This is a genomic window from Methanohalophilus profundi (assembly GCF_004137855.1).
GTDB lineage: Archaea > Halobacteriota > Methanosarcinia > Methanosarcinales > Methanosarcinaceae > Methanohalophilus > Methanohalophilus profundi.
Genome location: NZ_QBKB01000002.1, coordinates 336,967 through 394,637, shown reverse-complemented (window position 1 = coordinate 394,637; position 57,671 = coordinate 336,967). Strand labels below are relative to the sequence as shown.

Here is a 57,671-nt window from a genome sequence, read left to right as displayed (position 1 = left end):
CAAAAGTGTTGAAAATTGTATATTGAGCATCGTTTGAAAAAGAGCCGTCTTTGGACAAAGCAAGTTCTATTTTTTTAAATAAATGTCTGTCAGAGTAAGGTTTTGTTAACAAGCCAACAGGTTTTATTTTATGAGCTCGTCTTAAAGTCTCTTTATCTGAAATACCTGTAATGAATATGATAGGAATTGAACTATTTTGCTTTATTTTGCCAGCAACTTCAATACCATCCATATCTCCTTTCAGAATAATATCCATCAAGATTATATCAGGTCCTGTACATGAAGCAGTTTTGATTGCAGTTTGGCCATCTGACACAATTCCACGTACGATGTAACCTTGATTCTCTAATTTCAATTTAAGGCCCATTGCAATTATTATTTCATCTTCAACAATGAGTACACTTTTTGTTTTCATATTCATCCCGCTGTGCTCTAAAAATTGCTTAATAAAATCATTTAGCAAAATTAAATAAAAAAAGTAATTGTTTTTGTTACTTTTTTATAACAATCTCCCTCATTCTGTATTTTTTGATGTGTTGGTGATATGGGAGGTTGTAAGATACCGTAATGAGGGGGATTGTTATTAATGGGAGTGCAAGGAAATGAAAGATACATCCAATAGACGCATCTTCATTCTTCGTTCTTATTCTATTGCTGCCTTGCATTTGACGACTACGTCGGATGCGTTCTCTCCATAGATGTCTGCACCAATTTTGTCAGCCCAGTCCTGGGTAACAGGTGCTCCACCGACCATTGTCTTGACGCTGTCACGTACACCAGCTTCCTTGAGCTGTTCTTCTATCTGGGTCTGAAGGACCATTGTGGTGGTCATCAGGGCAGAGGAACCAACGATAGCTGGTTTCTGTTCTTTTACAGCGGTGACGTAGTCAGCGATTGGTACATCTCTTCCGAGATCGATGACATTGAAGCCAGCGATCTTGAGCATGGTTGCAACGATATCCTTACCGATGGTGTGAATGTCACCTTCAATGGTACCGATTGCGATTGTACCTTTGTCTTCCATTTTTGAGCTGAGTTTCTCAAGTTCGGGAGTGAGAACCTCAACGCCTGCGCTCATCGCTTCGGATGCAGCAATAACGTGTGGAAGGAAAAGTGTTCCCTGCTCGAACTGGTCCCCAATCTCGTTCATTCCGATTGTGAAACCGTCCTGAATGAGTGCAACCGGGTCAAGTCCTTCAGAGATACATTCTTCTGCAACTTCTACAACTGCTTCGTCATCAAAGTCCATGACTGCAGCTTTTCCTTTCTCTTGTAACTCTTCCTGTGTAGCCATTCTTAATCTTCCTCCTAACAATTAATGTCTTATAACCATCCAGTAGCAAAAGCATTAGTAAAGGATGATATATTTCCTATCAAAAATTCATCATTTGACACTTTACATAAATTAAGTTTCATTGATGTTATCCCCTTTGATTTCTCTTCGATCCTGTACTTTCGTCCTGTAGAAATAGAAAGGCAGGCATGTCAATAACAGTGAAGCACCAATCAAAGAACGGAGTAATCCCCACTCCCACGAGCCAACCGTTACAATCACAAGGTTGGTTATCGCAAGCAATGCACATATATACACATAGAAATTAGGTGCACGGAATCCCCTTTCTGCATTCGGCCTGTCGCGTCTTAACATTATGAAGGATATATTAGCAAGGATAATAGTTCCAAAATATCCGATATCTCCGGCACGTAGGATTGCTATTGGTTGGTCGCCAAAAATGGTGATCATAGCTATATTGAGCAATGCTAAACCAAATATTGCACCAGCAGGGGATCCGTACCTATTCAAGTGCCCAAATTGTTTGAGCGTCGTTCCTGATCTTCCCATCTGGAAAAGAACACGAGATGCTGCAATTAAACATGCATTCGTGCTCAGGAAAAGACCAACGACCATTGCAATTGTGACGATTACCTTTCCGGCATAACCTATCAGATGTTCAGCGAGAGGTAAAAGGGGAGTATAAGGATGGTTAAGAATTGTATCAAGAGGTAGTGCTTTCAGATATGTGGCAGCTACGAACGTCGTCCCGAAAAGGAAAAGCAAGATCGTCCAAAATAATGCTTTTTTAGTATCTTCCACCGGATTTTTGTATTCAGCCGTTAAGGTTATTACAACTTCAGATGAATATGCACTCCATGCTAAAATAAAGACTGTAGCTATAAAAGTTGGAACCCCTGGATTCTCGCCCACGTACCCAAACCCAACCGGATTCACGGATTCCGGAATGGGGAATAACCAATTGCCAACGCAAATAGAAAGACAAATCAAAGCAGTAATAACAATGAAAGTGCTTGCGTTACTCCAAACCTTGACTCCAAAGTAATTCAGAAGACAAACAGATAACAGTATAATTACCGCAAAAACCGTTGGGTTCATAGAAGGAAGCAACGTTTCTCTGACAAAAAAACCTGCGAATAAAACAACTGCGATCGGAGCTGCACCCCAACCGACGACATATCCCCATGAAGATATTGTCCCGGGCAGAGGACTATATTTTTTGAATGCTTCATGGACATATGTGGGAAGACCCCCGGATGAATCCCTGAACATGGTCGCCATTTCAAGATAGCCAATACATGCCACTCCTTGAAGAAGTACTGCTGTAGCCCAAGCAGCAATTGCCCATTTACCTGACATATCAATAGCAGTCCCTGTTAGCCAGAACCAATCTAGAACGCAGGTTAAAGCCACGAATACCCCGGTTTTCCATGTGATTGCTCGTTCTAATTTTCTGTATTCAACCATAATTTAACCTCTCAAAAATGATCAATCCTCCGTGTTTCAAACAAAAAAAAAGGAGACTAATCTCCTTAATTTTCATCTCCTTTGATATCTGTCGCACTGGCCTGCATCTTTTTATCTTCCACTTTTGTTCTATAGAAATACAATGGATATACTGTTAATAACAATGCACATCCTACAGCAAGGTTTGTCAATCCATATGACAAAGCACCAACTATCAACAGGATTATGTTAATAATTCCAACACCCACACCAGCATAAATCCAATAGTCAGATACACGATACTCACGTGTAATGTCTGGGAAGTCGTGTCTCATGACATAAGGGGTGAAATTTGAAAGAATTATCACAACAAAGTACCCAATGTTTCCTGCAACCAATAGGAATAAAGGCGCCTCTCCAACAGCTATTACTAGGATAGCATTCACTAAAAACAGGAATACCAGAGCTGCAGCTGGTGCTTTATTCTTATTCAACTTACCAAATATTCTGGGTAGATATCCTGTATTTGCTGCTTCATAAAGCACTCTTGAAGTGGCTACAAAACACAGGTTAGTATTGAGTATTAGGCCTATTATTAGAATAACTCCGAATCCATAAGCAAAAGCAGATCCTAAAGCCATTTCAGCCAGTGGGAGAAGTGGCGTAAAAGGATCATTGAGTGTCACTTCCAATGGCAAGTATAAAATAAGTGCCAAACATATCAAAGTTGTCATCACAGCATATACCATTCCACATGCAATAGTAGCTTTTTTGGTATCACCTATAGGGTCGAGATATTCCGGTACTATGGTCAAAACCGCTTCTATTGCATATCCAGACCAAGCAAGCAGGAAAAGGATACCAGCAATTGCTACAAATGGATTATTTTCTGGTAATAACATATCAGGGACCCCTGAATATGGAATTACAGGTAGTTGCACAACAGAAGCAATTATGGTTATAATAGTTGCTACGAATACCAGTGTTATAAGAGATTGCATACGGCCACTAGCTTCAATCCCACGAAGATTGACCACAAGACAAACAAGCATTGTTAACAATGCACCCACTACAATATTAAAATCAGGGATGAAATATTGTATAAAAAATCCTGCAAAGAGTGCAACTGCGCCAATAGCAAGCCCCCATCCCATGAAATAACCCCACATAGCTAAAGGACCTATTAGGGGACTTCGGTGTTCATAAGCTTTAATTACGTAAGTTGATATACCACCGGCTGAATCTTTATACATCACAGCCACTTCGAGTATTGAAAGAAGAGCTATTATTTGTAATACTACTACAGCCAGCCATGCGAGTGGTGCCCACTTACCAACTGCAGCAATCGCTGGACCACTGAGATATACCCAATCAAGTATACTAGCTATAGCCAGATAAAGGCCAACTTTCCATGTTACTGTTCTTTCTAGATGCGACTTCACATCGCTTACTATCTCATTATCCATATTTTAGACCTCCAAAACATTCATATAGTTTTGGTTTGCAAGATGCATATTATAAAAGTAAATACTTACAAACCAAAACATAATTTAACCTTACATTCCGATCAATTTCCAAGCATGTTTACAGAAGGAATTTCAATTCCCAAAACTTCTGCAATATTAGCTTTTGCTTTGAGGCCCTTGGCATGACCCGGTACTCCGAGTACAGTACCAATATCCAATTCCCCCCTCACTTCTTTCATAAGATACGGATCTGCAAGGTCAGAAACATTGACACCAAGTTTTTTAGCAACATACTCTTTTGCTTCATCCAATCTCATCCCAGTCATTTGCATCCTGAGAACAAGATCTCCAGCAGTACGAATACCATTCATCCCGGAAGCCATGTGATGTCCCAGAGTTACACCTATTCCGTCACCAACTCCCACCTATATGCCATCCACATTAGCAATCTCTACCATAGCCTTTGATGCTTTTGTCACTGCATCGAGAGTCGGATTTTCAACCATCGGGACACCCCCTACACCCATCCCCATGTTAGGGTGTACAGGGATATTTGCGACGTTACTGCATTCTTTTGTGAAGGCAATAGCTCGTGCAACATTCCATGGTGTGGATTTACGAGTGTTTGTATTACACACCGGTCCGTAAATATCCACTCCAGCCTTTTCACATGCTACTACCTGGTCATGAGGATACATACCTGCCAGACGCATACTATCATATTCCATTGTGCCATCAATTCCCAATACAAATTCGTTTGCCATACCTACTTCGACCGAAAAATTAGGAATTGTTTTCTTCAAAATTTCCGTTGCTTTAAGGGCTGCAAGGAAGTCACCATCTCCAGCCGCTCCAGCAGTGTCGATGTTGAGATTGTCCAATCCCATCTTTGCAAGTTTGCCGGTGACCCACACCATATCTTCAGTTGCATCTTCAGCTACTTGTTTATAGACTTCCAAGGCCTCCATAATTTTGCCTTCTGCCATTAGATCACCGACATTGTCAAATGGACCATCCGGTTTGTAATAGGATCCAAGATTTGGCATGGCTCCATAAGAGCAGGGACTGATGGTATTCAGAAGAATGGACTCTATTTCCTGTTGAAGCTGGGTGATCACTGCTTTGGATGGTTTAAAGTTATAATCCACCCATGCATAAGTCACACAATCTGCACCCATGACACGTTCCATAGCAATGTTGGCACTGGTGGCATCCATTGGGATACCTGCACCACCCATTTCACTGTAGTTTCCACTGAAAACTGCATATCCTTCATCGGTACTCATTACTACCTCATCACCCACATCAACTGTGGCCATTCTTGAAGGGTCTAAAAAAATATTCAAAAGATGATCCATGTCGTCATCCGTGAGGGCAGGAATTTTTCCTTTCTCAGCAGCTTCATTTGACCCGTTTTCAATATCCGTAATGATGTCTTCTTTGGCCATCATTATTCTTCGTCCATCGCCCATTCTTTGTTCATATTCCATAATATCGCCCAATATATTTAGTATATTAATAAATTAACTTACTTTTTTAGATGAACATTAATACCTATCATTTCACCATATCACTAACTAACTTTACTGCTTCACCTGCATTTTCTGCATAAGCATCGGCACCAATCTTATCGGCCCAGTACTGAGTAACAGGAGCCCCTCCAACCATGGTTTTAACACGATCGTGGATTCCAGCTGCTTTGATCTCTGATTCCAGATCTCCCATTGCTTCCATGGTTCCGGTCATCAATGCGGAAGAAGCTATGATATCAGCATCCACTTCTTTTGCTTTTTCAATGAACTTGCTGAGAAGAGCATCTCTCCCAACATCATGAACTTCAAATCCATTAACATTAAGAAGTACTTTTACGATATTCTTCCCAATGTCATGCACATCACCTTCGACAGTTCCGATGACAACAATTCCATGTATTTTAGATGCTTCACTTTCAGGCATGTTGTCGTTTAAGAAGGCCACACATTTTTCCATCAATGCTGCAACCATCATTACTTGAGGAAGAAAAACAGCGCCATCTTCAAATTGTTCTCCAACACTCAACATTCCTGGTGACAGGCCTTCTTCAATAATCTCAACAGGTAGAAAACCATCATCAAGAGCATCTTGCATTAAATTCATACACTTTTCCTCTTCAATATTAATCAAGGATTCCTTGATGTTTTGAAGTATCAGTTCATCTTTCATATTTTGTATCTCCTTTTTTTTTATAAGGAAACCGATTATTCAAGTTTTCCTTCAAATAGTAATTTGATTTACTATTATTTAATAATTTTGGTTAAGCAAAATTACTAATATATAAGCATTGCTGTTCAAAAAAGATACATATATAAATATAACTATTACAAAAACAGACTGAGGCAAAAAGAAAACATTCGTGAGACTATTTTGTGTAAACTTTTTGAAAAAAATGATAAAAAGAGAATCAAAAAAAAGGTAAAATCAGCAACAAAAGATATATCTTTTCAGCGGCTTGCTATGAATGCCTTATCGCCCTCTTCCACAATAGCCTTCATGTCTTTCAATATGTCAGCATCAATGGGGAGAACTTCATGGCTCTTCATCACAGACTCGACTTTTTCGTGTGCTCGAGTTAGAGCGTTCTTTTCACCTGCACGTTCCCAATCGCCATACATAGTCCTGTCGAAAAGCATTGGGTGTGAGGGGAGGTCAATGTTATTCAGTGTCGTCTTATGAGATAGGAAATTCTTTCCTGGACCTACTTTTTTGATGGCATCTATAGCAAGAGTTTCTTCTGAAACAGGAATACCCCTCATAGCCATCTTTGTCATATTGATAATCTCACTATCAATCAAAAGTTGTTCCATAGAAAATGTCATCCCAAGCTCAAGCATACCTGCACCATAGATAGAGTTTGCACCAGCAAGAGCAGGCAGAAGGTTTGTGAGGGTCTTTTCATGGCCTGCTTGTGCATCCGCAACCTTTGAGTCAGACTAAGCTCCAGCAACAAATGTAGGAATGTTGTAATACTGACCAAGTTTTGCAACAGCGGCATTGATCTGGCCAAGTTCTGGCGAACCAACAGGAGCAGTTCCGGTTTTAAGGTCAAATGACGTTGTTGAGCAGGCATACCACACAGGAGCACCGGGCTCCGCGAGCTGGGAAAGAACAACAGATGCAAGAACCTCTGCATTATGAGTGACAAGAGTACCTGCAAGATAAACAGGAGAAGATGCTCCCGCCATAGCCATGCTAATTATTGAATTAGGTATCCCCATGCGTGCACTTTTAATTGTCATTTGACATGCATTATTCCCAATTTCAAGAGGACTTGTTGGACACATGGCCATACACCCAATCGGCTTTTTGCGCACTTCTTCCTCATCCCCGCCATAGTATGCTGTCATCATGTCCACATAGCGTTCGAAGTTTTCAGCCACAGGGTCTAACATAACGTGTTTTGAGGTGTTTGTAAAGGCAGCAAATGTTTCATGAAGATCCGTTGCACCTTTACCAGCCCAATCCATTGCTGAAACTGCCATTCCATAATAATCAATGCCGTCTGCCCAATCACAAATTTTTGCAGTATCTGCAACATCTTGTTCAGTACTATCCCGGGGGACATATTTTCCCGTTACTTCATCGTAAACGCTCATCTTGACGCCAGTACTGAAATTTGTCCAGTGAACTTTACCACCCACTTCCTGAATAAGAGTGTTCTTCTTTTCACGACCATAAAGCTTGAATCGAGAAGGCACAGTTCGAAGAGCTTCAGTCACTACAGTTTCGGGTATTTTCACCATTTGTGTATTGTCGTCAACGTCGCAACCACCTTCCTTGAAAATATTTCTCGCTTCCGGATCAGTCACCATAATTCCAACGTCTGCAAACACTTCGAGTGTTGCATAATGGATGTCTTCAATTTCATCAGGAGAAAACATTTCCAATTTTATACCATTCAGTATATTCTTTCCACTCTTATCAAAATTTATCATAACTTATACCTCTATATAAAACATAATATTAATGTTACTTAAAGTTTGCGCAATGCGATTATTTATGTTATATAAAATTTATGCATTCTCCAATTCGTTACCAGAAATCAATATGTGGAAAGTGAAACAAAGTATATACCAAAAGAAAAGAATAATGGAATTGATAAAAATGAACGAAATCGAAATGAATGAAATTGTGAAGCAGATTTTTAATGGGAAAAAAGTATCACAAAAAAATTATGAAGAGCTAGTTCATGAAACAAGTATGATACTAATTAACAAGTATAACATTATTTTTGATAACAATAACTTGTTGCCTTTGGATTTTAATATGGCAGATCGTGTTTACTTAGCTGCTCTTGATCTAGTTGAAACTACAGGTTTTTTTGCAACAGGAACTAAAAGAATATATAAACCAAAAAGAGATGAAATTCTAGATAATATGGAAAATATCGGTCGTTCATTAACTATAGGCAAAGGATTTGACAATATATGTATAAACTTCAGAAAAGTACTAGATGAACGTCTCCCCTCAATATGGGGAGGGCCTTGCGCTGCACCTGCATCAGAAAAATATTTTATACCAATCCATCAATCATATGCAAAAATTAGAGATATAGATAACCTCACACCAGCATCACTGATTACATCTGAAAAAAGTACATTGCACACACCACTTGAGCTTAATACAGCCTATAAATCAATCCATATGCTCAATGAAGCTTTAAAATTAGAAAACAGACCAAACATGTGCTATAATATACCTCCATCAATAGGAGACATAAGAGCATCTCTTTCTATTACTAATTGCAAATTGACTAGTCAAAATACAATTCATGAAATATACAATGCTACGGACATGACCTTTAATATTGATTCTATAACACAAACTATTCATTATGAAAAATTTGGTATCCCCTATGATAGTGATCAATTTGTAATGCTTGGCGGAAACACAATATCGTCTCCCGAACAAATGGCAATTATCATTGTTGCCGAAGCTATAAAAAGTAGAACAATAAATGACACAATGATGTATTTCCATGCTGCACTCGATGGAAAAACAGGCTCATCTTCAACTGCGGAATCCATTTGGGCCTCCTCCATTGCATTCTTAGCACTAACCAGAAATTCCAAATTATTGCATGGAGTGGATGTTACAAATTTTGCGGGACCATGCACTGAAATGATGTTTTATGAAACTGCAGTTCAAACAATTTCATCTACTGTCTGCGGGGCAGATATGCTGGCAGGACCAGTACCAAATTCATTACAAATGATCGATCATGCAGGAGGATTGGATGCATTGTTCATGAGCAAAATGGCTGAGCTCGCAACAACACTCTCTTTTGATGATGCAAACCGTATTTGTAATAATTTATACAAGAAGTATAACAAACATTTTACCAAACAAGTGCTTGGTAAACATTTTAATGAATGTTATGATGTAGAAAAAATTAAGCCGATTCCCGAATACAATGAGATGTACCACAAAATATTAGACAAAGTATACAATTTTGCAGGACAGTAATATTTTTTAATTTTCAATATGATTCCAACAAAAGTTTTTTTTACAAAAGGCACCGGGATAAGTAAAGATAAACTAACCTCTTTTGAACTTGCTTTAAGAGACGCGGGAATTGAAAAATTAAATCTAGTAAAAGTATCGAGTATAATACCTTCAAAATGTAGAACCGTTTCAAAAAACGAAATTTTATTCAATCTAAACCCAGGTGAAATTGTATTTTGTGCTCTCACCAAAAATCAAACAAATGAACCTCACAGATGGATTGCTGCATCTGTAGGTAGCGCTATCTTAGATGATGAAGAAAATTACGGCCGTATTTACAAATACTATTCTTTCGGAGAAGACGAGAACACTGCAGGCATGTATGCAGAATATATGGCTGTTACTATGCTGACAACAACTCTAAATATTGAATTAGATGTAGATTCGACTTGGCTTAAAAGGAAAAATATCTACCAGGCAAAAGGCCATAATATCTATACGGACCATACATGCCAGACTGCAAAAGTGGATAAGCATGGTCTATGGACAACAGTAGTGGCCGCCATGGTATTTATAGAATAAAGATGCTATACGCCTAGACATATAATTTAAATTATATTGTTCTTATTTTAAACAAGTTTAGAATAATACAATTCCTAACATAACCATTATTTATTAACATTACAGTAAATTAGTAAAAAGTTATCATTTTAACCTACTTTATACCTGCAGTCTAATTTAATCAAAACCAAACTTCGATGTTCCAACTGCCAATCCAATGTTAATTATAGGAATGCTGGGTTTTGCGGTTGCGATGTTCTTGAAAAGAGAAGAGAAGTAATTGGAGAAGTAAAATTATTTTTTCTCCCATTTTTCTAAATCAAAAGCAATTATCTTTTAATAAAATTATTTATTTTCTTAAAAACGGAATTACTTCCAGTATTTATCTTAAGGGTTGCATTTTTCTACCCTACCTATAACCCAAAAAAACAAGTGCGAGGGGAGGGATTCGAACCCTCGAATTCCTTCGAAACCGGATCTTAAGTCCGGCGCCTTTGACCGGGCTGGGCAACCCTCGCAGGAAGATGTGTAGAATTAGCCTTTGCCGGTTGGTTGGATGAATGAGCTTTATAAGGCTATTCGGAATCCATAATTAGAGTTAAGTTACTTAAACCTTATTATGGTAAGCATGAAAATACAATTCCTTGGTAGCGGTGTGGCAATCCCCCAGCCCGGCAGGGTGCAGTCCGGGATTGCAGTTGAGACTAAGAACGACCGTTTATTACTTTTTGACTGCGGGGCCGGGGTGCTGCAGCGCCTCTTTGAGAGCGGGCGTGATCCCCGGGATGTTGATGCAATAATCCTGACCCATCTCCACCTGGATCATGTGGCTGATGTCCTGCCCCTGCTCAAGAGCCGCTGGTTGTGCGAGAAAAGCGATTGTTTCATCTACGGGCCACAGGGCACCCGGGACTGGCTGGACGGCCTGTTCGGGCTGTATCCCTATTTACAGGGCAGGTTTGACCTCTCCGTCACCGAACTCGAACCCGGCCGGCAAATCGCACTTGACGGCAGTGACTGCCGGCTCAGCTGTGCCGCAGGCGTGCACAGTGTCCCCTCCCTGGGTTACCGACTCGAGGAGGGAGGGAAAATAATGGTATATGCCGGGGACACCGAACCCTGTGACTCCCTCATGGAACTGGCACAGGGGGCTGATGTTCTCATCCACGAATGTTCGTTTCCCCCGGGCTTTGGCGTTGACTGCCACACAACACCGGATATGCTGGGCCCCTATCTCGAAAAACTTGATGTAGGCAAACTCTACCTGACCCATCTCTACCCGCAAATGCAGGGCCATGAACAGGAATCACTGGAATACCTGCGCAGCCGATTCAAAGGTGAGGTGCACATCGCTTCGGACCTGCTGGAAATCGACCCCTGAGATCAGACCTGCAGCATCTCGATATCCAGTTTGCCAGATTTCTCATCCAGTTCGATAAGGGCAGCCGAGCCTTCCGAAGCCATACCGGTGTTCACGACAGTTGTACCTGCCACTTCCATGACTCCCTTATCCTCATGGATATGGCCACAGACTATCAGGTCCACACCTTGCCCAGCATATCGGCTACAGCCTTACAGCCCACATTGCCGGCTTCGATGCGATCCAGTGTGCAGTAAGGGGGTGAGTGGGACAGCAGCACCAGGTAATCACCCTTCTGTCTTCCTTCAGCAGCCAATTTGTCCAGGGTTGCTGCAATTTCCTCCTCCTCGATTTCGTAGGGAGTTTTGAAGGGTGTGGGGTTGGACCCGCCCATCCCTATGAAAGCCACATTTTCCATGGTCCACAAACGCTCGTGGAGATTTATGGCCTTTGACTCATCCAGAAGATTGCAGATACTTTGCAGGTCACAGTTGCCCGGAACGGCCAGGGTTGGTTTGTCAAACATCCCCATCATCTCCAGGGCCTTCTCATCCGGCCCGAAGTTGGTAATATCTCCTGCAACCATTATCAAATCCACATCCCCTGCCCTCTCAAGTATTGCAGGGATGCGTGTAAAATTTCCGTGTGCATCGGACATTGCAAGTATACGCATCATTTATGCTCCTTAGAAGTTCTTATCGCCGCCGAGGATGCCGCTCAAACCGCCGCCTTCGCCCCTGTTACTCTGGGAACCAAGGCCGGTTGCAGCCGATATCCTGTCAGCCAGTCTGGAGAATGGCAGGCTCTGCAGGTACACCGTACCGGGACCTGATACTGTAGCAAGGACCACTCCCTCTCCGCCAAACAGTGCATTCTTAAATCCGCCTATCAATTTTATGTCATAGTTCACAGATTCAGAAAAAGCCACAAGACAGCCGGTATCCACACGCATGGTCTCTCCTGCATCCAGTTCTTTTTTGATTATCGTTCCACCGGCATGCACAAAAGCCAGACCATCTCCTTCAAGTCTTTGGAGGATGAAACCCTCTCCCCCGAACAGGCCTGCACCTATCCTCTTGGAAAAAGCGATACCCACCTCTATACCTTTGGCAGCACACAGGAAAGCATCTTTCTGGCACAGGAAACTTCCACCTACTTCTGACAGGTCTATAGGAATGATCTTGCCCGGGTATGGTGCACCAAATGCGACCCTTTCCTTACCGTCCCCGTCATTGGTAAAGGAAGTGATGAAAAAACTCTCACCTGTAACCATTCTCTTGAGTCCCTTGAAAAGCCCGCCGCCTGTTGAGGTCTGCATCTTGATGTCCTGACCCATATACATCATGGCACCGGCCTCAGCCCTCACACTTTCGGAAGGGTCAAGTTCGATCTCCACAAGCTGCATGTCATTCCCAATGATATCATAATCGATTTCGTCTGCCATTTGTGCGATTCCTGTTGAATTTACAATAAATTAATAACCTTTTGAATTTATAAACCTGCTGAATTAGCAAAATACATAATCAACTTTAAATAGTACCTTACATTTTATCGGCATCAGAAATTGAAAGGATAACATATCATGAAACATTTTCTCATTATTGCCCATAAGGCGCATACCGCCGATGATTTTTCCCTGAATGACCTGCCTGGTTCTGCTGGCAGGATGGATATACTGTGCAGGTGCGTAAATTCAGCCCTCTTTCTCTCCCATGACCTGCGCCGGGACGTACAGATCCACCTGCTGCTTCTCGGAGAACCCGATCCAGGCAGGGTTGTCAAATTTGACGGCGAGACCGTACGGTATCTGAATCCGGATGAACGAAGCAGTGGCTCCCTTATCAAAAAAGCCCTCGATAAGGATTCCTCTGACTTTGAGATCCGTTCAACTCCCGGGGTGACCGTGCGTGATGCAAACCTGTCCACTCTCCTTTCCGAATTCAAACAGCAGGGTTGTTCCCTGTATTATCTACTTGAAGACGGCAAGGAAATCCGGGAAGAAACTCTTCCCGGGGGGGATATGGTCTTTATTCTGGGTGATCACAACGGTGTTACTGAAGAAGAAGAGGCAGAGATCGAAAAAGCCGGTGCAATAAAACTTAATATAGGCCCGATATCGCTCCATTCGGACCATTGTATTACAATTTTACACAACGAACTTGACCGCAGGGAAAAAGAATATTAACCTTTTTGCTATTGGAAGTGAATACATGACCATAATGCAAACAGCAGCCCGAATCATTGAGGAAGGCCCAATATGCGATAATTGTATGGGCAGGCAATTTGCCCGCTTGCTTACTGGCCTGACAAATGCTGAAAGAGGAGAGGCTATCAAACTCTCCCTCTCTTTAGAAGCTGCACGCCTGATGAAAGAAGAAGGCTATAAGGATTTACTTGAAAAACTCGCCCCTTCCAACTCCTACGCATGTAAGTCACTGAATGCCTCCTGCGAAGAAGAGGAATGCTGGGTATGCATTGGGCTTTTTGATAATCTGGATGAATGGGTGGACAGAGCTATAAAGGCTCTTGAAGGAATCGAGTATTCCACTTTTGTCGTGGGTACAAAAGTTAGTGGACTGCTGGCTGAGAATGAAGAGATCCTCTGGGCCGAATGCGGGGCAGATTATGCCGAGCAGTTAAAAACCGAACTTAACAGGGAGATCGGAAAGCGCCTGGCAGCCCGCAGCGGCAAGGAAGTAAACATCAAAATGCCCGATGTTGTTGTTATGCTTGACATAGCAGAAGAAAATATTATACTGGAAATCCGCTCGGTTTACGTGGAAGGGCGCTATCGCAAACTTGTGCGTGGCATACCCCAGACCCGATGGCCCTGCCGCAAATGCAAAGGCAGGGGTTGTCAGAGCTGTGATGATACAGGAAAACAATATCCTGAATCCGTGGATGAATTGGTTAGTGAACCTGTAATTGAGGCATTTGACAGTGATGATACTAAATTCCACGGTGCAGGAAGGGAAGACATCGACGCCTTAATGCTTGGTGCAGGTCGCCCCTTTGTAATCGAAGCTCTTAATCCTGGCAGGCGTGACTACAATCTTTCTGACCTGGAAGAACAAATAAACAGCAAATCTGACGGGAAAATTGAAGTTGAAGGTCTCAAATTTGCGGACAAGGCCAGAATTCAGACCCTTAAGAACTCTACGGCGGATAAAGTTTATAAGCTTAAAGTTACATTCAGTGCCCCTGTTACGGAAGACGCCATCAGGTCTGCTCTTGAGGACCTTAAGGGTAATCTAATCGAACAGCGCACACCTCAAAGGGTGTCGCATCGACGGGCCGATCTTGTAAGGAAACGTCAGGTGCATTCGATAGAACTCCTCGAATATCATCAGGATCATGCAATAATCAGGGTTGACTGTGAAGGCGGGCTTTATGTGAAAGAGCTTATATCCAGTGACGAGGGACGCACGACCCCGAGCCTCACCGGTCTGCTTGGAATTGATGCAGTGGTTGAAGAACTTGATGTGGTCGATGTGAAGATCTAACTAACCGGATTATAATTTATATATCATCAACGGAGGAACATTATGCCAAAATCAAATGGTGAAAGATGCTGTACAAGATACAAACTTAAAAAGTCAATCAGGGAAAGAGGTCTCTCTCCTGTGAGCAAGGCCATCCAGAGTTTCAGTGAAGGACAGAGAGTTCATATCGATATTGATCCCAGTGTCCAGAAAGGAATGCCAAATCCCAGATATCAGGGTAAAACTGGTAAGGTACTCTCTCAGCGCGGGCGTGCCTACATCCTTGAGGTACGTGAAGGAAATGCAAATAAGCAGGTAATCGTCCTGCCACAGCACCTTAAACCCCAGAAATACTGATTTCCGGTTAGAAATATAAATATCAAAGGCTTGCAGAAATAGCTATATCTGCTTTGCCTCTGATAGTTTAGTCTGTTGCATTATTCCTGCCTTTAAGGCAGGTCAACTTAAGGCAGAATGGATGAGTGCTTTCCAATGATAGTTAAAAAAGTTCTTGATGAAGAATTACTTACGTTACCCGAGGTCAGGGGAATTCTCCACCAGATTCTGGAAGAACGTGTCAATAACGAAGAAGAGCTTGGATATGAGCTGCGTAAAGCCATAAACCATGCAGACATGTTCTCAAGGACAAGTGCTGAAAAGGCACGCGAGTTTGTCAACAAATTGCTTGAAGTGGAGAAAATGAAACCGGAGATTGCAATTCGGATAGTGGACACAATGCCACTTTCCAGGGATGAACTCCGTACACTTTATGCCAAAGAGAGATACACTCTTACAGATGAAGAGCTTGATACCATCCTTGAACTCGTAATGGATTATATGGAATAAATTTATATTCCATATACGACTTTTCTTTTAGATAAGATCAATAGTCTTACTTGCACCGTGGAGGATATAATGAATACAAAGGGGAAAAAAACTGAAAGAGAAGAGTACGCATGGGTTCTGGATTATCTTCCTTATGGAAATCCTAATGATCCACGTCCCACATACCAGAAAATACCCTTAGTCCAGGCAGTGGGTGATTCTAAATTCGTACTCATGGAACTTGTCCCCAAGGAAAAAGTCACTCCTCAGATACAGTCCAGAGTTTATATTGGAGAGGGTGACAGGGAAGAAATTGATCATGTCAAGCATCGGATCCATTACAATGATCTTACAAGTGGTGCACAGCTTGAGCTTCCATATGTACTGGAGCAATCGGTAAAACATCATAAGGAGCGTTTTGTAAAGTTCTTTAATGAAGCTCATCCAATAACTACTCGCCAGCACATGCTAGAGCTTTTACCCGGTATTGGCAAAAAACTCATGTGGGCAATAATCGATGAACGTAAGAAGGGTGAGTTCAAAAGTCTTGAAGAACTGCATGAACGTGTGGGTGGAGTACATACGCCCCAAAAGGCTATTGTCAATCGTATCATGGAAGAACTGAAAGACGATAATATCAAGTACAGACTTTTCACAAGGCCACATCGCCGCCCCCTCAATGAATAAAGGGTGTAGGTGTGGTATACTCGATTCTTAGGAAATATGGGATCAGGGGTGGTTCCCTTGACCAACATTTTTTGGTAAATGAACCAATACTGGACTCAATAGCAGAAGCTGCAGACCTGCAAATTGATGATATTGTTCTTGAGATAGGCGGGGGTATCGGAAATCTGACAGAGCGTCTTGTCTCCAGGGCAGGCAGGGTTATTGTTATAGAACGGGATCCCCGGTTGGTGGCAGTGCTGCAGGACAGGTTCCACGAAGTATCCAATATTGATATAATTGAAGGGGATGCAATGAAAGTTGAACTGCCTGCCTTCAATAAAGTGGTAGCAAATTTACCTTATTCAATCTCCTCTCCCATAACTTTCCGCCTTCTTAACCACGGTTTTGAAAAAGGAATTTTAATGTATCAGTACGAGTTTGCCAGAAGAATGGTAGAAGTGCCTGGCTCTAAGAATTATGGTCGCCTTTCAGTGGACACACAGTATTTTGCTGATGTCAGACTCCTTCGCAAATTTCTCCCTCTGCTTTCACTCCTGCTCCAAAAGTCTGGTCCGCAGTAGTCGAAGTGGTACCCCGGCCACCGCCTTTTGAGGTGAAGAATGAGCAAATCTTTTTCAGGGTTGTTGAGGCTGCCTTTGGCCAGAGGCGCAAGAAAATGAAAAATGCTCTTACGAAATACAATCCACCTCTGGCAAACCAGGAAGACATTCTTCGTTTAATTCCTGAAGATTTCCTGGGAAAACGGGCCGAGCAGCTTTTTCCTGAAGATTTTGCAACAATATCCAATATTATCTATGAAGCAAGGGATAACTAATGGCTCCCATTTCATATCGCAATGCTTATGTTAGCATTGAAAAAGAAGTGTACGAACCTGCGGAAGATTCTTTCCTGCTTGCAGATGTTGCGGTAGATCGTATTAGTGACGGTATGAATGTTCTGGAAATGGGTGTGGGGAATGGCTTTGTTTCTGCAGGGGTTGCCGCTAATAAGAATGTAGAACCCCTGGGTTGTGACATAAATCCTGATGCTCTTGAATGCGCATATAAGAACGGAATTCAGGTTTTTCGCAGTAACCTTTTCGCAGGGCTCAGGAAAAAAGCATATTTTGATGTCATACTGTTCAATCCTCCCTATCTCCCGACCTCCGAAGACGAAAAGTTAGAGGGCTGGCTCAATTATGCTTTTGATGGAGGAGTTGAGGGAAGGGATACTATAGCAACCTTTTTTGCTGAAGTATCTGGCTATCTCAAACCCGGTGGGAGTGTTCTGTTATTTATTTCTTCCCTTACAGGTAAAGGGGAAGTATTTGATCTCATAGAGCGAGAGAATTTCAGTGCTTGTGTGGTAGCTGAGACACGTTCGTTTTTTGAAAAATTGATGGTTATTGAATGTACACACAACCGCTGAAATACAGGTGTATTTTCAGTATTTCATCATGCTTAAAAGGAAAAACCACCTTTTGTTACTTGAAAGCAAAACGAAAGGTTTATCGTTGTGCAGGTTGACGGTATTGTTGCGTAAGAGAAATTAAAAAATTAATTCTAAATTGAATATAATGTTTTTCTAATTAAAAATTGCCAGAGGGTTACAAATGAAATACAGTCTTGGTATAGATGCCGGTGGAACATATACAGATGCCGTAATCCTGCGGGATTCGGATGGGAAGATTATTGATCATGGAAAGGCCCGCACGACCTATCCTGATTTGCTGGATGGAATTCAGGAAGTACTTGACGGCCTGGATCAGTCATTTCTGGAAAAGTATCTCTGGTATCGGTCTCTACCACTCTTGCAACCAACACTATTCTGGAAGGTACAGGTTATCCGGTAGCTCTTATCATGATAGGGGAAGAGGTTCCAAACGATTCATCCATAAAGTATTCAATATCTGTACAGGGCGGCCATTCTTCCGGAGGCAACGAAAAATATTCCCTTGACCTGGATTCTATAAAAGAATTTGTAGAAAAAGTTCAGGATAAGGTCTCGGCATTTGCAGTTTCATCCTATTTTAGTGTAAGAAACCCGGATCATGAATTGAAGGCAAGGGAAGTTATAGATGAAATGACCGGTTTGCCTGTGATCTGTGGCCATGAACTTTCCCAGTCCCTGGGGGCATATGAAAGAGGTGTTACAGCCTATCTAAACGCCCAGCTTTTGCCCATATCGACCCGGTTTATGGAAACAGTTGCATCTGAGATAGATCGAAGAGGAATAGATGCAAAACTTATGATGCTCAAATGTGATGGTTCCATAGTGGGTATGAAAGAAGCTCTCAAACACCCGATCGAATCAATATTTACCGGTCCTGCAGCAAGCCTTGTTGGTGCTTCATATCTTGCCAAAAGCAAAGATTGCCTGGTCATTGATGTCGGTGGTACAAGTACCGATGTAGCGATGGTTATTGATAATCTCCCTGAAATTACAGATGAAGGGGCAACTGTTGGGGGTTGGCCAACCAAGGTGGAAGCCATTAGAATGGAAACCTCTGCAATGGGTGGGGACAGTCATGTGTGGGTTAAGAATCATAATGTTTTCATAGGCCCACGCAGGGTAGTTCCTCTCTGTGTGGCTGCCAGTAAATATCCGGAAATTGTTACGAAACTCAAGAAAGGGCAGAGTATACTGAAAAGCCAGCTAGGGGAAAATATCCAGCCCACAAAATTCTTCATCAGAACCAAACAGGAACCCATTGAACTTACAGAGCGCGAAGAAGATCTTCTTTCCCGCATAAAGGATGAACCCCTGACAGTGAGTGACATCTACTGGGACAGTAAAGCATTGCCATCGCCTATGGTCATGGCAAGCCTGATCCAGAAACGTCTGGTGCAGGCCATAGGTTTTACTTCAACGGACGCCCTTCATGTTCTTGGGGAATATGATGAGTGGGATAGTGAAGCTTCCAGAGTCGGCGCAGAAATACTTGGGTACTTTGCAGATATGGATGCTGATGAAATTGCCGGTAAAGTTAAAGATGAAGTTGCAAAGAATATGGCACAGAACCTTCTTTCCTATGTCTTTAATGACCTCGAGGATTCACAGATCAATAAAGTTGTCCGTGGCAATCATTATGGCGGATTTCATGTAGATGTTCCCGTGGTACTGCTCGGGGGTCCTGTACAGGCCTATGTAAATGATATGCAAAAATTAGTAGATGCGGAAATAATTCTGCCTGAATATGCCGAGGTTGGCAATGCTGTAGGGGCCTTGCAGGCAAGGGAATAAAGCGTATCGAAGTTTGATTCGTCCGAATTTCGGTGAATCAAAATATAACCTGCGTCCGTCTTCAGTATCATTGTTCTATCCCGGCGGGAATGAAACTTTCAAGTCACATGAAGAAGCTGTACAGGCTGCCCGTGAGATTGGTCATAGATTGGTAATGGAATACATGCATGAAGCCGAACTGGACGAAGGTGAAATAACTATAGATGTTAACCGCAAGGATGTTCAGGTGCATGGAGTGGGAATTCCAATGGAAACCAGGTTTACTTTCCTGGGTGTCGGGGACATCAAAATGGGTGAAAAGGATATAAGGAAATAATTTCCTTTTTTCTTTCCTTGATCAATTTTAAATAAAAGGTAGCTTTATTTCCATCTATGCTGGAATTCAGAAAACAAGAGCCTTACAGTCTGCGTACCCGGCCCGATATTGTAGAATCTGAATATGATTTTCGACAAAACCTGGACATTTCGGATATAAATGGTATATTGTTCAATGTTCTGGCTTCCCGCAATTCATCCACTCTTGCAGAATATGATGCAGTCTGGTGGAGGGAAAACAGGGTCTGTTTTCTGGAATATAAAGATTCAACTGCTGCTTATCGGCGTATGAATGCAAAAAGGGCACAACAGGTTCAGGATACATCCAGGAACCTGGCTCGTACATATGGTTTCCTGGAATTCAATTATTCACTTGTAGTTAAAGGACTGGAGGCAAAGACTACAAAGGGAAGTGTTGCAGTAATACCTCTTGGAGATTTGTCTTCATACAGTCCGGAATTTATTTCTGCTCATATTGAACTGGATTTTATTGACAAGTTGACGGATAAATACAGCAGGGAGCAAAATCCCGTCGAATTAGAGCGGGATACAATTATTGCTGATATAAGTAAACTTAAAGAAATGTTTGAACAGCAACTCTGATAGAAGGAGAGATTTTTCATGACTGTAACAGGATATGGGCAAGCGTTGGGTGCAGGCACCATCCTCAATGCAATTTCTACCTGGAAAGGTGCAGCTTTTGGATTGGACCTCAAGACATTTGCTAGGGTTGAATTATCACAGGGTGATGGTCCTATAGAAGGCATCATTGAAGAAAATAGAGATATGGATACCACTCTGATCGAGAATGCAGTTGGTATAACTCTTGACCTGTTTAATTTGAAAATGCAGGGCACGGTGCAAACAAGAAGTGAGATTCCCCATGCTAGCGGACTAAAAAGTAGCAGTGCTGCGGCGAATGCTGTTATTATTGCTACTCTGGATGCCATAAAAGAATCAATGGAACCTCTGGATATGGTAAAATTAGGGGTCCAGGCAGCTAAAAAATCCGGAGTGACAATCACAGGGGCTTTCGATGATGCCTGTGCATCTTTTTTTGGTGGTGTGGTAGTAACTGATAACAGAGAAGATATTCTTTTCAACCGCATCAACAAAAACAGTGAAGTACTTGTTTTTGTTCCTCCCCAAAAGGCATATAGTTCGGAGACCGACGTAACAGGATCAAAATTAATTGGACCCTGGATAGACATGGCTTATGACCTTGTAATCCACCGGGAATTTGAGAAGGCAATGACATTAAATGGTTTTCTTTATTGTGGTGCTTTGGGTTTTGATACCAAACCAATGATGGTAGCCCTTGAAAGTGGTATTGAAGGTGTCACCCTTTCTGGTACCGGACCTGCATATGTAGCAATGGGAGATAGCTCCGATCTGGACAAACTTGCAAAGGCCTGGGAAAAGGGTAGTACGGGCGGAAATGTCATAAGGACGAAGATCAATAATGAAGGGGCAATTAAAACCAGGTAACTGTTGGTTTTTATGACAATCGAAAATGTAAGGCAGGAGATCGAGAATATTGATAGGGAACTGGTGGAACTCATTGCAAAAAGAGTTGAATTTGCAGATGATATCCTAAAATACAAACACCAGGCCAATCTTCCTATCAATGACGACACGCAAAATGATGTGGTAATAGCTAGAGCTGTTTCTAGTGCTACTGAAAAAGGTTTAGACTCCACTGTGGTAAAACAGATTTTCAATCTTCTTATACAGATGAATATAGAAAGGCAACATGAATTAAGCGGTGAAGGTAATCTTCCCTAAAAAGAGGTACAAAAATGGTAGATATTGCAATAGTAATGGGATCTGAATCGGACCGGTCAATTTCGAATCGTGTAACCAATGTATTGGACAACACAGATTACAGTTATGATGTACAGGTAATTTCCGCCCACCGCAATCCCGATGAACTGGATGAATATGTAGGTCAGGACGATGCTCTCGTTTACATTGCGATAGCCGGACTTTCCGCCGCACTTCCCGGCGTGATAGCATCAAAGACTGGCAAGCCTGTTATCGGGGTGCCTGTGGGTGCCAAACTTGGGGGACTGGATGCATTATTGTCCACAGCACAGATGCCACCGGGTGTACCGGTTGCAACTGTCGGTATTGATAATGGGGCAAATGCTGCTCATATGGCAATCCGTATCCTGAAACTCAAAGGAGAATGAATTTTCATTCTTCTTCTATACAAATATCAAAACAACAGTAGTCGTCCCCATTACCCATTGTTTTATTTACGATTACTTCGCCGTCGGTGACTCCGTTAACCATTTTTGAGAATACGCCGGAAGTGAGGTTGCACATTATGGGGTTTATTTTACTTTCTTCTCCCCAGGGGCACTTGTGTGCTTTTATGATTGCACATCCATTTTTATCACTGTAACCATCCACAAAATAACTGGCTCCCAGTTGATTCATGGCCTCACAGCAAATTTGGGCTACATCTTGTGAATCTGTAGTTTCCTTCTCACAACCAGTGTATGAACTACGTACAATATCTTCCACCATATCAACCATTTGACGAATGATTATTTTCTTCTGTTCGGGTGGGGCATTACTTAGTAGTGAGGGGATAATTGAGGTCAAAACCTTGCGAATGCGGTTTTGCATTTTAAGATGCTCTTTTTCAGCCACCAGTTCATCATGGAGGCTTTTGATACGCAACAATGACTTTACACGGGTTAGAAGTTCCACACGGTTCACAGGTTTTGTAAGAAAATCATCTGCACCAACTTCAATACCTTTAATCCGGTCCTCTTTCTCAGATAGTGCAGTTACCATAATAATCGGTATATGGCGTGTACTTTCCGATTCTTTTAAGGTTTCAGCAACATCATAGCCACTCATTCCCGGCATCATAATGTCCAGAAGAATAAGATCTATGTCTTTTTCTTCCACTTTTTGGAGGCATTCTTCTCCACTTTCGACCAGGGTAAGTTCGTATAAGTGGGAGAGGTATGCTTCCATTAAATCCAGATTCTGTGGTTCGTCATCCACTATGAGTATTTGGGGTGTGATTTCGTTTTCCATGTTTCCTGTGTTATGGTGGGGATGCTTGATTAATAAGTCTTTTTAATAAAAAGTGCTATCAATTGTCTTTCTTGCCTTTTATGTCTATGCCTTTTGATGTAATATCAAACGGAACGGGGTCAAGGGAAATGGCTGTATTTCTCATCTTTGGTATGAAAATAAAACGCTCCATTTTCCCTGTGTAGGGATTTTCCTTAACCAGTAACTTGATGTTTCCAAAAGTCGAGTAATCTGCAACCTCATGGGTCATCTGATGGGCAGCTTCATCCATTACAAAAAGCGTTGTAACATCCTTTTGTGAAAGTAAAAGATTCAATGTGTCAAACTGGTCACGAAATTCACGCGGTGTTAAACCAATTGCGAAAACTCCGATATTGTCCATTACTATTACTTCGGCATCATAAGGTATCAGTTCAGGCATGTTTATGAGGTCAACCTGCTTAAAACTCAATCCATCTATCATTTCAGCAGCCTTAGTTACGCTCCGACTTCTCATTTCCAGTATTTTTACAACTTCAAGTAAACCACTTTTTATGTATTCCTTGAAAGCAAAACCAAACATCTTTGCCTGTTCAGTAATATCTTCTTCGGTCTCTTCTGTTGCCATTATTACAGATTTTTTTCCATCTGCACATGCCTGGTTTATTGCGTGCATTGCAAAAATTGTTTTACCCGATCCCGTGGCACCGGTGATAAGAATCCCTTTTTTCCCCGGATATCCCTCTCCAATTTTTTTTGTCAAGACCCTGAATCCCTGTAGATAGCCTTTCCATTGGTACACCGTTGATTAATATGCAAGTCTTTATATATAGAATGTTTCTTCCTTTTAACAAATTTATTTCACGTTATGTTTATTATAATTATGTTATGTGTCTGGAAATGAACAAATATAATTGTCACAATATGTCAGACATTTTTTCCCGAAAAGGACAGGTTGAACGGTTAAATATATTTATCAGGAATGAGTTTAGTTCATGCATTATACCATCCATTGATTATATACTTTTGATAGACTCTGGAGATTGTGAACTTTTAATATTGATTTAAACGTGAGTAAACTATGGCGGAAGAAATGGCTTCTAAAGATGAGGAATTGGAAGAATCATTTGACACCACCAGTTCCATCGAAGTGCCTAAACTATTGATCGACCAGATCATTGGTCAGGATCATGCGGTGGAGGTTGTCAAGAAAGCTGCAAGTCAGAGGAGACATGTGATGATGATCGGTACTCCTGGTACCGGTAAATCCCTGCTTGCAAAGGCAATGGCTGAATTGCTTCCAAAGGAGGAACTGCAGGATATCCTTGCATATCCCAACGTTGAAGACAACAACAATCCACGTATTCGTACCGTTCCTGCCGGAAAAGGCAGGGAGATTGTTATGGCTCATAAAATGGAGGCCAGAAAGAAATCCCAATCAAGGAACATGTTGATGATGTTCCTTATTTTTGGTATTGTTATGTATTCTTTCTATGTGGGTCAACTTCTCTGGGGTATCATTGCAGCTATAATGATGCTGATTCTTAGCAGGCAATTTATGCCAAAAGAAGAAATGATGATCCCAAAGATGCTGGTTTCAAATTATGAACAGGACAATGCTCCGTATATCGATGCCACCGGTACCCATGCCGGTGCCCTTCTCGGAGATGTCAGGCATGACCCATTCCAGTCTGGTGGACTGGAAACCCCATCTCATGACAGGGTAGAGAGTGGAGACATTCACAAGTCCCACAAAGGCGTACTCTTCATTGATGAGATCAATACCCTCAGGATTGAATCCCAGCAGAGCCTGCTTACGGCAATCCAGGAGAAAGAATATCCGATCACAGGCCAGTCAGAGCGCAGTTCCGGTGCCCTTGTGAAAACCGAACCGGTTCCATGTGACTTTATAATGGTATCTGCAGGTAATCTGGATGCTGTGGAAAAAATGCATCCTGCACTCAGATCACGTATAAAGGGTTATGGATATGAGCTCTACATGCGTGATTCCATGGAAGACACTGCTGATAACCGCAAGCATCTTATTCGGTTCGTGGCACAGGAAGTTAAGCGGGACGGCCATATACCTGATTTCGATCAGTCCGCTGTTGAAGAAGTCATTCAGGAAGCACGCAGACGGGCCGGACGAAAAGGCCATCTAACTTTGAAATTGCGTGATCTTGGAGGACTTGTGAGAGTTGCAGGAGATATTGCACATGCTGAAGGTTCAAAGATCACCTCTGCAAAACATGTACTTGCAGCCAAGGATATGGCACGCTCCATAGAACAACAGCTTGCTGACAGTTACCTGGAAAGGAGAAAAGATTACCAGTTGTTTTCCACGAAAGGTGCTGCTGTTGGTAAAGTCAATGGGCTTGCTGTAATGGGCGGAGATTCTGGAATCGTTTTGCCTATAATGGCAGAAGTAACTCCTCCACAGTCACAGGCTGAAGGCAAAGTAATTGCCACTGGCATGCTTAAGGATATTGCCAAGGAAGCGGTCCTCAATGTGTCTGCTGTTATCAAAAAGGTGACAGGCCAGGACATAATGAAAAGGGATATTCATATCCAGTTTGTCGGTACCTATGAAGGAGTTGAGGGGGACAGTGCTTCTGTGTCCATTGCAACGGCCGTAATTTCGGCACTTGAAGGCATACCTATTGATCAGAGTGTTGCTATGACAGGTTCCCTGTCTGTAAGAGGTGATGTATTACCGGTGGGTGGTGTAACCTACAAGATTGAAGCCGCAGCCCAGAGTGGAATTAAAAAAATTATTATACCCTGGACCAATAAGGATGATGTCTTGATTGAAGAAGATTACAAGGATCAGGTTGAAATAATTCCTGTCAAAACAATATCCGAAGTTATAGAGCACAGTCTTGTGGGCACCAAAAAGGAAGGAATCCGGGAAAAACTCAAGGAGTTGACAGATATGAAAGTTGATCTGGAAATTCCCGAATCCGTGCCCGGTTAAACAATACTTACAGGGAATCCGGCAAATGAGAGAATCAGAATTTCATGATGTGAGGTGGATAGAGGGTGAATCAACTTCTATCCTTCTCGACAACGGGAAAATAGAGGATATAAACACCAACTATGGGAATGGTTGTGGGGTACGTGCTCTTTGTGGCGGTTCATGGGGTTATACTTCATCTGAAGGAGTTGATGGTATTGATGCTGCAATAAAAGCAGCTATAGAGTTGGCTTCTGATGTGAATAAACACAGTCCAAGGGAAAAAGTAACTCTTGCATCTTACTGTGAACCCAATGTTGACACTCTGCCGTCTGTAAAGGAAAACCCCCGGGATGTTCCGGTTGAAGAAAAAGTTGAGTTGTTGAAAGACCTTTCCAATAATGCTTCATGCAAGGGAATTAGCAGTACATCTGCATCATACTCTGAATCTACCTTAAAGGTTCATTATACAAATTCTGAAGGTGCGGATTGCGAATATGAACTTACCAGAGTCGGATTTGCAATTTCAGCCATTGCTTCAGACGGTGCAGCCTATCAGATAGGAAGAGAAAGCAACTTTGACGTATGCGGTTATGAAATGTTCCGTGACCCTGAAATTCTGGAAAAGGCACAATCTGCCGGAAAGACAGCTGTGGATTTGCTGGATGCCCGTCAGGCAAAAGGAGGAAAAGGTCCTGTAATTCTTGACCCCGAACTTGCCGGGGTATTTGCCCATGAAGCCGTTGGACATGCTTCAGAAGCCGATCTTGTGCTGGAAGGCAGTTCAATTCTGGCAGATAGAATAGGTGAAGAAATCGCTTCACCACTTGTCAATATCATAGATGACCCTACACTTCATAAATTCGGTTACTATCCCTTTGATGCAGAAGGAATGCAATCTCATAAAACAGATATTATCACGGATGGAGTATTGAACTCCTATCTGCATTCCAGAGAAACTGCAGGTAAACTTGGTGGCGTATCAGGTAACAGTCGCAGTCAGGGATACTCTGCACCCGTTGTCAGAATGAGTAATACATATGTTGACAACGGAAATTCAAATCTTGATGAAATGCTGGAAGAACTGGGTGACGGAATATACCTTGCGGGTACTCGTGGAGGACAGGTTAATACAGGTGAAGGAATTTTCCAGTTCAATGCGGAGAAAGGTTATATTGTGGAAAATGGGGAAATCGGATACCTTGTGCGTGATGTATCCCTATCTGGCAATACTCTGGAAATCCTGAAAAATGTTGTACTGGTAGGAAATGATCTTAAAATGCATTCGGGTAGATGTGGTAAAAGCGGTCAGGCAATTCCGGTATCAGACGGCTCTCCCCATCTTCTTATTTCTGATGCCCTTGTAGGAGGTGTCCAGTAATGCAGAATTATGATATTGGCAACAAAGTCCTTGAATTTGCCAATAAATATGGAGCAGATGAGGCTGAAGTTTTCATCTCAGCAAATCAATTGACTTCTGCAAGTGTCCGTCGCAACCTCATTGAAAGTGCCAGGAATCAACAAAGTCATGGATTGGGGGTAAGGGTTGTTAAAGATGGTGCAGTGGGATTTGCAAGTACTAATGTTTTTAATCGGCTTGAAGAAACTGTGAAAAGTGCGATTGCAATGGCAAAAGTACGCGATTCAGATGAAGATTGGAAAAACCTGCCTTCAAATGGGAAATATCCTGCCGTAAATGGCATTTTCAGCAAGAAGGTCAATGAACTTGCGCTTGAAGATTGCATCTCCCTGACAAAGGAAATGATTGATGGCGTTTGTTCGTTTAGCGATATAATAGCCCCTTCAGGTTCCTTTTCTCGTATGGTTTCCAACCAGCTTATCATGAACACTAACGGTGTTGAAGTTGAGGAGAAGAGCACTGCAGTATCGGGTTTTGTTGATGTGATCACAACTTCCGGTCTGCCATCAACAGCATACGATTTCCGTATATCGCGGGATCTGGATATTGATTTCTATGGAATCGGGAAAGAAGCCGCAAACCTGGCCAATTCCTGCAAAAATGGTGTTTCTGTGGAAAGTGGACAGAAGGATGTTGTATTTCATCCCTTTGCCTTTTCGGACATAATGGAATCTTCATTCTTATCTTCAATAGAAGCGGATAATATACAGAAAGGCAGATCCAGCCTGACAGGAAAACTGAATACCGATATTGCAGCCAGGGAGCTTACAATAACTGACAACGGTATCCTGGATGGTGGGATTGCGTCTTCGATTTCTGATGATGAGGGTACTCCTTCACAGTCCACCGGAATAATCAAAGATGGTTTACTCAAGTCTTACATCTATGATTCCTATACTGCTGGTAAGGAAGAAAGATCCAGTACCGGCAATGCTGTCAGAGGTTCATATACTTCCACGCCAAGTGTTGGCACCCGCAATGTTGTTTTTGATCATCCAGCTTCTGACATAATTTCTGAGATTAAAGATGGGGTGTTTGTTACAAATGTAATCGGTGCACACACTGCAAACCCGATCTCCGGGGACTTTTCAGTGGAAGGCCGCAATGCTTTTGTGATTAAAGATGGCCAGATAGAAAAACCTATCAAGTCCCTTATGGTGTCTGGCAATATTTTTGAGTTACTCAGGAATGTGAAAGGTGCCGGAGATGATGTCCGGATGGTTGGTAGTATTATTACCCCTTCAATATGGGTGTCTAATATGAATGTAATAGGCTGACTGCTGATTTTAATCAGTAATCATTATATATTACCCTCTCTAACTATGTATATACAAAATCAAATACCAAAGGTTTTTCAAATCTTACTTGATAAATACTGTTCAGACGGAACTATAATAACCGGGTGTCAATATGACAGATGAGGGGATAAGGACAAAAATTCTTGTAGTCGACGATGAGCCTGATAATGTTGAATTACTTACGGCTTATCTATTGAATGATTATGACATTATTCCTGCTTACAGTGGTAGTGAAGCACTGGACATACTGAAATCCTGTGAGGATGATCTACCGGATCTTATACTCATGGACATAATGCTCAAAGATGGGATGGATGGTGTAGAAGCTGCTCATTTCATAAAACTCAATTATGATATTCCTTTAGTCTATATTACGGCTTATGCCGATGATAATATAATGCGAAGGGCCAAACTCACGGAGCCCTTTGGTTATATCCTCAAGCCATTTGAAGAGTCCGGATTGCGTACCAACATAGAAATTGCGTTATACAAATATGAAATGGAACGCAGGCTCAAAGAGAGCAAGAAATGGCTTACTGCTGTGCTCAATAGTATCGGGGATGCGGTAATTGCAACAGATGAAGAGGGCCTGGTCAAATTCATTAACCCATTTGCAGAAGCTCTAACCGGTTGGGATCAGGATGAAGCAATTGGTTTGCCTTTGTCAGAAGTTTTTGTGGTTGAGAATGAAGTTCCTGGTGAAAAGGCAGATGACCCTATCCAGAAAGTCATGAAGGAAGGTATGTTTTACGGTCTTGGAAGTCATACAGTGCTTGTTACTAAAAGCAAAACCCAGATTCCTGTAGATGTAATTGGCTCTCCCATTCGTAATGAAGCAGGTAAACTACTGGGTACTTTGGTCTTGTTCTACGATATCTCTGATCGCAAACGTGTCGAGAATATGATTTATTATCAGAATAGTCAGAAGGATATGTGATTTACTAAATAACAAGTTTGTATCCTTTATCCCAATTTTCTTCTAATAATAAAAGCTATTATCAAAATCCATGCAGGAAGCATTTTGTCCATTATTTTTTCTGGACCCAATGCATTCTTCTCTGTTTTTTCTGATACATTATTGACACTTTCATTTACGTCTGTTTTTTGTGTATTCGAATTACTAGTTTCAGCAATATCATTTTTATTTTTGATGTTGGATTTTATTTTGCTTCCTGTAATCACAAATGGTGAATTGAGATAATTACCGGTAGCAGTTTTGAAATGTACATGATTACCAAGCGGATCGATATATTCTGTTGGCAGTGCAATCCATTCCCCTTCTTCAAAGACTTCCATACGAACGTTTTCTATGTCGATATCCTCTTGTGTGACCCAATCTTTTTCCACCTTGAAAGTTACTGAAGAATTCCGGATATGGTTTTCAAACCCACTACTACCTGCCCAAATATTGAGATTCATGTATACTGTACCATTTGGTGCTTTATTTGTTAGTGTTGAAGCCCGACTTTGACAGTCAAAAGTAATAATAGTGTTCTTAGCTTTGCTGTATTTGGTTACAATGCAACAAAAACTAAGAACATATGAGATTATTCCTAACAAGAATATATGCTTTCCTATTGGAACCGTTCTGGCTGTAAACCAACTTTACGAAATCCTCGATCTTCCTTCGGTTTTTGGTAAACACAAAAAGAATGGGATTGACGTCAACAACCTGCTCAAAGCCCTTGTAAGTTACAAACTGACGGATAATTTCAGCATAAGTAAAGCTCATGAATGGATCAATCGGGAGGAAGTCCTTGATATTTTTACTCTTCCTGAATTCAGTGAACGAACTCTGTACAGGGTTCTTGAAACCCTGGGAAATAATCGTGAAACGATTATTTCCGATATCCAGGACAAACTGTTTGCAAGATACGATTTCGAACATACCAATATCAACATGGACTGGACCAGTATCGTATTACATGGGAATAAATCACTACTGGGTAAGCATGGATACAGTCGAGACCACAGGCCAGATAAGAAACAGGTTACACTGGGTATAAGTGAACTTGCTGATCCCATCAATGTTCCTGTGGGTATCACAGTGGAAGAGGGGAATGTGAATGATCAGAAACATTTCAAGAAAACGTATCAGCAGGTTAACAGAAGACTGGAAGAGGGTTCTCTTGTAGTTTTTGATAAAGGAGCTCATAGTGTAGACAACACTTGCTTGATAAGAGAAGATGAGATGCATTATCTGACTGCAAGGAAACTGAACAAAAGTGATGATAAGAAAATAGCTACGTTCCGGGAATCTTCTCCTGAACTGATTAACGCAAAGGATGGAATATACGGCCTCAAGATAGTGAAACCAGGTAGTGTCAACTACTTCTATTTTTCAAAGAAATTGCAGAAGGAACAACTTGATTCCAGAGCAAGAAAGGTTATGAGGCAGATAAAACAGGCAAAGGAGATACAGAAATCCATTGATAAGAATAAGAAACTGCCCAAGAGATTCAGGATCAACAATGCACTTGTTGATGTGACTTATTCTTTGCAGACAAAACTGGTGAATATGGATGAAAAAGAGTGTATCAAACTACTGGAGGAGAAGGTGATTACAGGTAGAGAAGGATTTTTCTGTCTCAAATCAAGCAGGAATTTGACACTAAAAGAGGCTCTTTCTACATATAGGAAGAAGGATTCAATTGAGAAAATCATTAACTCGCTGAAGAATGAGATTGAGATCAAACCATTGCGAGTGTGGACGGATGCTAGCGTTTATGGAGCTGTGATTGTTGGGTTCATTGCGCAATTGTTCATATCGCTGATGCGATATGAGTACGATGAACTCAAATCTAAGTCTACAAAATTCATCGAGATATATTCCATAAATCTCTATAAAAAATAGCTTATTGAATTTGACAGTTACCGTGGATTACATGAAAAATAAGGCAAAAAGGTACATTTACGCTAACTTTGATGCCATAAATACACTGATTTTAAGGCAAAAAAGGATGAAATCGTAGAAATTAACGTGAAATAATTAAGACTGTCAAATGGGTTTTCCTGACAAAAAAGTGAAATTTTTAGGTTGAAAGAGAGGACGGTTTCTTCAGCAAGGAGTGGATACTTCAAACTTGGGTTACAAATTTGTGCTTGAGCACATCTTTGAAATCCCTGTGTGCCTCATCTATGTGATCCAAAAGCCCTTCATCAGCATCACTGACGACCATTTGTATGTCTGCTCTTTCAATGCGGTATTTGAGATCCCTGGTTGTTAACATGTGGGTTCCGGGAAGAGCGATGGCACCAATTCTGTGCAATCCCAATATACATATCCAGAATTCATATCTTCCCTTTAAGGTAAGTTTTACCACATCACCCTTTTTTATTCCATATTCACTGAAAAGGTTGGCAGCTTTTTCACTGTAATATTTCAGATCAGCAAAGGTGAATATTTTCTCTTCGCTATTATCGTTACACCAGACAATAGCCTTTTTTTCAGGCTGTTCCCTAGCGTACCGGTCAACAACATCATATACGAAATTGAAATTTTCAGGGATGTTGATCTTGAAATTAGTGTAAAAGTCATCGTATGATTCAAAATCGGTTTGTTCCAGGAAATTATTTATAAGTGAGGTCATTCTTGCACCCATTTTGTTTATTTGGATTTAGAAGATTATTGCGAGGAATTTTGCAGTTTTGTCTCCGACTGCCTGCATTGAATGGTTGTAATTGGAATCGAAGTATATTGAGTCACCTTCATTGAGAATTATTTCATTATCATGAATGATAACTTTCAGGGACCCTTCAAGTACATAATCAAATTCCTGGCCGGGATGGGAATTGGGAGTAGATTCCTGGTTGGATTGGGGTTCAACGGTAACTACGAATGGTTCTGCCTTTTTGTGAATGAAATTTGGAGCCAGTCCTTCGTATTGGTATTGTTTTCTTCTTTCTACACTTACTCCTTCATCTTTACGGGTAATAGTGAAAATATGCATCCTTGGATCTTCGCCGGTAAGCAGCACCGTCATATCAACTTCGAGTAATTGTGCAATCTCAAAAAGGATACTTGCAGGAATATCAAGTTCCCCTGATTCATATTTATTATATTCTTCTAATGCGATATCAAGGGAGGAGGCTATTTCCTCTGCACTTATACCGGATAACCCACGCAACTCTTTAACACGTGATGAAATTTCTTTTATTTTTTCCTGCATTTTAAGCCCTGCCTTTTAACTGTCATATTTATCCATTATTTAAGTTTTAACCAATTTAACAACAATATTTTAAATATATTTGTGAATTGTGAAAACGTGATTCATGCTAACAAGTAACAGTAAAAGCATTTATTGCATATCCAAAATACAACAAACTAAAAATAAATGAGGATCATCTATCAGCCAGTATCGGCCAGATGAGCAGGAAAATGATAAAACTTAATAGAAATACAAAAATCGACCCTGCGACAATATCAACATCTGCAAATTTGCCCGGATTTCCATTATTGATAAAGATGGCAACTCCCGCAAAAAGTGCTGTTGTAATCATGGAACTTGCAAGGGCCGGGATTCTGGTCTTGTTCTTATCTTCTCTGTCCATAATTATTCCACCTTCTTTCTCTTCATCAACAGAGAATTTGTCATGACAGATACCGAACTCAGGGCCATGAATGCTGCCGCCATTGCCGGTGTAATGAGTGTTTGTCCAAATACTGGGAATAGCACACCTGCAGCGATTGGTATACCAAGTGTATTGTAACCAAAAGCCCAGAAAAGGTTTTGTTTGATCTTTTTCATTGTCAGTTCACTCAAATTCAGGGCCTTTAAAATATCCTTCACGTCATTCTTGATAAGGACGATATCCGCAGACTCGATGGCTACATCCACTCCTGCACCCATGGCAATTCCAACATCAGCCTGAGTAAGGGCAGGTGCATCGTTGATTCCGTCCCCAACCATTGCTACTCTTTTACCCTGGCTTTGCAGTTTTTCAATCTCCGCAGCCTTGTCTGCAGGTAGCACTTCTGCAAGGACCGTATCAATTCCTGCCTGTCTTGCAATTGCGTGTGCAGTTTTGCTGTTATCACCTGTTATCATGGCAACTTCAAGCCCATCTTTCTGCAGTCGGGATATTACCGATGGTACCTCCTCTTTCAATACATCGGCAACAGCCAAGACACCGGCAATTGTACCATCTAGGGCAACCATTATTGCTGTTTTTCCTTCATCTTCAAACTTATTCGAATAGCGGGATACATCTTCCACATCGATTCCTTTTTCTTCCATGAGACGTTTGGTGCCGATAATTACAGAATGGTCTTCCCATTCTCCTGCAACTCCTTTGCCGGATAATGATTCAAAACCGGATATATTTTTTAACTGGATTTTTCTGGATTTTGCTCCCTCTACCATCGCTTCAGCCAGTGGATGCTCGGAAAGTTTTTCAACCGAAGCTGCTGCCTGAAGCAGGTAGTTTTCTTCATAATTACCTGTTGTTGCAACATCTGTAAGGAAAGGTTTACCGATTGTCAGGGTACCGGTTTTATCAAACACGATCGTGTCTATTTTTGGAGTAGTCTCCAGACTTTCCCCATCCCGTATGAGGATTCCATTTTCAGCACCCATTCCGGTACCTACAATTATGGCAACCGGTGTAGCAAGCCCCAATGCACAGGGACACGAAATTACAAGCACAGTGATGGCAGCCAGAAGTGCAAAGAGGAAAGGACTGGCAACACCGGTAAGTTCAGCAACAATAAATGTTCCGTAGCCTATGAAAAACCAGAATACAAATGCCATCAGGGCAATAGACATCACAATGACAATAAAATATCCTGCTACAATATCTGCAAGGCGCTGAATGGGTGCCTTTGATGTCTGGGCCCTCTCCACCATTTTTATGATCTGTGACAGGGCGGTATCAGCACCGACCTTTGTAGCTTTGAACCTGAATGAGCCGGTCTTATTTATCGTTGCACCGATTACTGTATCTCCTGTGCTTTTTTCAACAGGGATGCTTTCTCCCGTGATCATGGATTCATCAACAGCAGAATCTCCTTCTATGACTTCACCGTCAACCGGTATCTTTTCCCCGGGTTTTATTACGATGACGTCCCCAGGTTTTACTTCTTCGACAGGAATATCTTTTTCTTCCCCATCCACGATTATCCGGGCAGTCTTTGCTCGCAGCCCCATAAGTTTACGTATTGCTTCTGAGGTCTTACCCCGGCTTTTAGCTTCTAAGTAACGTCCGAAAAGGATGAATGTAATAAGCATGGCAGCCGAATCGAAGTAGGTATGTTCATATCCCGCACCCAGATTCAGGAAGGCCGCTGCAGTGCTTGCAATAAAAGCGGCTCCGGTACCCGAGGCCACCAGTAAGTTCATGTCGGCAGATCCGTGCTGCAATCCCCTGAAGGCTCCGGTGAAAAACTGTCTGCCGGGAAAAATCAAAGTGAGGGTTGCCAGGGTGAATTGAACAATATTGTTGGCGAGTATGTCTGGCACATAAGGGTCAATCCTCAGCAGTCCCTGCATGGCACCAAGCGTCAGGGGCAATGTCAGAGCAAAGGCTATCAAAACGTTTTTTTGTTGTTCAATCCTTTCCTGTTCTTGTTTGTCTTTTAAATTATTTTGTGTATCTTTCGGTATTGAAGCGCCGTAACCTGCGTTTTCTATGACTTTGATAAGATCTTCCTGATTGATTATGGAACGATCGAAAATTATATCCGCTTTTTCCAGGGATAAGTTTACATTTGCTTCAAATACGCCGGGTTGGTTTTTAAGCGCCTTTTCGACATTGGATACACAGGAGGTGCAGCTCATCCCGGTAATATCCAGAGTCAGACGATCACTGCGAATTCCGTACCCCAGGGACTCGATCCGCTCACGTATGTCATTTAATTCCAGCTTATTAACATCATATGTTATAGAGGCTTTTCCGATGCAAAATTAACAGAGACTTCTCCAACTCCATCTACTTTTGCAAGGCCTGTTTCGATACGTTTGGCACAGGCAGTGCAGGACATACCTGAAATATTCAATGTCAGGGTCCTTTCAGTATCCCGGGTTGATATTTCTTCAATGTTTACAGGACAGGTTCCTTCACATGCATTTTCTTCCTGGCCTTTTACAGAATATCCGGCCTGGCTAATAGTCTCCTTCATGGTTTCAATACTGGTGGATGAAGGATCATAATTCACTTTAGCAATACCACTTTCAAGGTCCACCTCTACAGATTTCACTCCTTCAAGGCTTTCAAGCGCATCGTGGACACTTTTTGTGCAGTGTCCGCAACTCATACCGCTTACATGTAAATGAATCTCAGCCATGGTTGTATTATGCCTCGTAACCTGCATCCCTGACAGCTTTTTTAAGTTCTTCTATATTTATGTCAGGTTCATATTCCACGTGGACTTCGCCTTTTTCAAGGTCTACTTCAGCTCTGGATACAGAGGTAATATTTTGTAAAGCCTTCTCAACTGCCATCTTGCAATGCCCACATGCCATTCCTTTGACTTTAATATCTATCTTTTCCATAAAATATCACCTGTTTGGTTTCGTCCAACAATTTAATATATTTGCCTCACAAATATAGTTAACGCCGTGAAGTAGAGATTAAGATGATTTATATGGATCAAATAATTGCTAAAATCGAAGAACTGAAGACAAAAATGAATGCTGTTATTCTGGCCCATAATTACCAGCGATGCGAAATACAGCAACTGGCAGATTATACTGGTGATTCACTTGGACTGAGCCGTCAGGCAGTGGAACATGATTGTGATGTCATTGTCTTTTGCGGGGTGGATTTCATGGCGGAAAGTGCAGCCATCCTTTCCCCGGATAAGCAGGTACTACTGCCTGCAAAGGATGCTCATTGTCCCATGGCAGCAATGGTTGATGTGCCAACCCTCAGAAAAGCAAAAGCAAACAACCCCGATGCTGCAGTTGTATGTTATGTTAATTCCTCAGCGGCTGTAAAGGCAGAAAGCGATATATGTTGTACTTCTTCAAATGCTGTCAATGTGGTAAATTCCCTTGAAGAAGATAAAGTAATATTTGTGCCGGATAAGAACCTGGCACATTATGTGTCCCTTCACACAGAAAAACAGATTATTTCCTGGGAAGGTTATTGTCCGGTTCATCATCAGATAATGCCGGAAGAAATTATACTGGCAAAGCAGGAGCACCCGGATGCTGAATTCCTGGCTCATCCGGAATGCAGGCCTGAAGTTGTTGAAATGGCAGATGCCGTACTCAGTACCTCGGGAATTATTGAAAGGGCGGGCAAACCAGATGTAAACGAGTTTATTATCGGGACGGAAAATGGTATTCTTTGCAGGCTCAAGGAGCAACATCCTGATAAAACGTTCTATTTTGCGTCTGCCTTTGCCTCATGTGCAAACATGAAAATGGTTACGCCTTCCATTTTGCTGGATTCAATGGAAAAAATGCAATATGAAGTGACTGTAGAAGAAAGTCTAAGGGAAAAGGCAAAAAAAGCCCTTGATCGGATGCTTGAAATTTAATCTGTATTTTTATACTTAAAGGGCATCAGGCGTTTTTCAAGGGCTGTGAATCCCAGTCATTAAGTGGAGGCTTTTTCAGAATTTGGCTATAAGCAGTGCCAGTATACTCCACATAAGTATTTATTTCTCCTTTTTTAAGGGCTTCATAATTTACAAAAGTTCCTCCAAGGCCTTCTCTCACCTCTACATCATATCCGGCATCATCAAGCATATTTTAGACTCATTTCATTTTAGGAAAAGGTTATATGTCACAATTGACCAACATATTCATTATGTCATTGAAAGCGCTCTTTTTAAACTGTACACTGAAGAAGTCACCTGAAGTATCGCATACAAGAGCCCTTATTGATAAAGCAGTTGAACTGTTTCAGGATCTTGATGTAGATAGTGAGGTAGTACGCATTGTAGACCACAACATAGCTTTTGGGGTTTCCTCGGATGAAGGAGGCGATGATGAGTGGCCACAGATTCTTGAAAAAATAAAAGCCTGTGATATACTTGTAATAGGATCTCCCATATGGTTTGGAGTAAGATCTGCAGTGGCACAGATGGTACTGGAAAGACTGGATGGAGCTTATGCAGATGCTGACCCCGAAACAGGGCAATATCCACTTTATGGCAAGGTAGCCGGAGTTATTGTGACGGGGAATGAGGATGGAGCACACAATGTTTCTGCAAATACACTTTTCAATCTGACCCATCTTGGTTGTACAATTCCACCGAATGCTGATTGTTACTGGGTGGGTGATGCAGGTCCGGGTCCAAGCTATATTGATGCAGGAGGGGACAGGCACCTCTACACAAACAGGACCGTCAGGTATATGGTAAACAATCTTGCTTATATGGCAAAACTTCTGAGGGACAATCCCATCCCTACAAAACTCAAGGAACTGGATGAAGCTGCAAAAAAGGTAAGTGACTGATCTGAAAATAGAGAATATGTGATGCCTATTGCATCACATTGCACTTTTGCCAATCTGTGCGATTGTTTCATCAATATCTTTCTGGAGCTCATCCGGGATTCCGGATATACCTACGTCAAGGAAACCACGCACGATCATTCCTACAGCCTCTTCTTCAGAAAGACCACGCGCCATAAGGTATTCTACCTGTTCCCTTGCAATCCTGCCAACAGCTGCTTCGTGTGTCAGTTCAATATCATCCACGTTTGCTTCAAGGATGGGGATTGCCCTCTGTGTTCCCTTATTGCTCAGGACAAGTCCGTGGCATTCTAAATGACCCTTTGACTGGACTTCATTCCCTATCATTTCTCCTCTTGCAATAACAGTCCCACCGGTTGTGATCGTTCTGGAGATAAGCTCTGCTTTTGTGTTGGGTGCATCAAATATAACACGACTACCAAGATCCAATTCAGAACCTGGATGTGCCACAGCAATGGTATTAAACCTGGCAAAAGCTCCCTTGCCTGTAAGGCGAGCTGTCGGATAGCTCTGAATGGATTTTACCGCTTTGAGCGTAATATAATTGTTAATGAAGGTAGCACCTTCTTCCAGGTGAATTACTGTCCTGGGACGTACACCAATTTGTTCAGCCCAATTATGGATCATGGTGAAATTTAGAGTACCTCCCTTCTTAACATACATTTCCGAAATGCCCAGATGCATAGCTTTGTCCACATCGCTACTTGTAGAGCAACCAGTAATTACATCCAATCTGGCATTTTCTTCTACGATTACAATGTTATGGACTGTCTGAGAGACGTCTTTTGAACCCATTAGCAGACAGGTTTGTATGGGTAATTTTGTTTTAACTCCCTTAGGAGCTCTTATAAAATAACCATTGGCGTTTTCCAGATAGCTGGTCGCAGTGTATTTATCTGCATCCACAGGCACCAAATTCCAGGAATAATCTTTCAACCAATCATGTTTTTGCATTGCAAAGTGAAGAGGCATCAATTCAATTTCTTTATCGGAAACTGAAGAATGGGATATGGCATTATCAACCATTACAAGGCTGCCACCTCTTCCTTCCCCGCTGGGAATAACTCCTACATTGAGCAGAGTTCTCTGGGATTTTTCATCGAGTTCTTTCAGGTCATCAGTGTATTTAGTTTCTTTTGGAGCAATCGAATACTCATCCAGATCAAATCTCTCTCCGTATGCAGCCTCCTTTCGTAGTGCTGCTTTAGCCCTTTTTTTCAGGCTTTCTTCATTTTGCATGTAATACACTCCTCATAACCGTTTTCTTTGATTTCCTGAAGCATCTCCCTTGGATTACCCTCGCACATTATTGTTCCGTTGCAGAGGACATAAGCACGATCTGCTTCTATGTAATCCAGAATCTTACCTGTATGTGTAATGATTAAAGCTGATTTGCCATGGCCTTTACGGTCACCCGGGCAGGTTGAATCACCATGGACCAGATCATTTATTGTGCTTCCGATAACGTCAATACTCATAAGGTCTACACCTGACTCGGGCTCATCAAACAAATAGATACATGGACTTTGTGCAGCAAGTTGCAATAATTCGGATCTTTTTATTTCCCCGCCTGAAAATCCCACGTTGATATCTCTTTCCATGAATCTCATCATATCAAGGGATTCAGCCATCTGCTCCATGTCTTTGTCCCCTGCTATCAGTTTTAAGAGATTTTTCAGTTTGACACCAGTCATGTTCGGGGGGCGCTGGGTCATAATTCCGATGCCTCTTGTTGCCCTTTCATCAATAGACATATGGGTTATGTCCTCGCCTCTGAATAATATCTGCCCGCTCACTATCTTGTAACCACTAAATCCCATCAATGTCATCAAAAGAGCAGATTTTCCTGCACCATTTGGCCCCAGAATGATATTCGTATAACCCTTTTCCACTTTGAAGTTGACATCTTTTAGCAGCTCTTTTCCACCAACCTCAACAGTAAGGTCCTTTACTTCTAACATGTAATCCTCCGCTTATTATTCATAATAACTATTTCAGCTAGATGATGCTCTAAGTATTTACATTATCCTGATGCTTAAAAAGTTATTTGTTATGGCTGGATTGGGAGCTTAAACAGAATACAATGCCCCGTCTCTCAGGATTGTTTTCCACACCAACAGTTCCGTCGTGTATCAATCCCTGCTTCCTGGTTTACTAATAAGTATGTATTTTTAAAATTATTAGAAATCCTTCTTTATACTGAAAGTTATCATTTCAATAACCCTGTCATATTTATCCACAAGTTCAGACCGCTTATCTGCTCCTATGAAAATATCTGCAAGTTCATAGCTATAACTGTCCTGCAACTCCATTTTTGCTAGTTGCTGTCCCTCTTTAACCAGTACTTTGACTATTGTACCCGGCATTTCATTCATAACAGACTCAATTTCTTCATCTGACGGAACTGCAACCACTTTACCGGAATCAAATGTCCTGAGCATGAATTTTGCTGCATACCGGAATTTACCCTTATTACCCAGAGGTTTTGGTTTTTCGCCAAGGGCAAGTTGTAGCATGATTTGATGATGTGAAACACCATGGATCTTTTCAAAAAGGTCAGCATGGGACTGGGATATCCTTGTGTTTATTTCCAGTAAATATACCTGTTTATGAAATGGGTCATAAAAAAAATTCGGCATTGAAAGCCGAGTTATCAAGTCCAATGGATTTTATGAAACGTTTGCAAACTTTCATCATTTTTTTCTGGACCCATTTTGGTAATGATGAAGGATATTCATAACGTGAGAATGAAGAAAAATGCTGGTCCCTGACAGAATCCACAACACCATAAACCTTTACTTTTCCATTGTACACATAGCCTTCCAGAGTACATTGCCTTCCGTAAAGAGGTGTTTCTGCTATACAGCTCTCTTTCATTTGAGTTATATCTGCAGGAAGATTCTGGTCCTGTAAAAGTTGCATAAATGGTTTGTGAATAAAATCAATACTTTCACGTATTTCTTCCAGTGTTGCTTCGAATTGTCCGCGGTTTTCTATTTCGAAAGCAAGAAATGAACGGAATGACCTGAAAGGCTTTATCCAGAAAGGAAAAGGCATATTTATAGAATCAAATATATCTTCATCAAAAGGATCAAAGGCATAGAATGCCGGTATGTGTTTTGAGATTACTTTTTGTTGCTCTAGGCGGCTCCAGTACTTGTGTTCACATTTAAGGACACTTTCAAAACTGGGGCCCGGTAAGCCCATTCTTGATGCCAGAATTGGAACCATGTCCTGTGCCGGGAAATCAAAATAGGTAATTACACCGGCTGGTCCACCTTCAACAGCCCTCATTCTGTTTTCAGCAACTGATAATAGTTTATCCACATCAAATTTATCCACATGTCGCATCTCATCAATGTCAATAGCTGAATGGAATACACATCCTTCGGCGGCCGGCACTTTTTTCAAGTTTTTCCAGGTTGAAGGAATCCATTCCTACAACAAAAATATTTTTCTTCATTTATCTTCCTCACATCATATCACGCGGGATTAAATCATCCCAACTTTTGCTAAAAATTCGTGTATCGTCCTCATATGCATCAAGGATTGCCCGAATTTGAAATTGAGTCGGTGTGGATGTAAGTACTGTTCTTGTCAGGGTTTTAATCTTCCAATTTCCACGCGCCAGACTTCTTGTACTTTCCACTTCTCCTCTAACTGTATTGTAATTGTTATTCAAATAAGAATAAACTTCAGTTGTTTTTTTCCAGATTTCCAGATTGATATCATCCAGCCGTAAGAATGCATCATTATTGATAATCTGTTGTTTCACTTCATTTGTTGCAAGATTATGTTGAACTGTCCATTCTCTCTTTGCAGGCTCCAGAAGTGTGGAGTGAATTGGTTCTGATAAGACCGGTTCTCCTATATCTGATAATTTATCATCTTCTTTATTTTTTGGTCTTACAGGTAGTATGAGTTTACCCTTGCTCTTTATAGTCAAAGCTGCAGGTTCAGGACTTGGCCACGCAAACGGCCAGTACGAAGTTGAAAGCGACAGGCGTATTTTATTGCCCGCGGGGAATTTTTGTGCCACATAATTCATTTTTATACAAATCTTATACGTATTTCCAACTTCGAGCACAGCAGGATTTTCATTACCATCCCTGTGTGCAAGGTTAAGAAGTCCATAAGTAACTCTTGTTGAGGTTCCTTCCCGGCATACGTCGTTTAGGCGCAGGGCAATCATAGCTATGGGCTGATCTGACTCTAATTCAAGTTCTAATTCCGGAGATCCAAGTATTTCAATATCTTCCTCTAATTCAGGTGTGTCAAAAACAAGGGCTCCTCCATCTTCTTCGCTCTGGTCATGAGGAAGGTCGGTTGACTCTGAATAGGAGTACCATTTACCTGCAAAAAGTCCGACACTTAAGGGACTTCTGATCCTCATATCTTCATTTTTGATTTCATCTTCTTCAAGATGTATCCGACCTTGCGATAAGCAAAATTCTTGATTTTCAATTGTGGTAGAAGGCCAGTTGTTTTCTGCTATCCATCTGCCAGGTGAACTTGAAATGAGGGGGGAGACACTATCCTGCATCCAGAGGCGTAACATGGGTTCTTCATCTACTCCATTATCGATCTTTTTAAGCCATCTATCCCACCAGCGTGTGGCTTCTCTTAAAAAGTCAATTCCGATCCCCTCTCCCCCGAAATTAGGATATTTATGACCCCATCCTCCGACAAGGGCCTTGCGTGGGACCTGCAGGTTTTCCATGAGCCTGAATACAGTGTTGGAATATCCGTCCGCCCACCCACTTACTGCAAAAACAGGGCAGGAAATCGCTTCATAATTTTCTGCCACTGAAGCATGTTTCCAGTATTCATCTCTTCTCTGGTGCTGAAGCCATTTCTTAAGCCACAGACCGCTTCCTTCCAGTCTGTCCAGCCACATCTCTTTCCATTTATCTCCTACAATAGCAGGGTCTGGTGGGAGAGAGTTATAGGAAAACATTGTCGAGGCCCATGAAAGGTTGTCCGTTAACATGCAACCTCCCATGTAATGAACATCATCTGCATAACGGTCATCGGATGATGAAACTGTAATTATCGCTTTTAGATGGGGTGTATCCTTTGCCGCTATCTGAAGGGCATTGAAACCACCCCAGGAAATACCTATCATTCCTACATTGCCAGTGCACCAGGGTTGCGAGGCGATCCATTCGATGATCTCGGCACCATCATTGAGTTCCTGAGGCAGGTATTCATCTTCCAGTACCCCATCTGAATCCCCGCTGCCACGCATGTCCACTCTTATAGCAGCGTAACCATTTTGGGCAAAATATCTATGTATTTTAGAATCACGAATCGCTTTGAAATCACGTTTCCTGTAAGGAATATATTCAAGAACAGCAGGTACGGGTTTTTCCTCCACACCTTCTGGTAACCATATTTTGGCTGCAAGTTTGCACCCGTCAGGCATGGTTATCCATTCATTTTCAATTTCCCTGAATGTAGTATTACTGTCGTACACCTTTTCTCTCCTCTTGATGTATAGTTGGCTAGCCGCCGGGATAACTCAATGAAAAATACTTTGTAGGATTAATTCCTTCCAATCGGAAACACGTCATAATGAACAGTTTTACCTGCGGTTAACCAGAATGAAATTAATTTGGCTAACACCAGACAATTCAACCCCATAATTCCCGTATATCATTCTATGTTGATGGCTATTAAAAGTATCGCAGTTTGTCTATCTATAGATTTTTAGTACCACAGGAACACATAATACTTCCCGGAATCATATAACCAACTAATTCAAAATAGTAGTGGGGTTACAATGAGCGATAACAAATACATACGATGGTTTGAAGAGATTACGATTGATGATGTGTCCCTGGTGGGAGGGAAAAATGCATCGTTGGGTGAAATGTACAGGGAGCTTACGGATAAGGACATCCGTATTCCTAACGGTTTTGCTATTACTGCTGAGGCCTACTGGCATGTTCTGGACTCAGCAGGTGTGCTGGAAGACCTGCAAAGAATTCTGGCTGAATTGGACACGAAGAATCTCAGCAACCTTGCTGATATAGGCAAAAAGGCACGGCACACAATTCTGGATGCACCTATTCCTGAAGACTTATGGAATGAAATTAAAACTGCATACGACAAACTGTGTGAACAGTATGGTGCAGATACCGATGTTGCAGTACGCAGTTCAGCCACTGCTGAAGACCTGCCGAATGCATCTTTTGCAGGCCAGCAGGAAACTTATCTCAACATCCATGGCTACCATGCCCTGAATGATGCATGCAGCCGCTGTTTTGCCTCTTTGTTCACCGACCGGGCCATTTCCTACAGGATAAATAACAAATTCGACCATTTTGATGTGGGTCTGTCGATTGGCATAATGAAAATGGTGCGTTCTGACCTTGCATCAAGCGGAGTGATGTTCACCATCGATACAGAAACTGGCTTTGAGGATGTAGTCTTTATCACCGGATCATACGGGTTAGGTGAGAATATCGTACAGGGACTGGTAAATCCGGATGAGTTCTACGTATTCAAGCGACCCTTGAAGAAGGCTATAAGCCCATTATCCGCAAAAAGGTCGGCAGCAAAGAGATTAAGATGATCTATGGCCGGGGCGATTCCAGAGTACTTACGCGTAATGTGGATGTCCCTGAAAGTGACAGGAAAGGCTTCTGCATCAACAATGAGGAGGTACTGCAGCTTGCCAGATATGCTGTCACGATTGAAAAACACTATTCCGGGAAATCTAACAAGGCAATGCCTATGGATATAGAATGGGCAAAGGATGGTGATACAGGAAAATTGTTCATCGTTCAGGCGAGACCGGAGACAGTACAATCCCAGAAACGGAAGGATGTGCTTGAAACCGATTACATGGATGAAAAAGGCAAGGTGCTTGTCACAGGCAGAAGTATTGGATCAAGGATATCCTCGGGCAGGGTGCATGTTATCAAAGATGTCTCTGGTTTGTCTTCCTTCAAACCCGGGGAAATCCTGGTGGCAGATACGACCACTCCGGATTGGGAACCTGTGATGAAAAATGCGGCAGCTATTATTACCAACAAAGGAGGCAGGACCTGTCATGCAGCTATTGTCAGTCGTGAACTTGATATTCCCGCGGTTGTGGGGGCGGATGACAGCACAGAAATCCTCGAAACGGGTAGTCAAGTTACAGTAAGCTGTGCTGAAGGGGACACAGGCAGGATCTATGAAGGCCAACTTGCATTCCATAAGGAAACCACAGAGCTGGAAGATGTCAGCAAGACCCAAACAGAAATAATGATGAATCTGGGAAATCCTGAAGAGGCTTTTGCACTGTCCCGGGTACCCAATGATGGAATCGGGCTGGCCCGACTTGAGTTTATCGTAAACAGTTATATAGGTATTCATCCGATGGCGCTGGTTCATACGGAAAAAGTCAAAGATCAGGATGCGGTCAATCAGATTGAAAAATTGACACAGGGTTATCCGGATAAAGGGGAGTACTTTGTGGAAAGGCTTGCCGAAGGTGTCGCGACAATCACAGCTGCATTCTACCCAAAACCTGTAGTTGTACGTATGAGCGATTTCAAATCCAATGAATATGCAACCCTGCTGGGTGGAGAAGATTTTGAGGTAAAGGAAAATAATCCCATGCTTGGTTTCAGGGGAGCTTCGCGTTATTATGATGAAAGGTACAGGGAAGGATTTGCCCTTGAATGCAAAGCGATGAAAAAGGTTAGGGATGAAATGGGGCTTACCAACCTTATTCTGATGATTCCTTTCTGCAGACGTGTGGAGGAAGCTCGCAAAGTTATCGAAGAAATGGGAAAACACGGCCTTAAAAGGGGTGAAAACGATCTGCAGGTATATGTGATGTGTGAAATTCCCAGTAATGTACTCCTGATCGATGCGTTTAGTAAATACTTCGATGGTTTTTCGATCGGGTCCAATGATCTAACACAACTCACACTCGGTGTTGATAGGGATTCTGAGATTCTGGCTTCAACCTTTGATGAGAGGGATGAAGCCGTAAAAAAGATTGTATCTATGGCAATAAAAGGTGCAAAACGAAACAATAAGCATAGTGGGATCTGTGGTCAGGCGCCAAGTGATTTCCCGGAATTTGCTGAATTCCTTGTGCAGGAGGGCATTGATTCAATTTCCTTGAATCCGGATTCGATACTGAGGATATATCTCAAGGTGATGGAAACCGAGAAAAGTATTGTTAAATGAAAACATTTCAGCAACCTTTTCCAGGGTTGCTATCATTACTTTTTTAGGTCAGATATGATTTTTCCTGTATTCAGAAGTGTATCGTAAAAGTAGTACCATCAGATGTGTTCAGGTCTATTGTGCCATCTATCTGGGCAACAAGATTTGTTACAAGTTGAAGACCAAGGGATTCTGCATTTTTGAAATCTATTTCTTTGGGAAAGTCACCACTGTCATGCACAATTAGGCTATAATCACTATTTTCCTTGGCGAAATGAATTTCGATTACACCATCCTGTCCTTCATTAAAAGCATGTTGCAGGGCATTGGAAACCAGCTCATTGATTATGATTCCAAGGGGTACGGCCCTGTCCATCTCAAGATGGACTTTATCCACATTGACTTTTACAATTACTTTGTTAGTATCAAGATCATAGGAATGAATAAGATATTCCATAAGCTCATTAACATAATCCAAAAAGTCGAGGGTTTTGCAGTCGCTTGATTGGTATAACTTTTCGTGTATAAGGGCTATAGAACGCACCCTGTTTTCACTTTGTTTGAAAGCTTCGACTACTTTATTGGGATTATAATTTGTCGATTCAAGATACAGCAATCCGGAGACCACCTGCAGATTGTTCTTTATTCTGTGGTGAATCTCTTTTGTCCTCATATCTTCAAATTCACGGAGGGACCTTTCGGCACGTTCCCGTTCAGCAATTTCCTTCTGTAGTTGCTGGTTGGCAAGGGTTAGTTCAGAAGTGCGTTTTTCTACGATTTCTTCCAGGTTCTTGCGGTAGTTGCTGAGTTCTTTTTCTACACGCATCAGTTCGATGGTATCTCCTATCCTTTCCGCCAGAGCATCAATAAGCTTGCGCTCTTCCCTGAGGAAAGGACCCTCATATGCATGTGGCTTTTTTTTTCAAGATAAAAAACTTCGAGGCAACCTGCATTTTTGTTTTCAACGATTAATGGGGCGGCCTGTTTCCACTGGCTTTCCTGAAAATGCGGGCTTGTAAATGTATTTTCTTTCAGGGCAAGCCTTGAGCAAGCTATGTATGGGTATTGCCAGGCAGAAGGGATGAAGTCCACTATTTCCTGTAAAATTGTGTCCAGATTGCGTCCCCTTTCGACAATTCTGGATATCTGGTAGAGACAGTCTAGTTCCTTGATCCGCTCTTCCAGATCATGTGTCCGCTTTCTTAATGCAGCTTCGACACATTTTGTATTCGGGTTATCCTCCGTATTCTTGATGTTATTGCCTCCAACACATCGTATATTGGAGATTACTTACATATCACTAATAGCTCAGTATCACTTGTATATATTTATATGTTATACTTAAGATCAGTCATATACCAATAAATAAAATACTTAGAAAATCAGCAAAAAGAAATTAGTAGCCCGGCACGGATTCGAACCGAGGTTGCAGGATCCAGAGTCCCACATGATTGACCACTACACTACCGGGCTGCTACGAAAACGTATCCTACATTGGATATTTAGTATATAAAATTATCGGGATTTATAATTCATCCGGGTCTTTATTTAATATAGCAGTAGACCACCAGTTGGCCATATCTATAAGATCTTTACTGAACTGGCTAGATAAATGGTATTCCTTATTCTTATTAGAAATGAGTCCCGCGCCAAGTAATTTGTTGCGCATTGAATAGAAAGATGCTCTTCCAACGTCCAGCTCTTTCATTATTGATTCCCATTCACTTGTTTTAACTGCATTGCCACTCTTTTGGCGTTCTTCGATTATAGTCAGAAATTGCTGTCCGCGCCGTGCAGTAGCATCTTCCTGAAAAAGCCTGCGCATAAGGCTATAATAAGGATCCCTGGAGTGGGTAATCCGAGATCCCGAATCAGAACGTATGATTAGAGTTGTGGATGTACGTGGAGCATCCTTTATTGATACCATGAATAATCATTCATGTGGATGGTTTTTCTCGCGCGGTAATGGCATTCTGTATCAAGTCTACATACTCTTCTTTTAGTGAGTATGTTGTAGGTGTCTTGTATGACTCCTTATGGGATCTCAGAATACCCAACTTTGAATGTATATAACCAACCATAGAGGCCACTACACTTCTGGATGCGTCGAACTGCTTGTTGATCTTTTCGTGAAGATCATCAACCGTAAACTGTTTTACGTTGAGAAGAATAGATAGTATATGGGTACGCAGTCCGCTCACGTCAAGTTCTACGAACTTTTTGAGACGGTTTTTTATTTTAGATCTAATAGCTTTCATAGAATTACCCCTATCTATGTATTAATTCATATATATACAATCAAACTATTTATATGTTTGTAAAGTAATGTTGTTTCTGTAACCTTAATAGAGGTCTAATATAATGAAAGTTTCTTTTGATAAATCAACCTTGCGCTATTCACTGCCAAATAAGCTATTGTGCATAGATGATAATCGGTTAATTCCTCCTTTTGAAGAAGAGGAAAATGAAATGGGTGTATGCAGTGAATGTGAAGGTCCGTTGTATTCCTTCACTTATCACAATTTTCAGGATTATACGGCAGTAGTATGTCGCTGTGGTAATTGCTCTCTTCTAAGGATGATTCTTTTTGATCCTGCATGGGAATGGGTTGGGGAGTACCCGGTGTCAATTATCGATGACACCTCACAAAACAGTGTTAATATAATTGAAAGTAAATCTATATCGGATATTGAAAACATTGCAGCAGTAAAACTGGAAACTGTTTTTTCGCCCAGGGAAATTGAAGCTATGATTCAAAAGTCAAAAGGTGAAAACTATGTTCGCCAGTATCTCTATAATGCAAGGAAAAAATATTCGCTGTTCAATGAATTGTTTGATTATTGTCTGGAGATTTAAATCTCACTTTTTGCTACCTCTTTCTTTACAAAATATTCTTTTTTTAATATAAATATTAAATTTATGCTTACGGGGGGTTGGTCCACATTAAAATATTTTTACCTTCTGTTAATAAAAAATTAGGTTAATTTTATAATATGTAATATAACTTAATTACTAAAACACCGCTAATTTAAGTAATAGTTTATAATTACATTATCCTATTTTGAACAAAGTGTACTTGCTAATTTTGTTATACATTAATAAAATAAAATTAATATGTCTTTTTTGATTATATGTTAATTTAATTGGAATGTATGTGTTGTAAAGTGAGTTATAACTTAGTGAAGTTTGGCATATAAAATGCTGTATAGGTGGTTTCGAGTATATTACATATGATATAAGAATAAATTATTGTTTTTTGATAAATATGCGTTTCTTCTATTTTTTTGTGCACTAAATGGGGCGGTAGTGGACTATACATGCTGTATTCTTATAGTAGTTGTAATAATTGTGCTGACTGAATCTATGCTTTATACCAGGTTTACAAAATCATTCACACATATTGTATGAATAGGGGGTAAATCTAGGTGTAGGCGGATAATTTAGTTTTAATGATCTTCTTTTTAATAAGGGATTGCGTGGATGGTTATTTTTGTGGCGTGCTTGGTGGAAAATATGCCTATGCTTTATATGGTATTTTTTATTCATTAGGTGTAGGGGTATTGGCTCAATTGTGTATGTATAAGCATACAATTATAATATTCATTTACTTTCTTATGTCTCACTTTTCATGATTGGCCCTTATATACTGCATTTTTAAATGAGAATTACAGGCTTTGTTTGTATTGCTGTGCGAAAATACATAATATTATATGTTTTTCTTAACATGTGTTTTCTGTAGTATATAATTTAGTATAATAAAATACCTTTAATATATACTTTATAGTATATATGTTTTACATTATATTTTTAAAAACATATATTGCTACAAGAATATTCAATAATATACTCTATTAAGTATGACTTAGCAATTTACTAATTAAAAAATAATTTTAATAAATAATCAATAAAAAAAAGAAAGTTACAAGCCTTGCTGAGGAAAATTTTGTCCGCTCATGCCGGGTATTTGTGTGCACGGATTTTTGTTTTTTCTCTAATTCCCTTTATAACTGCAAGAAAAAGTGAGGAATCCTCCAGAAGAACAATAAATTCCTTTCCCATCGCAAGAGGATACTTTTAAGTGACCGGGGTAGTATGGCCATTTTTATTGACTGGCTTTGAGTCGGCTCCTGCAGCATAAAGACAACAGAAGAAATAAAGTTAAAATAAAAATCAATTCAAAGTGGAAGCCACTCTTCGTTTATACCTAATATCCATTACTCCATGGCTGCAACTGATTGACTCACTATCTGGATCAACACTTGCAGGCAGAGCTACGTGTTGTATCTCAGTGCGTCCAGCGTCCGGGAAATGCACGGCAATGTCTACTTCATTGTGGCGTGAAGAAATTGACACAAGGTCTTCGTCAACTTTAATGTCAACTGTCACGTAAACCTCCTCGTCAGTCTTAAATGTTTCAACCAGGGGAGTTTGATCTTTTACAAAAACATCCTCTGGTGCATCATCTGCTGGTGGTGATTGTTCATTGAATTGATCATTATTCATAGGGTTATGAGCAATGGAAAACCCATATACGAAGGGTTGATTGTCATTACCTTCCTTCATCTTTTCAAAAACATACTGAAGAAGGTCTTCGATGTCTTCGAAAGAATTATTTTCGTCTCTATTGTTGTCATCTTTTTTGCGATCATTCATGTTCTCTACCTCCCCGTTGTAGTAAAAAAAGATTGTTCGAATATATGCGAACATAGTATATAAACCAATCCCTAGAACGATTGAATAATTATATCTGGCAGAAAACCAATAAGATTATGGGGATTATAAATGAGTTTGAAATCTATGGAAAAAGCTACATTTGCTGCCGGATGCTTCTGGGGAATAGAGGCAGCATTTAGGGAAGTTGAAGGCGTTATTAGCACAAGGGTTGGTTACACGGGAGGGAGTACACCCAATCCCTCATATAAGGAAGTTTGTACCGGGCGTACAGGCCACGCTGAAGCTGTTGAGATTACTTATGATCCACAAATTATAAATTATGAAGAAATGCTGGAGATTTTCTGGAATATTCATGATCCTACAACATCTAATCGGCAGGGGCCTGATATTGGAACACAATATCGCTCCGCTATATTTTATCATGACAAAAAACAAAAGGAAATTGCTCTGAGTTGCCTTCATAAGTTACAGGAATCAGGGAAATTCAAGACTATAGTTACAGAAATCGAGCCTGCTTCTGAATTTTATCCTGCAGAAGATTATAATCAGCAATATTTCGAAAAAATGGGGATATGTAGTTCCGGAAAATGTGGCTGGAAATAAGTATGATCTGCGACCATTTAGACAATGAACAAGAATTAATCATCAATCTAAAGAAGAAGGCAAACCGGTTTACTCCTTCAGATTTTATGAAAATAAGATCCCTGATGTTGCAAAGTACTGAAACCCTCCCTCCAAAATACAGGCAGATATATGGCGAGGAGTTATTCAGGCATCTTTATGAAACCATAGAGGAGATAAAAAGATACAATGCAACCCCTCAACTCTCAACTTTTGACAGGGAAGATTGCCTGGAACTAATTCAGCGTATTGATTTAATGCAGGAAGAAGATAATGAAAAAAACAGGTTGTTCGCAGATCTGGCCAAATTAACTTCAATATATCTCATATTTGTTGCGGGCAAGCCCCTCCATCCTTTAAACATGGAATTCCCGGGAGGTCGCAAAATTGCAAAAAAGGATAATGAATATTATTGCCCCGCGAAAAACAAACAAAAAGATGTGGAAATTGCATTATGCAAATTTTGCATATGCAGAGATATGGATGAAATGGGAGAGTGAAGATCACTCAGATATTTGCTTCATCAACAAGCCTTTTGAAGAAAGCATCAGAAGCTCCCTGTCCGTCCAGAGGTCCACAGAACTTGATTAATTCCCAACCTTCGTTGCCCATTTCATTTAATTCGTCTTTTGTTTTACTCCAGTCATCAGTTCTTATTGGTTTTATATCATATTCCCAGCAAGGCATGTATTAATCACCTTTTTATCTTGTAGCTGAAAGTTGCAACTGCATCATATATAACACTTATTAAAAATTATTTTTTACAATTAAACAAGTAAACTTTATTATAGTTGCTTATATCGAATAGATTCCTTTTGGAAATTAAACCTTTTTGACTATTAAGTTCTTTTAGTTTTGTATCCTATTCAATCCAAATATTATTTTACTTTTAGTTTCTTTGAATTTATACATTTATTATTTCGCCATGTAACTTGAAACATTATTAGATATTGATGCATTATTAAATATGATGAAATCGTAGTTCCACCGTATTCTACATATCGAGGAGAACTGATTATGACATCCACACGTTTTGTTATCACTGTAATTGGAATAGATAAAGTTGGAATGGTAGCACATATAACAAATGTACTGGCCCAATTCGAGGTGAACATTGTGGATATAAGCCAGACTATAATGGAAGATTTGTTCACCATGATAATGCTGACAGAGACAAAAAAAAAGGGATTTGACATTGATGCATTCCAGAATGCAATAAATGCTGCTGGAGATGAACTTGGTGTTGAGATCCAGGTACAGAAAGACGATGTATTCCGTTTCATGCACCGTATCTGAATTCCCAAAAGAGGTGGTATAAATGTTCATTCATCCTGAAGAAATAATGGAAACCATTCATATGATTTCCAGTAGGAACCTTGACATACGAACTGTTACAATGGGAATCAACCTGCGAGATTGTGCTCATCCTGATATTGAGACTTTCAATGACAATGTTTATGAAAAAATGACACGTTGCGCCAATAAACTGGGTGATGTTGCAGACGAAGTCGAACAAATGTATGGCATACCCATAATCAATAAACGTATATCAGTTACACCAATTGCCACAATTGCTGAAACTTTCACACAGGAAGAGATAGTTTCCATTGCAAAGACTCTTGACAGAGCAGCCAATGAGATTGGAGTTGATTTCATAGGTGGTTTCACCGCTCTTGTCCATAAAGGAATGACAGCTGGTGACAGAAGACTTATTAATGCAATCCCTGAGGCTCTTGCAGTTACGGAAAAGGTTTGTTCTTCTGTTAATGTAGCAACTACGAAAGCCGGCATAAACATGAATGCTGTGAAGCTTATGGGAAAAGTGATTAAAGAAACTGCAGACCTTACCAGGGACAGGGAAGGTATTGGCTGTGCTAAACTCGTAGTTTTTGCAAATGCCCCGGAAGATAATCCTTTTATGGCTGGTGCTTTTCACGGAGTCGGCGAGGCTGATTGCGTCATAAATGTGGGTGTTAGCGGTCCTGGTGTTGTAAATTCTGCTATAAGGGACCTGGATAATCCTGACCTTGGAGAAATTGCTGAGTGTATAAAGAAAACCGCCTTTAAAATCACAAGAATGGGAGAGATGACCGGCAGGGAAGTGTCCCGCAGACTGGAAGCTGATTTTGGAGTGGTGGACCTCTCACTTGCACCCACACCTGAAATTGGTGATAGTGTTGCAGCCATCCTTGAGGCAATGGGATTGGAAAGCTGTGGCACCCACGGAACCACAGCTGCTCTTGCATTGTTGAATGATGCGGTAAAGAAAGGCGGTGCAATGGCATCATCTTCTGTAGGCGGATTAAGTGGGGCTTTTATACCTGTAAGTGAGGATGCAGGAATGATAGAAGCCGTGAAACGTGGTTCACTGAAACTGGATAAGCTCGAAGCAATGACATCTGTATGTTCGGTGGGATTGGATATGATTGCAGTTCCCGGAGACACTTCATCCTCTACGATTTCGGCAATTATGGCCGATGAAATGGCTATAGGAATGATAAACAGAAAAACAACAGCAGTGCGCATCATTCCTGCACCGGGCAAAAAGACGGGAGATATGGTCGAGTATGGAGGATTGCTTGGAAGCTGTCCTGTCATGCCTGTTCACAATTTCAGTTCGGAAGATTTTGTCAAAAAGGCAGGGCGTATTCCGGCACCAATACAGGCACTCACAAACTGAAAGGGCCAAAAGTGGAATTATAGAGTTTTTTACTCTTTTCCACAATATCGTCTACAATTTTCTTTTTGTTTGCCATTCCATTGATGTCAACAACAATATCTGCATATTGCCGGTACAATTGCCACCTTTCCAAATACAATTTCTTAATTCCTTTATCCCACAAGCCCACAAGCCCTCTTTTCCAGGGATGGGATATTCTTTTTCTTATATTGGGGAAGGTATCATCAAGCAGTATAATTAAAGATTTTTCAGAAAGGATTTTCATTGCAACTTCTGAGTAGATTGCACTACCACCTGTAGCAATCACCATATTGTCCTTTAAATCCAAATTTAATATGGCATCTTCTTCAACTTTAATAAAAGCTGAATCTCCTTTTTCGTCAAGATAATCCTGTAAAGGTCCACCTATTCTTTGCTTGATAAGGTCATCCACATCAACAAAGTTATAGCCTAAATGGGAGGCAAGGAGTTTACCAATAGTGCTTTTTCCGACACCGGCCATTCCAATTAGGGCAATGATCATAAATATCACTTGGTTTTATTCAGGGATAAATGCAATGCTTACAAATTAATGAATATTTACTAATTAAAATTTTTAATTCATCGGTTAGGTATATACGTTATAGTATCATAATTATTTTCGGGTCTATTCTAGGGAGGTTTCAATATGAGTGAACTAAGCAAAGAGACTGTAGTTTCGGAAATGATGGAAACAAATGAAAAAAACCCGGTTGGTCACGCTTTAAAGATGCTGACAGACTTCAGTGTGGAAACAAAGAGAGGAACCGTAAACGGCAAAGCGGGAGATTATATCATCAAACGTAATAACGGGACCGTTTATGTACTTAAATCTTCGATGTTCTTCCGAAAATACCGAGTCCTGCGTTGACAAAGGGTTTGTTAATCTAACTTTTTTCGAACACATTCTGGCCATTTTGGATATTCACTTTTCTGAGGATTTCTATTTGTTATAATATTTTCAGATAGCAATAGCAACTGTTATTAATATACTCCTCCATTGTGCAGTCAGTTCAACAGGCGGTAGATGGATGGAAAAGGGTAGATTACTTGTTTATTTATCTATATTTACTATAATGGGATTGTCCAATGCAGTGATACCTATTCTCCCTGAACTTGCAGGTTTTGGATCCGGGAATCATGCCGTCGAACTATCAAGTTTTCTTTTTTCTGCCTACTTTATAGGAGCTTTGCTTACGATGCTGCCCTTTGGAATACTGGCAGAAAGATATGGCTTTATGAGATTTGTGACAATCAGCCTGATGTTAACCTTTTTTTCAGGAGCTATAATGCTTTATACCAATGATATTCACCTGCTGATCCTTGCAAGATTGATGGAAGGGACTGCTTGTGGTGCATTTTTCCCTGCGGCATTTTCTTATCTTGGCTCATTCAGCAAGAGAAAACAGTATATGGGAGAATTTAATTTTCTACTAAATGCAGGACTTGCTGCAGGTGTTGCTTTAAGCGGTCTTTTGGCTACCATGGGCTTAAAGTATGGTATCATGGTTTTTACAATTATATCTTTCTTGACCCTTATTGCAGGGATGGGATACCTGTACAGAAATGGCCGGGATAAAGAAAAATTGCAGTCTCCAATTATTGCTGAAATCCGGCAAAAGATCTCCACAACCTCAGGATTTCTGGTAGACAAATCTTATACGGGTATCTGGATAATAGTTTTTGTACTGATAGGTACCAATGGTGTATTACTTGCTTTGTATCCTGATTACAGTACAGGCATGCTTTCCAAAGCCGAACTGGGAATTGCCATTGCTGTAAGCTATATCAGCACAATGGTATCTTCCATTTGGATATCACATACATCCATGGAATCAAAGAAAATGATCAATATGGGTATTGTGGTAGCAGCTTCAGGAACCCTGGTGACCATATGGTTGCCCTTTGTAGGATTTGCGTTATTGGGATGCGGTTCGGGACTTGCGATGGTCGGATTACCAACACTGCTGGCATCCATGAGTAAGAACAAAGGTATCACAATGGGCCTCTACAGCACATATACTTATGGAGGTCTTGCAATAATGCCTATATTTGCAGGAGCCCTGTCGGGATTTGTAGGACTGGAAATAATATTTGCGATTTTTGCAATTCTCCTTTTCCTGACCCTTTTTGTTAATTATAAAATGAGGTCAAATAAAACTTATATAAGTTAAAAGGATATTTCTCCCATTGATACGACATTCTAAAATTAAAGAGGGGATGTACCTATTCCCATAATTGTCAATTGTGTTTCCATAGGAGGATGTTTCCACCCTTCAGGAATTACTTTCTTTTCCTTTATATTGAAAGATATCTGATCTTTTTTGATACCACAACTTTTCATATATTCAAACAGTACATTTTTGCCGTTATCTATGGAATAATCATAGGCTTGCGTGTAAGTTTGGAAACTCTTTCTTCCATTTTGGGAAAAAACAAGGAAATCCTGGTCGGGTTCGGATAAGGATGCAGGCCTTATAAGGTATTCAAGCCTTTTGATTCCTTTACCATATAGAGCTCCAATTGCATTTCCTACATCTGCATGGTCGGGGAGAATGATGTCAGCGTCCACAATTTTCCCAAGTGATTTTACATAGGGGGCTACAGGGCCACCAATAAGAACTACAGGTGATTTCATTTTAAAAGTAGCAGGATAATTACCAGTTAGGGTTTCCATTATACTCTCTTTTTCGATATTTGGGAGGGCGAAGCATATCAGGTCATATGCCATATTGAGAGCAAATTTTTCTTTCAGTGTTTCACATATTTCAAATTTGCTGCTAAAAGCAAATCTTGCAAGGATGTCAGCCCCGATAGATGCGGCTTCCACATTCCATTGTTCATAATCTCCCAGTACATGTAATACATCTGTAGGAGTAAAACCTATAACCCTTATGAATCGTTTGCTTATAAGTAAGTCCAGCATATTTGATGAAATGTGGCTCCTGGTGAGGGATGTCAGTTCCCTGTAAGACATCGGTTCGCTACCAAGTACATCAAGTATTTTTCTTTCGGTGTCTGTTAACTCATGTTTGCCATAGCCATTTTTAACGAAAAATCTGGCTGGTTGGATATTTTCATCAAAAAGATCCCTTTGTGGATTAGAAGCATTTTTTAATTTCGATATGAATCCCGGGTACATTTCTGCTGCAACACACAGAGGAATTAAGCGCCTGGGTCCTATGAAAAGTTCTCCTTTACGCGTCCAGATTCCACTATCCCCTCCCATTGCCGAGGTTTCCA

General features: G+C 41.0%; 58 protein-coding genes, 2 tRNA genes and 6 pseudogenes (2 of these 66 only partly in view). 32 read left to right on the top strand and 34 right to left on the bottom strand.

Annotated elements, in window-relative coordinates:
* The 7 genes and pseudogenes from C9889_RS02010 to mttB all read right to left on the bottom strand — a co-directional run.
* On the bottom strand, positions 1-415 hold the 5' portion of the coding sequence (locus C9889_RS02010; protein WP_129596781.1) for a response regulator. 38 nt of this gene lie to the left of the window's left edge; 415 of the gene's 453 nt are visible here — the first part of the coding sequence; the start codon lies at positions 413-415; its stop codon lies off the left edge, out of view.
* Between the two features lie 228 nt (positions 416-643).
* Positions 644-1,294: a cobalamin B12-binding domain-containing protein gene (locus tag C9889_RS02005; RefSeq protein WP_129596779.1), complete on the bottom strand. Its 651-nt coding sequence runs from the start codon at positions 1,292-1,294 to the stop codon at positions 644-646.
* A gap of 111 nt (positions 1,295-1,405) precedes the next feature.
* Positions 1,406-2,761: an APC family permease gene (locus C9889_RS02000; protein WP_129596776.1), complete on the bottom strand. Its 1,356-nt coding sequence runs from the start codon at positions 2,759-2,761 to the stop codon at positions 1,406-1,408.
* Positions 2,762-2,826: 65 nt separating this feature from the next.
* Complete coding sequence (locus C9889_RS01995; RefSeq protein ID WP_129596774.1) at positions 2,827-4,206, bottom strand: APC family permease; 1,380 nt, start codon at positions 4,204-4,206, stop codon at positions 2,827-2,829.
* 101 nt (positions 4,207-4,307) lie between these two features.
* Positions 4,308-5,696, bottom strand: a pseudogene (gene mtbB / locus C9889_RS01990) ([dimethylamine--corrinoid protein] Co-methyltransferase).
* 67 nt (positions 5,697-5,763) lie between these two features.
* The gene (locus C9889_RS01985; RefSeq protein WP_129596772.1) at positions 5,764-6,408 is read right to left on the bottom strand and encodes a corrinoid protein; all 645 of its coding nucleotides are present in this window, start codon (positions 6,406-6,408) and stop codon (positions 5,764-5,766) included.
* Positions 6,409-6,686: 278 nt separating this feature from the next.
* Positions 6,687-8,177: pseudogene (gene mttB, locus C9889_RS01980) on the bottom strand ([trimethylamine--corrinoid protein] Co-methyltransferase).
* A gap of 154 nt (positions 8,178-8,331) precedes the next feature.
* On the opposite strand from mttB, the gene C9889_RS01975 reads away from it, so the two are divergent.
* From C9889_RS01975 to C9889_RS11395, 3 genes and pseudogenes are all read left to right on the top strand, one after another.
* Entirely contained in the window at positions 8,332-9,708 is a 1,377-nt protein-coding gene (locus tag C9889_RS01975) for a monomethylamine:corrinoid methyltransferase (protein ID WP_225419948.1), read from the top strand.
* A gap of 18 nt (positions 9,709-9,726) precedes the next feature.
* Positions 9,727-10,269, top strand: coding sequence for a pyruvoyl-dependent arginine decarboxylase (locus C9889_RS01970; RefSeq protein WP_129596768.1), 543 nt, complete (start codon positions 9,727-9,729; stop codon positions 10,267-10,269).
* A 187-nt stretch (positions 10,270-10,456) separates the two neighbouring features.
* Positions 10,457-10,528 (top strand): annotated as a pseudogene (locus C9889_RS11395) (VPXXXP-CTERM sorting domain-containing protein); the annotation flags it as partial.
* A gap of 153 nt (positions 10,529-10,681) precedes the next feature.
* On the opposite strand, the gene C9889_RS01960 reads toward C9889_RS11395, so the two are convergent.
* Positions 10,682-10,766: transfer RNA gene (locus C9889_RS01960), tRNA-Leu, on the bottom strand.
* 110 nt (positions 10,767-10,876) lie between these two features.
* Between C9889_RS01960 and C9889_RS01955 the strand changes: the two genes are divergently transcribed.
* Entirely contained in the window at positions 10,877-11,629 is a 753-nt protein-coding gene (locus C9889_RS01955) for an MBL fold metallo-hydrolase (RefSeq protein ID WP_318531486.1), read from the top strand.
* A gap of 2 nt (positions 11,630-11,631) precedes the next feature.
* On the opposite strand, the gene C9889_RS11015 is transcribed toward C9889_RS01955, so the two are convergent.
* The 3 genes from C9889_RS11015 to C9889_RS01945 are packed head-to-tail and all read right to left on the bottom strand — an operon-like array spanning position 11,632 to position 13,052.
* Entirely contained in the window at positions 11,632-11,793 is a 162-nt protein-coding gene (locus C9889_RS11015) for a metallophosphoesterase family protein (RefSeq protein ID WP_318531485.1), read from the bottom strand.
* On the bottom strand, positions 11,784-12,284 hold the full coding sequence (locus C9889_RS01950; RefSeq protein WP_318531484.1) for a metallophosphoesterase family protein: 501 nt from the start codon (positions 12,282-12,284) through the stop codon (positions 11,784-11,786). Before C9889_RS01950 ends, C9889_RS11015 begins: the two co-directional genes overlap by 10 nt.
* A gap of 9 nt (positions 12,285-12,293) precedes the next feature.
* Positions 12,294-13,052, bottom strand: a complete 759-nt coding sequence (locus C9889_RS01945) for a TIGR00266 family protein (RefSeq protein ID WP_072361148.1) — start codon at positions 13,050-13,052, stop codon at positions 12,294-12,296.
* Positions 13,053-13,190: 138 nt separating this feature from the next.
* Between C9889_RS01945 and trmY the strand changes: the two genes are divergently transcribed.
* The 13 genes and pseudogenes from trmY (at position 13,191) to C9889_RS01885 (ending at position 22,331) form a co-directional block, all read left to right on the top strand.
* Positions 13,191-13,793, top strand: a complete 603-nt coding sequence (gene trmY, locus C9889_RS01940; RefSeq protein ID WP_129596764.1) for a tRNA (pseudouridine(54)-N(1))-methyltransferase TrmY — start codon at positions 13,191-13,193, stop codon at positions 13,791-13,793.
* A 25-nt stretch (positions 13,794-13,818) separates the two neighbouring features.
* The gene (locus C9889_RS01935; protein ID WP_129596762.1) at positions 13,819-15,111 is read left to right on the top strand and encodes a tRNA pseudouridine(54/55) synthase Pus10; all 1,293 of its coding nucleotides are present in this window, start codon (positions 13,819-13,821) and stop codon (positions 15,109-15,111) included.
* 42 nt (positions 15,112-15,153) lie between these two features.
* The gene (locus C9889_RS01930; protein WP_129596760.1) at positions 15,154-15,447 is read left to right on the top strand and encodes a 50S ribosomal protein L21e; all 294 of its coding nucleotides are present in this window, start codon (positions 15,154-15,156) and stop codon (positions 15,445-15,447) included.
* 135 nt (positions 15,448-15,582) lie between these two features.
* Positions 15,583-15,936, top strand: a complete 354-nt coding sequence (locus tag C9889_RS01925; protein WP_072561923.1) for an RNA polymerase Rpb4 family protein — start codon at positions 15,583-15,585, stop codon at positions 15,934-15,936.
* A 69-nt stretch (positions 15,937-16,005) separates the two neighbouring features.
* Positions 16,006-16,602 (top strand): DUF655 domain-containing protein, encoded by a 597-nt coding sequence (locus C9889_RS01920; RefSeq protein ID WP_129596758.1) that lies wholly within the window; start codon positions 16,006-16,008, stop codon positions 16,600-16,602.
* An 11-nt stretch (positions 16,603-16,613) separates the two neighbouring features.
* Positions 16,614-17,162 (top strand): 16S rRNA (adenine(1518)-N(6)/adenine(1519)-N(6))-dimethyltransferase RsmA, encoded by a 549-nt coding sequence (gene rsmA, locus C9889_RS01915; RefSeq protein WP_318531483.1) that lies wholly within the window; start codon positions 16,614-16,616, stop codon positions 17,160-17,162.
* A gap of 5 nt (positions 17,163-17,167) precedes the next feature.
* Positions 17,168-17,416: a class I SAM-dependent methyltransferase gene (locus C9889_RS11010; protein ID WP_318531482.1), complete on the top strand. Its 249-nt coding sequence runs from the start codon at positions 17,168-17,170 to the stop codon at positions 17,414-17,416.
* The gene (locus tag C9889_RS01910) at positions 17,416-18,009 is read left to right on the top strand and encodes a HemK2/MTQ2 family protein methyltransferase (protein WP_129596756.1); all 594 of its coding nucleotides are present in this window, start codon (positions 17,416-17,418) and stop codon (positions 18,007-18,009) included. Before C9889_RS11010 ends, C9889_RS01910 begins: the two co-directional genes overlap by 1 nt.
* A 184-nt stretch (positions 18,010-18,193) precedes the next feature.
* Positions 18,194-20,140 (top strand): annotated as a pseudogene (locus C9889_RS01905) (hydantoinase/oxoprolinase family protein).
* 56 nt (positions 20,141-20,196) lie between these two features.
* The gene (locus tag C9889_RS01900; RefSeq protein ID WP_129596754.1) at positions 20,197-20,742 is read left to right on the top strand and encodes a hypothetical protein; all 546 of its coding nucleotides are present in this window, start codon (positions 20,197-20,199) and stop codon (positions 20,740-20,742) included.
* Positions 20,743-20,760: 18 nt separating this feature from the next.
* Positions 20,761-21,627: a shikimate kinase gene (locus C9889_RS01895; protein WP_129596752.1), complete on the top strand. Its 867-nt coding sequence runs from the start codon at positions 20,761-20,763 to the stop codon at positions 21,625-21,627.
* Between the two features lie 12 nt (positions 21,628-21,639).
* Entirely contained in the window at positions 21,640-21,924 is a 285-nt protein-coding gene (locus C9889_RS01890) for a chorismate mutase (RefSeq protein WP_129596750.1), read from the top strand.
* 14 nt (positions 21,925-21,938) lie between these two features.
* Complete coding sequence (locus C9889_RS01885; RefSeq protein ID WP_129596748.1) at positions 21,939-22,331, top strand: 5-(carboxyamino)imidazole ribonucleotide mutase; 393 nt, start codon at positions 21,939-21,941, stop codon at positions 22,329-22,331.
* 4 nt (positions 22,332-22,335) lie between these two features.
* Here C9889_RS01885 and C9889_RS01880 read toward each other — a convergent pair whose 3' ends face one another.
* Both C9889_RS01880 and C9889_RS01875 read right to left on the bottom strand, forming a co-directional pair.
* Positions 22,336-23,193: a methanogen output domain 1-containing protein gene (locus C9889_RS01880; RefSeq protein ID WP_129596746.1), complete on the bottom strand. Its 858-nt coding sequence runs from the start codon at positions 23,191-23,193 to the stop codon at positions 22,336-22,338.
* 58 nt (positions 23,194-23,251) lie between these two features.
* Positions 23,252-23,935, bottom strand: a complete 684-nt coding sequence (locus C9889_RS01875) for an ATPase domain-containing protein (protein ID WP_225419947.1) — start codon at positions 23,933-23,935, stop codon at positions 23,252-23,254.
* Positions 23,936-24,253: 318 nt separating this feature from the next.
* On the opposite strand from C9889_RS01875, the gene lonB reads away from it, so the two are divergent.
* The 4 genes from lonB to C9889_RS01855 all read left to right on the top strand — a co-directional run bounded on the left by lonB (position 24,254) and on the right by C9889_RS01855 (position 29,780).
* Positions 24,254-26,146 (top strand): ATP-dependent protease LonB, encoded by a 1,893-nt coding sequence (gene lonB / locus C9889_RS01870; protein ID WP_225419946.1) that lies wholly within the window; start codon positions 24,254-24,256, stop codon positions 26,144-26,146.
* 25 nt (positions 26,147-26,171) lie between these two features.
* Positions 26,172-27,506 (top strand): TldD/PmbA family protein, encoded by a 1,335-nt coding sequence (locus C9889_RS01865; RefSeq protein WP_129596744.1) that lies wholly within the window; start codon positions 26,172-26,174, stop codon positions 27,504-27,506.
* Entirely contained in the window at positions 27,506-28,822 is a 1,317-nt protein-coding gene (locus tag C9889_RS01860) for a TldD/PmbA family protein (protein WP_129596742.1), read from the top strand. The genes C9889_RS01865 and C9889_RS01860 overlap by 1 nt, the downstream gene beginning before the upstream one ends.
* A 133-nt stretch (positions 28,823-28,955) precedes the next feature.
* Complete coding sequence (locus C9889_RS01855; protein WP_129596740.1) at positions 28,956-29,780, top strand: ATP-binding response regulator; 825 nt, start codon at positions 28,956-28,958, stop codon at positions 29,778-29,780.
* A gap of 26 nt (positions 29,781-29,806) precedes the next feature.
* On the opposite strand, the gene C9889_RS01850 is transcribed toward C9889_RS01855, so the two are convergent.
* The gene (locus C9889_RS01850; RefSeq protein WP_164999251.1) at positions 29,807-30,403 is read right to left on the bottom strand and encodes a PGF-pre-PGF domain-containing protein; all 597 of its coding nucleotides are present in this window, start codon (positions 30,401-30,403) and stop codon (positions 29,807-29,809) included.
* On the opposite strand from C9889_RS01850, the pseudogene C9889_RS01845 reads away from it, so the two are divergent.
* Positions 30,363-31,815, top strand: a pseudogene (locus tag C9889_RS01845) (IS1634 family transposase). The gene C9889_RS01850 and the pseudogene C9889_RS01845 overlap by 41 nt on opposite strands.
* 105 nt (positions 31,816-31,920) lie before the next feature.
* Here the strand turns inward: C9889_RS01845 and C9889_RS01840 are convergent.
* From C9889_RS01840 to C9889_RS01820, 6 genes are all read right to left on the bottom strand, one after another.
* Complete coding sequence (locus C9889_RS01840) at positions 31,921-32,433, bottom strand: AMP-binding protein (protein ID WP_225419945.1); 513 nt, start codon at positions 32,431-32,433, stop codon at positions 31,921-31,923.
* 27 nt (positions 32,434-32,460) lie between these two features.
* Entirely contained in the window at positions 32,461-33,012 is a 552-nt protein-coding gene (locus C9889_RS01835; RefSeq protein ID WP_129596736.1) for a helix-turn-helix domain-containing protein, read from the bottom strand.
* A gap of 172 nt (positions 33,013-33,184) precedes the next feature.
* The gene (locus C9889_RS01830; RefSeq protein WP_129596734.1) at positions 33,185-33,394 is read right to left on the bottom strand and encodes a hypothetical protein; all 210 of its coding nucleotides are present in this window, start codon (positions 33,392-33,394) and stop codon (positions 33,185-33,187) included.
* 2 nt (positions 33,395-33,396) lie between these two features.
* Positions 33,397-35,619, bottom strand: coding sequence for a heavy metal translocating P-type ATPase (locus C9889_RS01825; RefSeq protein ID WP_318531478.1), 2,223 nt, complete (start codon positions 35,617-35,619; stop codon positions 33,397-33,399).
* Positions 35,620-35,720: 101 nt separating this feature from the next.
* Positions 35,721-36,152 carry a heavy-metal-associated domain-containing protein gene (locus tag C9889_RS10995; RefSeq protein ID WP_318531477.1) on the bottom strand — a complete coding sequence of 144 codons (432 nt, stop codon included), beginning with the start codon at positions 36,150-36,152 and terminating at the stop codon, positions 35,721-35,723.
* Positions 36,133-36,333 (bottom strand): heavy-metal-associated domain-containing protein, encoded by a 201-nt coding sequence (locus C9889_RS01820; protein ID WP_072361047.1) that lies wholly within the window; start codon positions 36,331-36,333, stop codon positions 36,133-36,135. The genes C9889_RS10995 and C9889_RS01820 overlap by 20 nt, the downstream gene beginning before the upstream one ends.
* 83 nt (positions 36,334-36,416) lie before the next feature.
* Between C9889_RS01820 and nadA the strand changes: the two genes are divergently transcribed.
* Entirely contained in the window at positions 36,417-37,325 is a 909-nt protein-coding gene (gene nadA / locus C9889_RS01815; protein ID WP_129596732.1) for a quinolinate synthase NadA, read from the top strand.
* Between the two features lie 25 nt (positions 37,326-37,350).
* Here the strand turns inward: nadA and C9889_RS01810 are convergent, their stop codons facing one another.
* Entirely contained in the window at positions 37,351-37,536 is a 186-nt protein-coding gene (locus C9889_RS01810; RefSeq protein ID WP_225419944.1) for a glycine betaine ABC transporter substrate-binding protein, read from the bottom strand.
* Positions 37,537-37,597: 61 nt separating this feature from the next.
* On the opposite strand from C9889_RS01810, the gene C9889_RS01805 reads away from it, so the two are divergent.
* The gene (locus C9889_RS01805) at positions 37,598-38,248 is read left to right on the top strand and encodes a flavodoxin family protein (RefSeq protein ID WP_129596730.1); all 651 of its coding nucleotides are present in this window, start codon (positions 37,598-37,600) and stop codon (positions 38,246-38,248) included.
* 33 nt (positions 38,249-38,281) lie between these two features.
* Here the strand turns inward: C9889_RS01805 and C9889_RS01800 are convergent, their stop codons facing one another.
* The 5 genes from C9889_RS01800 to C9889_RS01785 form a co-directional block, all read right to left on the bottom strand.
* Positions 38,282-39,505, bottom strand: a complete 1,224-nt coding sequence (locus C9889_RS01800; protein WP_129596729.1) for a SufB/SufD family protein — start codon at positions 39,503-39,505, stop codon at positions 38,282-38,284.
* Positions 39,484-40,227: an ABC transporter ATP-binding protein gene (locus tag C9889_RS01795; RefSeq protein WP_129596727.1), complete on the bottom strand. Its 744-nt coding sequence runs from the start codon at positions 40,225-40,227 to the stop codon at positions 39,484-39,486. The genes C9889_RS01800 and C9889_RS01795 overlap by 22 nt, the downstream gene beginning before the upstream one ends.
* Before the next feature lie 219 nt (positions 40,228-40,446).
* Positions 40,447-40,905, bottom strand: a complete 459-nt coding sequence (locus tag C9889_RS10260; protein WP_225419943.1) for an ATP-binding protein — start codon at positions 40,903-40,905, stop codon at positions 40,447-40,449.
* Positions 40,886-41,668 carry an ATP-grasp domain-containing protein gene (locus tag C9889_RS10255; RefSeq protein WP_225419942.1) on the bottom strand — a complete coding sequence of 261 codons (783 nt, stop codon included), beginning with the start codon at positions 41,666-41,668 and terminating at the stop codon, positions 40,886-40,888. Before C9889_RS10255 ends, C9889_RS10260 begins: the two co-directional genes overlap by 20 nt.
* Positions 41,669-41,738: 70 nt before the next feature.
* On the bottom strand, positions 41,739-43,742 hold the full coding sequence (locus tag C9889_RS01785) for a CocE/NonD family hydrolase (RefSeq protein WP_225419941.1): 2,004 nt from the start codon (positions 43,740-43,742) through the stop codon (positions 41,739-41,741).
* A 306-nt stretch (positions 43,743-44,048) separates the two neighbouring features.
* Here C9889_RS01785 and ppsA point away from each other — a divergent pair.
* Positions 44,049-46,456 (top strand): annotated as a pseudogene (gene ppsA / locus C9889_RS01780) (phosphoenolpyruvate synthase).
* Between the two features lie 70 nt (positions 46,457-46,526).
* Here ppsA and C9889_RS01775 read toward each other — a convergent pair.
* The 4 genes from C9889_RS01775 to C9889_RS01760 form a co-directional block, all read right to left on the bottom strand.
* Positions 46,527-47,261, bottom strand: coding sequence for a sensor histidine kinase (locus C9889_RS01775; protein WP_129596725.1), 735 nt, complete (start codon positions 47,259-47,261; stop codon positions 46,527-46,529).
* A gap of 574 nt (positions 47,262-47,835) precedes the next feature.
* Positions 47,836-47,908 (bottom strand) — tRNA-Gln (locus tag C9889_RS01770).
* A gap of 52 nt (positions 47,909-47,960) precedes the next feature.
* The gene (locus C9889_RS01765; protein WP_129596723.1) at positions 47,961-48,362 is read right to left on the bottom strand and encodes a hypothetical protein; all 402 of its coding nucleotides are present in this window, start codon (positions 48,360-48,362) and stop codon (positions 47,961-47,963) included.
* A 10-nt stretch (positions 48,363-48,372) separates the two neighbouring features.
* The gene (locus C9889_RS01760) at positions 48,373-48,693 is read right to left on the bottom strand and encodes a DUF2551 domain-containing protein (protein WP_072361016.1); all 321 of its coding nucleotides are present in this window, start codon (positions 48,691-48,693) and stop codon (positions 48,373-48,375) included.
* A gap of 103 nt (positions 48,694-48,796) precedes the next feature.
* Here C9889_RS01760 and C9889_RS01755 point away from each other — a divergent pair, with 103 nt between their 5' ends.
* Complete coding sequence (locus C9889_RS01755) at positions 48,797-49,291, top strand: hypothetical protein (RefSeq protein ID WP_129596721.1); 495 nt, start codon at positions 48,797-48,799, stop codon at positions 49,289-49,291.
* Positions 49,292-50,605: 1,314 nt separating this feature from the next.
* Here C9889_RS01755 and C9889_RS01750 read toward each other — a convergent pair.
* Complete coding sequence (locus C9889_RS01750; RefSeq protein ID WP_129596719.1) at positions 50,606-51,088, bottom strand: Hsp20/alpha crystallin family protein; 483 nt, start codon at positions 51,086-51,088, stop codon at positions 50,606-50,608.
* Between the two features lie 129 nt (positions 51,089-51,217).
* On the opposite strand from C9889_RS01750, the gene msrA reads away from it, so the two are divergent.
* Together msrA and C9889_RS01740 are read left to right on the top strand one after the other, a co-directional pair.
* Positions 51,218-51,712 carry a peptide-methionine (S)-S-oxide reductase MsrA gene (gene msrA, locus C9889_RS01745; RefSeq protein WP_225419940.1) on the top strand — a complete coding sequence of 165 codons (495 nt, stop codon included), beginning with the start codon at positions 51,218-51,220 and terminating at the stop codon, positions 51,710-51,712.
* Between the two features lie 2 nt (positions 51,713-51,714).
* A complete protein-coding gene (locus C9889_RS01740; protein WP_164999250.1) occupies positions 51,715-52,230 on the top strand; it encodes a DUF2115 domain-containing protein in 516 nt (171 codons plus the stop codon).
* 7 nt (positions 52,231-52,237) lie between these two features.
* Here the strand turns inward: C9889_RS01740 and C9889_RS01735 are convergent, their stop codons facing one another.
* Positions 52,238-52,417: a hypothetical protein gene (locus tag C9889_RS01735; protein ID WP_072361001.1), complete on the bottom strand. Its 180-nt coding sequence runs from the start codon at positions 52,415-52,417 to the stop codon at positions 52,238-52,240.
* Between the two features lie 330 nt (positions 52,418-52,747).
* Here C9889_RS01735 and C9889_RS01730 point away from each other — a divergent pair, with 330 nt between their 5' ends.
* Together C9889_RS01730 and C9889_RS01725 are read left to right on the top strand one after the other, a co-directional pair.
* Entirely contained in the window at positions 52,748-53,026 is a 279-nt protein-coding gene (locus tag C9889_RS01730) for an ACT domain-containing protein (protein WP_129596715.1), read from the top strand.
* Between the two features lie 22 nt (positions 53,027-53,048).
* Positions 53,049-54,410 carry a PFL family protein gene (locus C9889_RS01725; protein WP_129596713.1) on the top strand — a complete coding sequence of 454 codons (1,362 nt, stop codon included), beginning with the start codon at positions 53,049-53,051 and terminating at the stop codon, positions 54,408-54,410.
* On the opposite strand, the gene C9889_RS01720 is transcribed toward C9889_RS01725, so the two are convergent.
* Positions 54,400-54,933, bottom strand: a complete 534-nt coding sequence (locus tag C9889_RS01720; protein ID WP_129596711.1) for a shikimate kinase — start codon at positions 54,931-54,933, stop codon at positions 54,400-54,402. The genes C9889_RS01725 and C9889_RS01720 overlap by 11 nt on opposite strands.
* 144 nt (positions 54,934-55,077) lie before the next feature.
* Here C9889_RS01720 and C9889_RS01715 point away from each other — a divergent pair, with 144 nt between their 5' ends.
* Both C9889_RS01715 and C9889_RS01710 read left to right on the top strand, forming a co-directional pair.
* Positions 55,078-55,299 (top strand): hypothetical protein, encoded by a 222-nt coding sequence (locus C9889_RS01715; protein WP_129596709.1) that lies wholly within the window; start codon positions 55,078-55,080, stop codon positions 55,297-55,299.
* Positions 55,300-55,459: 160 nt separating this feature from the next.
* A complete protein-coding gene (locus C9889_RS01710) occupies positions 55,460-56,602 on the top strand; it encodes an MFS transporter (RefSeq protein ID WP_225419939.1) in 1,143 nt (380 codons plus the stop codon).
* A gap of 35 nt (positions 56,603-56,637) precedes the next feature.
* Here the strand turns inward: C9889_RS01710 and C9889_RS01705 are convergent, their stop codons facing one another.
* Positions 56,638-57,671 carry the 3' portion of a hydantoinase/oxoprolinase family protein gene (locus C9889_RS01705; RefSeq protein WP_129596707.1) on the bottom strand. Its footprint extends 892 nt past the window's final position, so the window shows 1,034 of its 1,926 coding nt (coding positions 893-1,926); the start codon falls outside the window, past its right edge; the stop codon is at positions 56,638-56,640.

Coding starts and splice junctions, on each gene's coding strand:
- C9889_RS01865 (WP_129596744.1), top strand. CDS start 26,172: ATGAGAGAATCAGAATTTCATGATGTGAGGTGGATAGAGGGTGAATCA.
- C9889_RS01970 (WP_129596768.1), top strand. CDS start 9,727: ATGATTCCAACAAAAGTTTTTTTTACAAAAGGCACCGGGATAAGTAAA.
- C9889_RS10260 (WP_225419943.1), bottom strand. CDS start 40,905: ATGCCGAATTTTTTTTATGACCCATTTCATAAACAGGTATATTTACTG.
- C9889_RS01925 (WP_072561923.1), top strand. CDS start 15,583: ATGATAGTTAAAAAAGTTCTTGATGAAGAATTACTTACGTTACCCGAG.
- C9889_RS01810 (WP_225419944.1), bottom strand. CDS start 37,536: ATGCTTGATGATGCCGGATATGATGTAGAGGTGAGAGAAGGCCTTGGA.
- C9889_RS01840 (WP_225419945.1), bottom strand. CDS start 32,433: ATGACCTCACTTATAAATAATTTCCTGGAACAAACCGATTTTGAATCA.
- C9889_RS10995 (WP_318531477.1), bottom strand. CDS start 36,152: ATGCAGGTTACGAGGCATAATACAACCATGGCTGAGATTCATTTACAT.
- C9889_RS01800 (WP_129596729.1), bottom strand. CDS start 39,505: ATGCAAAATGAAGAAAGCCTGAAAAAAAGGGCTAAAGCAGCACTACGA.
- C9889_RS01950 (WP_318531484.1), bottom strand. CDS start 12,284: ATGATGCGTATACTTGCAATGTCCGATGCACACGGAAATTTTACACGC.
- C9889_RS01715 (WP_129596709.1), top strand. CDS start 55,078: ATGAGTGAACTAAGCAAAGAGACTGTAGTTTCGGAAATGATGGAAACA.
- C9889_RS01920 (WP_129596758.1), top strand. CDS start 16,006: ATGAATACAAAGGGGAAAAAAACTGAAAGAGAAGAGTACGCATGGGTT.
- C9889_RS01730 (WP_129596715.1), top strand. CDS start 52,748: ATGACATCCACACGTTTTGTTATCACTGTAATTGGAATAGATAAAGTT.
- C9889_RS01860 (WP_129596742.1), top strand. CDS start 27,506: ATGCAGAATTATGATATTGGCAACAAAGTCCTTGAATTTGCCAATAAA.
- C9889_RS01975 (WP_225419948.1), top strand. CDS start 8,332: ATGGAATTGATAAAAATGAACGAAATCGAAATGAATGAAATTGTGAAG.
- C9889_RS01930 (WP_129596760.1), top strand. CDS start 15,154: ATGCCAAAATCAAATGGTGAAAGATGCTGTACAAGATACAAACTTAAA.
- C9889_RS01955 (WP_318531486.1), top strand. CDS start 10,877: ATGAAAATACAATTCCTTGGTAGCGGTGTGGCAATCCCCCAGCCCGGC.
- C9889_RS01795 (WP_129596727.1), bottom strand. CDS start 40,227: ATGTTAGAAGTAAAGGACCTTACTGTTGAGGTTGGTGGAAAAGAGCTG.
- C9889_RS02000 (WP_129596776.1), bottom strand. CDS start 2,761: ATGGTTGAATACAGAAAATTAGAACGAGCAATCACATGGAAAACCGGG.
- nadA (WP_129596732.1), top strand. CDS start 36,417: ATGATTTATATGGATCAAATAATTGCTAAAATCGAAGAACTGAAGACA.
- C9889_RS02005 (WP_129596779.1), bottom strand. CDS start 1,294: ATGGCTACACAGGAAGAGTTACAAGAGAAAGGAAAAGCTGCAGTCATG.
- C9889_RS01820 (WP_072361047.1), bottom strand. CDS start 36,333: ATGGAAAAGATAGATATTAAAGTCAAAGGAATGGCATGTGGGCATTGC.
- C9889_RS01710 (WP_225419939.1), top strand. CDS start 55,460: ATGGAAAAGGGTAGATTACTTGTTTATTTATCTATATTTACTATAATG.
- C9889_RS01885 (WP_129596748.1), top strand. CDS start 21,939: ATGGTAGATATTGCAATAGTAATGGGATCTGAATCGGACCGGTCAATT.
- C9889_RS01775 (WP_129596725.1), bottom strand. CDS start 47,261: ATGCGTGTAGAAAAAGAACTCAGCAACTACCGCAAGAACCTGGAAGAA.
- C9889_RS01760 (WP_072361016.1), bottom strand. CDS start 48,693: ATGAAAGCTATTAGATCTAAAATAAAAAACCGTCTCAAAAAGTTCGTA.
- C9889_RS01740 (WP_164999250.1), top strand. CDS start 51,715: ATGATCTGCGACCATTTAGACAATGAACAAGAATTAATCATCAATCTA.
- trmY (WP_129596764.1), top strand. CDS start 13,191: ATGAAACATTTTCTCATTATTGCCCATAAGGCGCATACCGCCGATGAT.
- C9889_RS01765 (WP_129596723.1), bottom strand. CDS start 48,362: ATGGTATCAATAAAGGATGCTCCACGTACATCCACAACTCTAATCATA.
- C9889_RS01855 (WP_129596740.1), top strand. CDS start 28,956: ATGACAGATGAGGGGATAAGGACAAAAATTCTTGTAGTCGACGATGAG.
- C9889_RS01880 (WP_129596746.1), bottom strand. CDS start 23,193: ATGGAAAACGAAATCACACCCCAAATACTCATAGTGGATGACGAACCA.
- C9889_RS01895 (WP_129596752.1), top strand. CDS start 20,761: ATGACTGTAACAGGATATGGGCAAGCGTTGGGTGCAGGCACCATCCTC.
- C9889_RS01835 (WP_129596736.1), bottom strand. CDS start 33,012: ATGCAGGAAAAAATAAAAGAAATTTCATCACGTGTTAAAGAGTTGCGT.
- C9889_RS01935 (WP_129596762.1), top strand. CDS start 13,819: ATGACCATAATGCAAACAGCAGCCCGAATCATTGAGGAAGGCCCAATA.
- C9889_RS01945 (WP_072361148.1), bottom strand. CDS start 13,052: ATGGCAGACGAAATCGATTATGATATCATTGGGAATGACATGCAGCTT.
- C9889_RS01830 (WP_129596734.1), bottom strand. CDS start 33,394: ATGGACAGAGAAGATAAGAACAAGACCAGAATCCCGGCCCTTGCAAGT.
- C9889_RS01720 (WP_129596711.1), bottom strand. CDS start 54,933: ATGATCATTGCCCTAATTGGAATGGCCGGTGTCGGAAAAAGCACTATT.
- C9889_RS01910 (WP_129596756.1), top strand. CDS start 17,416: ATGGCTCCCATTTCATATCGCAATGCTTATGTTAGCATTGAAAAAGAA.
- lonB (WP_225419946.1), top strand. CDS start 24,254: ATGGCGGAAGAAATGGCTTCTAAAGATGAGGAATTGGAAGAATCATTT.
- C9889_RS01890 (WP_129596750.1), top strand. CDS start 21,640: ATGACAATCGAAAATGTAAGGCAGGAGATCGAGAATATTGATAGGGAA.
- C9889_RS01995 (WP_129596774.1), bottom strand. CDS start 4,206: ATGGATAATGAGATAGTAAGCGATGTGAAGTCGCATCTAGAAAGAACA.
- C9889_RS01825 (WP_318531478.1), bottom strand. CDS start 35,619: ATGAGCTGCACCTCCTGTGTATCCAATGTCGAAAAGGCGCTTAAAAAC.
- C9889_RS01755 (WP_129596721.1), top strand. CDS start 48,797: ATGAAAGTTTCTTTTGATAAATCAACCTTGCGCTATTCACTGCCAAAT.
- C9889_RS01735 (WP_072361001.1), bottom strand. CDS start 52,417: ATGCCTTGCTGGGAATATGATATAAAACCAATAAGAACTGATGACTGG.
- C9889_RS01900 (WP_129596754.1), top strand. CDS start 20,197: ATGCTGGAATTCAGAAAACAAGAGCCTTACAGTCTGCGTACCCGGCCC.
- C9889_RS01750 (WP_129596719.1), bottom strand. CDS start 51,088: ATGAATGATCGCAAAAAAGATGACAACAATAGAGACGAAAATAATTCT.
- msrA (WP_225419940.1), top strand. CDS start 51,218: ATGAGTTTGAAATCTATGGAAAAAGCTACATTTGCTGCCGGATGCTTC.
- C9889_RS01985 (WP_129596772.1), bottom strand. CDS start 6,408: ATGAAAGATGAACTGATACTTCAAAACATCAAGGAATCCTTGATTAAT.
- C9889_RS01725 (WP_129596713.1), top strand. CDS start 53,049: ATGTTCATTCATCCTGAAGAAATAATGGAAACCATTCATATGATTTCC.
- C9889_RS01805 (WP_129596730.1), top strand. CDS start 37,598: ATGTCATTGAAAGCGCTCTTTTTAAACTGTACACTGAAGAAGTCACCT.